Here is a 56,549-nt window from a genome sequence, read left to right on the forward strand (position 1 = left end):
TTTCGGCACGGCGTGTTCGGGGACCGGCACCTCGCCCGCATGCAGGAGATCATGCGAGCGGTGTGCGCCGACTTCGAGACCGAGCTGGTCGAGTTCAACGGGGAGAACAACCACGTGCACCTGCTGGTCAACTTCCCGCCCAAGGTCGCCTCGGCGAAGCTGGTCAACTGCCTCAAGGGCGTGTCGTCGCGGCGGATGCGCCAGGAGTTCCCGACCTGGCCCGGCACTACTACCGGGCCAACAAGCTCTGGTCGGGCTCGTACTTCGCAGGCTCCGTCGGCGGCGCACCGCTGAGCGTCTTACGCCAGTACATCGAGCAGCAGAACTGCTCTGTTTAAGGCACGTTCGGGCCTGGCGGCCCTCCCGCACGGGCCTTCACCCCCGGGCTGAAGCCCGGAGCACTGGCCCGTAACCCGGTAGCTGAATCGCAGCACCCCGGCCCGGCAGTCCTGTCCGGCCAGCCCGAGGTAGGTGTTCAGACCACTGGCATCCGGGGTGCGGTTGAGTGCGTGCCGGTAGAAGGACCGCAGTTCGCCGGTGGGTGACACCGCCCGCCCGTCATCGGCCCGGGCGGGTGCGGCCGGGGCCAGGGTGCCGGCCACGATCACGGCGGTCAGGGTGGAGAACCACGGGAGTCGCATGAGGAAGTCCTTCGTCTCAGAAAGGGGAATGTCAGCTCTGCGGGTGGGTGTAGCCGGCGACTCCGGCCGTCCCGCGCCGGATCGTGCGGGTGGTGATCCGGTTCTGGTAGTTGCCGTCGACGGTGGTCACCGAGTCGGCGCCGACCGCGACCACCACGCCGACGTGGTCGTCCGCGGTACCACCGCCGAACCGCCAGCCCAGTACGTCTCCCGCCTGCACCCCGGTCAGCGATGCCCCGGCGTGCCAGGTGCCGCGCTTCGTGCCGTACCCCTGGAAACTGATCGCCCCGGCGGTCAGCCCGGCCGTGTTCGCGCCCGCCTGGCCCCACACCCAGCGGGCGAAGTCCGCGCACCACGCCTCGGACCGCCAGCCGCCGGCGCACTTGCTGCCCGCGGACAGCGCCCCCGAGTAGTAGTTGCAGTTCGTGCCGGTCTCGTGGTTGCGGGCGGCGTTGGCCGCCTCGCCGCGGGCGATCGACGCGATCCGGGCGCCGACGCCGCTGCCGCCGCTGTCCCCGCTGCCGGTGCGGACGCCGGAGAACCAGCGGGCGACGTGCCCGGCGCCGTAGACCACCGCGTTGCCGTCGTCCTGTAGTTCCAGGGCGGCGTTCGGGTTGCCGTTGGTGCCGGTCCACCAGACCGAGATGTTGCCGGGGGCGACCACGACCAGGTTCCCGTCGGTCTGCATCCGGACGATCGACCCGGCCCGGTTCGTGCCGGTCGACCACACCGCGCGGTTGCCGGGTGCGTACTCGACCAGGTTCCCGTCGGACTGCATCACCAGGGCGAACTGGCCGTTCGGGGAGACCAGCCGGGCATTGGTCCCCAGTTGTTCCCCGGCGCTGAGCCGGAAGGTTCCCGCCGCCGCCTGGGCGGGAGCCGCCGCGAACGGCAGCAGGCTCAGCGTCAGGGCGGCGACGGTGAGGCGGACGGCGTGGCGGACAAGGTTGCGCATGGCTACTCCTGCGGGTTCACGAGTGAAGGTCTTCGGCGAACGACGAGAGCAGTTCACCGCGAACCCGGGGTCGCTCAATAGTTCAGGGGTGTACCCCCTCGAGCCGCAGGTAGAGACGTTCGCGCCGGTCAGCCGGGTCGGAGCGCAGACTCTTGGCGGCGCGCAGCGCCGCGACCGCGGACGGCCGGCAGGCGCCGGCCAGCGCGGTGAAGAGTTCCTGCAACCGGTACGCCCGCAGCGCCGAGTAGCCGACGACCGGCCCGGGCAGCCGGGCCTTGCGCTCCTCCAGGACTTCGAGCAGGTGCTGTGCCTGCTCCGGCGACGGCCCGCCGGCCCAGTCGCCGGGCGCGATCAGGTCGACCTGGTTGACGCCGAACACCAGGCGGTCCCGGGGTGGTCGCAGCGTCTCGAGGTAGGACTGGTCCAGGGCCAGGCCGCGCCCGCGGGCGTCCTGCACCCACAGGATCACGTCACAGAGCGGCAGCCGCGCGGCATACTCGCGCAGCAGGCCGGGATCCCGGCGGAAGTCCTCGCCCAGGCCGGGGACGGTCTGCACGGTCAGTGCGGTGGACGAGGCCCCGAACAGCGCGCTGACGGTGCTGGACTTACCGACGCCGGAGACCCCGACCACGCCGATGGTGGGCAGATGAACAGACATGGCCCACCCTGGCGTGATCGTGGGCCGGGCGACAGTGCAGGGGTGTACCCCGGTGGATCAGTCGCAGTCGCTGCCGCTGCCACCGGCGATCTGGACGACCCGCCGGGTCGCCAGCGGGGTGGCCACGTCCGCGAGATCGTCGGACGGTTTGTCGCCGCCCGCGTGCGCGGTCTCGGCGGCGTCCAGGTCCACCGCGAACAACCCGATCTCGTAGTGCTGGCCGACCGCACCCGGGAAGTATTCGACGCCCTGCCAGGAGGCGAGCGTCGACGGGTCGTTCCACCCGCGCGGATACTGCACGTACCACGCGTCCGGCTCGTCGTTGTCCAGGTTGCGGGCCGCCAGGATCAGCGTCTGGCCGGCGGCCAGGCGGGCCGTTCCGGACACAAAAGCACACTTTTGTACGCCGGTGCCGGCTGCCGGCGCACTGATCTTCCCGGTCGTGGTGATCGTGGCGGGGGCGGTGGTGGTAACCACCCGCGGGGTGGGGCTGGCCGACGGCACCGGCGGCACCTCGGGCTCGGTGACGCCGTCGTCGACGGTCAGGACCGGGGCGACGCTGGTGGGCAGCTCGGGCGCGACGGTGCCGGCGACGAGCCCGGTGCTGGGCGCGCTCGACGGCGGCGCGGCATCCCCCGCGACCGGTGCCGGCGCGGCCGAGGACGACACGACCACCGGCCCGGCGAGGTCGGCGCCGGGTGGTGCGGGCTTCCACGGTGCGGCCACCGCCACCCCACCGCCGATCGCGGCGAGAGCGATCACCGACGCGGTGGCCAGGATCGACCGGCGACGGGCTCGTCCCTTCGTACCGGACGTGGCGCTCGTACCGGAAACGGCGCCGACGACCGCGAGTTGCCGCAGCTCCGTGGCCCACCGCGGTCCGTCGGCCGGTCGGCTGGCCGGGTCGGAACGCAGCATCGCGATCACGTGCGCGGTCAGGGCGTCCGGATCGGTGACCCCGGCGCTGCGGGCGACCGCGCGCAACTGGGGCGCGACCAGGTCCGGCAGGGCCGCACCGGCCGGCTTCGGGTGCTTGCCGAGCAGGCAGAAGACCGCCAGGGCGCCGAGCGCGTACCAGTCCCCGGACGCCTCGCGCCTCCGGAACGGATTCCGCAGGATCTCCGGCGCCGTGTAACCCGGGGTGTGCATGCCGGCCGGGTCGAACCCGTCGTCGGCGGTCCGCATCCCGCCCACGTCGATCAGCACCACGCCACGCGCCGGGTGGACGATGCAGTTGCCGGGTTTGACGTCGCGGTGCAGGCTCGGGTTGCCCGCCGAACGGCTCGCCGCGTGCAGCTCGTGCAGGGCTTCGGCGATCTCGTGGACGTACTGCATGCGCTGCCCCACGGTGGCGGCGGTGGCCGGTTCCCCGCCGACCAGTTCGACCAGGTTCGGGCCGTCGACCCACTCCATCACGAGGTACGGCACCGGCGGGCCGTCACCGTCCGCGCCCTTCCGGTGCGGTGCGGCGCCGACGAACACCTCGTTGAGCCAGACCACGCGGTCCAGGTGCAGGTGCTGGAGCAGGACCGTACGGTCCTTCCACCGTTGCAGGATCTCCGCGGACGGCCAGCTGTCGTCCACGCCGTCCGGCCGGTGCAGCGCCTTGACCGCGAGCGGCACCGCCGCACGGAGCTCACCGTGGTAGCTGGCCCGCCAGGTCAGGCCCTCACCGCCGCGGCGGCCCTCGCCGAGCAGCTCGAACCGGTCCGGGGCGTCAGCCGGGCCGGCGAACAGGCCGTTCGGGCGTGGGGCGGGCAGGTCGGCCGGTCCCTCGGTGGCCGCGCCGGTGTCACTTTCCACGGGGGTCTCCTAGATCCGCAGCTACGACCCAGCCGTTCCACAGCGCCCAGCGGGCCAGGGAGAGCCGGAAGTCGTCGTTCGGGTTCTGGTCGGCCGAGACCAGGCCGGGGATGCCATAGCCGGTCAAGCTCTCCCGGATCGCCTTCAGCACGTTGCGGACGTACTGCGGGCTCAGCGCGAGGCGTTCGCCGATCTCGGCGTAGGTGGCCGGCCGGGCCGCCGCACCGGACTCGGTGAGCAGGGGCCGGCACAGCTCCACCACGACGCGCAGCTGCGCCGCGGAGAACTGCCCTGGCCCGGTGAAGGTGTCCGCTGACCGGGTTGCCGCCGGCTCGCCGCCCGGCTCCGCCCGCAGCGCGGAGGCATCGACCCCGACGCTCTCGTCACGCCGCGACCCGGCCAGCACGATGTCGAACCGCGCGCACGGGGGTGAGATCGCCGCCCGCGGTGCCACCACGTGGTCCTCCCCGGCCGGTGGCCGCACCACGAACGGCTTGCTCCCGGACGTGTTGCTGACCAGCACCACGCCGTTGACCAGCTCGATCGCGACCGCCAGCCGGGAGAAGTGGCCGTCGTTCGGCAGCTGGACCGTGCACGCGCTGCTGCGCCCGACGGTCACCTTCTCCCCCGCCACCAGGGTCCAGCGCCCCGCTAGATAGCTGACGGTAGCCGCTGCGCCTGCCACCCGCACCACCCTCTCGCCCCCGCCCCCGGCGGGCGCCGAAGTCTTGCAGGCCGCACGGTCAGATCACCAGATTCCATCGGCAAACCGGCACATCCGGACGCCCTTTCTCCACCGATCGGGCGAACCGACGAGTGATCCCCGCGCTCACGGCCCCGCGGCGCCCGCCCGCGAGCACCGCCGTGGCCCGGACCGCGGCGCGGCCCCAGGTCCCGGCTGGGCCTGAGGGGTGTGTCCGCCACGCGGACACACCCCTCAGAGCCAGCCGAAGCCGCAAGACGCGGCCGGGCATCGCGGGCAGCGGTCTCGCGCAAGCCACCCAACGCCGCACGGCGCGGCCGGAACTCGTGGGCTGCGGTCTCGCGCAAGACCCACCCGAAGCCGCACGGCGCGGCCGAGCCCTGAGCAGGTCGGTCTGGCGCGAGATCACCACGGGACGCGGCTTGTAGCCTGCGGACAGGCGCTCCGTATACGTACCGAAAATGATCGGTCGTGAGGGGCAGCGGCCGGAGTTCAGCTGACTAGAACCGCGGCGGTGGTGCGGGTGCGGCGCATGGCCCAGCCGACCAGGGCCGCGGCTACCACCGTGAGCACCAGGGCCGCGAGGGTGACCGACTCCCGGAACGACGCGGTCTGCCCCGCGGTCCAGTGCGCGCTGGCGATCGTGCCGGTGAACAGGCTGGCCAGGATGGTTCCGGTGACGGCGATACCGACCGCGGAGGTCACCTCGGAGGCGGTGTCGACCAGGGCGGCGCCGATCGAGGTGCGGTTCTCCGGCAGGCCGCGCAGGACGTTGACGCCGGCGACGACGCCGACCACCCGGATGCCGGCGGCGACCAGCGCGAGCGCCGCGGCGACGAAGACGTAGCCGAAGCGGCCCAGCAGGCCGTAGAGGGCGAGTCCGGAAACGATCGCCGCGGCGCTGAGCTGGGCGGCGCGGTCGAGGCCGAACCGGTCGACGAAGCGGCCGACGAACGGGCCGGCGCCGATCAGGACGACGACCTGCGGCAGCATGCCGGCCGCGGCGAGGGCCGGCGACCAGCCCCAGTCGAGCTGCAGCTGGAGCGTGACCATGTAGCCGAGGCCGGCGACGGCGAGCCCGGACGCGGCTTTGTACGCGAGCCCGGCGGAGACCAGCGGGCGGGTGACCAGCTTCAGGTCGAGGATCGGGTAGCGGGCCGACCGCTCCCGCCGCACGAACAGGATCGCGGCCAGGACCGCCGCGACGGTGGCCGTCCAGGGCGCCCAGCTGCCGGCGCCCCGGTCGACGAACAGGGTCGGCGCGACCAGGGCGAGCACGATCGTCACGGTGCCGAGCAGCGCGCCGGGCATGTCGAGCGGGTCGCGGTGCAAGTCGGCCGGAGCGTCGGCGGCGACGCCGGACCGGATGCCGAGCCACGCGAGCGCCGCGATCGGCACGTTCACCAGCAGCAGCACCTGCCAGGGCGCGACGGCGAGGACGAAGCCGCCGGCGGTCGGGCCGATCGCGAGCCCGACCAGGCCGACCGTGGTGATCAGGCTCATCGCGCGGACCCGCAGGCCGTCCTCCTGATAGAGGCGGAACGCCAGGGCGATCGAGCCCGGTGTGGTCATCGCGGCGGCGACGCCCATCACCGCGCGGACCGCGATGAGCTGCTCCGCCGTGGTGACGAACGCGGTGGCCAGGCTGGCCAGGCCGAGCAGCACCAGGCCGACCAGCATGATCCGGCGCCGGCCGAACCGGTCGGCGAGCGCACCGAAGGCCAGCATCAGGCCGCCGAAGACGACCGCGTACGCGCCGGTCACCCACTGCAGGGCGATCGTCGAGGCGTGCAGTTCCCGGCCGATCACCGGCAGGGCGACGTTCAGGATCGAGTTGTCCAGCATCTCGAACAGGAACACGGCGGAGAGTCCGGCCAGGGCGACCCAGGACCCCCGCAGCGTGTTCTCGGGTTGGGCGCTCATCGGCGCTCCTCTCGGGTGGGGTACCAGGAGTTCTACTCGCGAACACTGTTCCTAGCAATACGAACACCGTTCCTAATGACATAGAACACTGTTCGTAAAGGGCGCTAGACTGGCCCGCATGTCACCGACCCCGGAGCAGCGCCGCGCGGCCCGACACCAGCTGGGCACCGCCACGGCCGCCCCGGCGACCCGCCGCGGGCCCTCCGGCGGCCGCAAGAAGCCGATCACGGTCGAGGCGATCATCAGCACCGCGTTCGGCATCGTCGAGCGCGAGGGCTACGACGCCCTGACCATGCGCCGGCTGGCCACCGAGCTGGAGACCGGCCCGGCCTCGCTCTACGCCCACGTGGTCAACAAGGACGACCTGGACGAGCTGCTGATCGGCCGCCTGTGCGCCGAGATCACCCTGCCGACACCGGACCCGGCCACCTGGCGTGCGCAGATCATCAGCGTGTGCACCCAGCTGCGTGATCAGTACCTGCGGTTCCCGGGGATCTCCCGCGCGACGTTCGCGGCCGCCCCGTCGAACCTGGACACCCTGCGGGTCGGCGAGGGCATGCTCGCCATCCTGCTGGCCGGCGGCCTGGCCCCGCAGGTCGCGGCGTGGGCGATCGACTCACTCAACCTCTACGTGAACGCGTTCTGCCTCGAGGTGTCGGTGGCCCGGACCCGGCGCAGCAGCAGCGAGGACGACTGGGTCCTGAGCCATGCGGAGGCGCTGGAGCGGTTCGCGGCGCTGCCGGAGGACTTCCCGCAGACCAAGCGCTACGCGGCCGAGCTGACCGGCGGCACCGTCACCGACCGCTTCGACTTCACCATCGGCCTCATGCTCGACGGCCTCCCGGGGGCGTGATCCGATGGGTGCGAAGAGCGCGCTGCCGGCGTTCGCCGACGGCGACCTGCGCCCGGCGTTGCGCGGCGCAACCCGGTCCGACCAGGCAGACGGCTAACCGCCGTCCGGAGGTCTGTTTCCCAGGAGCTCGGGGCCGCGCGGGATCTCCGCCGCGAACTCGGTGAAGCCCGACACCTGGTCCTCGGTGAGCAGGTCGTAGACGCCCACCCGGACCGAGTCGAACCGGGCGCCGATCGGCAGGGTGGCCCGCGCCTTGTCCCGGGCGGCCGCCGCGGATTTCCGGTCTCCGGTGATCAGCAGGGCGAGTGCCCGCAGCTCCCGCAGGTCGGCGTCGGGCAACGGCCGGCGTTGCCAGCAGCAAGGGAAGTCGTGCAGGGCCGCGCCGGCGTGCTGCCGGGCGGTCGCCGGGTCGCCCCGGTGCGCGGCGAGGACCGCGAGGCGGACGTGCGCCACCGTCGACAACGCCGGATTCATCGCGATCGCGGTCTCGTAGTCCTTGAGGGCATTGTCGAGGCTGCCGCCCTCGCTGCGGGCCACCGCGCTGCGCACCGCCACGTCGGCGGCTCCCAGCGACAGCCGCCCGTCGTCGCCGCAGGCGGCCACCGCCTTCTGGTAGGTCTCCGAGGCGGTGGCGAAGTCACCCTGCCAGACGTACGCCCGGCCCAGCCCGTCCCACGCGGCCATCTTCGCCGGGTTCCGGGCCAGAGCCTGCCGGAACGCCTCCACGGCCTCGTCGTACGTGCCCTGCGCCAGGTGGATGTTGCCGATCGTGACCAGTGGGAAGGCCAGCCGTGGCCGCAGGTCGTACGCCTGCTGGGCGGCGTCCAGAGCCGAGGCGTGCCGGCCCTGGGCGAGCGCGACCCGGGCCAGTCCGTCATACGCGTACGCCGTCGCGGCACCGTCCTGGCCGGACTTCTCCAGCGTCGCGCGGAACTGCCCTTCCGCCTCGGGGTATTCGCGCAGCCGCTCGTAGGCGTCACCGATGCTGTTGCGCGCGTACGCGGCCTGCTCGTCGATGCGCAGCGCCCGCTCGTTGGCGGCGATCGAACCCCGGTAGTCGCCGCGGGCCATCAACACGTCGGCGACGCCGTGCGCGGCGAACGCGTTGGCGGGGTCGGCCCGCTGTGCGGCCTCGTGCATCCGCCGCGCCTGGTCGAAGTCGCCGAGGGCCAGCAGCGCCTTGCCCATACCGTCGAGCGCGTACGAGTTGTCCGGGTCCCGGCTCAACGCCATCTCGTGCGCTCGCAGTGACTCCTGGTGGAGCCCGCCCCGGCGGTAGGCGTCACCGAGCTGGTTCCAGCCCCAGGGTTCCATCGGGTTCTCCCTGGCCGCCTGCAGCAGGCTGTCCTGCTCCTCGCCGCTGTTGTCCAGGATCCGCGCCGCCCTGGCCCGCCCGTCCCAGGCCACCGCGTCCCGTGGGTCACGCCGGACGGCTTCCGCGAAGGCATGTGCCGCCTCGGCCGGGTCGTTCCGGGCCAGGTGCAGCTCGCCGAGGTTGCGCCAGACGTACGCGGCGCTGTCGTCGATGCCGCGCGCGCGTTCCAGCACCTCGAGGGCCCGGTCCAGGTCCCGCTGCTTGCGGTAGGTGTCGCCGAGACTGCTCAGCGAGTAGAGGTCGTCCGGGCGCAGCTCGAGCGCCTGCTCGTGTGCCGCCACCGCCTCCTTGTAGCGCCCGAGCGCCGCGTGCACCTCGCCGAGGCCGTTCCAGGCCGACGCGAACAGCACGTCGTGCCGCAGCGCCTCGTTGTAGTGGTCGAACGCCTTCTGGAACCGGGACCGGCGGGCCTCCAGGTTGCCGAGCCCGCACCGCGCGTAGGCGGACGTCTCGTCGATCGCCAGCGCCCGGTCGTACTCACGCTCGGCGTCGTCCCACCGGTGCTGCTGCAGGTAGGCGTTGCCCAGCCCGCTGTGCGGCACCGCCCAGTCCCGAGGGCGTTTCACGGCCTCCTGGTACGCCTCGATCGCCCGGACGTAGTCGGCCAGCTCCACGTAGGTGTTGCCCAGCTGGTTCCAGGACGCGTACCGGCACTCGCCGTTGGACAGCCGGTCCCACAGGTGCGAGGGGTTCAGCCTCGTGGTGACCAGGAGGATCTCCTTGGCCTCGGTGAACCGCCGTTGCTCGAAGTACAGCATGCCCACCGCGTTGCCGATGACCGCGTCGGACGGGTCGGCGCGGCGGGCCCGCAGGAGCAGCCGCTCCGAGCCTTCGAGGTCGCGCACCTGCAGGCAGCAGATGCCGAGGTTGTAGATGAGCCCGCGTACGTCCGGCTGCCGGTCGTCGCCGGCCGGGATCGCGTGCGCCTCACCGACCGCGGACTCCAGTGCCTGCCGATCGCCGATCCGCTGGAAGTCGTGGTAGAACTCCAGGGCGCGGGTGAGGTGGCCGAAGCCGGCGTTGCTGATGCCCCGGTCGTCCGGGGTCAGCCCGTAGGCGATCCGGATCGCCGACGCCGTGACCAGGTCGTTGTAGCTGCGCCAGGTGTCACCGGACTGCGCGGTGACGGTGAACTCGTGCGGCATGGCCTTCCGCCCCCGGCGCACGTGGACGGTCAGGGCCAGGCTCTCGCCCTCGCGGCGGAGCCGGCCGGCGATCATCACGCCGGATCGGGGCAGCGGCCAGAGCTGCTTGACCGCGGCCAGCATCGAGCCGAGCGGCAGGCTCGCCCCGGCGACGTCGATGGTGCCGATCGCGGCCACCGCGTCGGCCCGCCCGCTCGGCGCCAGCGGTGCCAGCACGCTGGACGCCATGGTCTCCCGCCGGCTCAGCACGGCCGGCTGCAGGCTGACCGACGGGGCGGCCGCCCGGCGTCTGCGCGATTGCGCCTCGGCGGCGTGCACCGCTTCGATGCGCTGCAGTTCACCGGCGATCGACTGGGCCAGGGTGGCGCCGCTGAGCTCCGGATCCCCGGTGGCGTTCTCGAACGCCATCCCCATCGGCTGGGACAGCCAGGTGATCAGCCCGATGGCCAGGAACAGCAGCAGCAAGATGCCGCCGACCTGCAGGAGCGCCAGGCCGGCCTGACGGAACTGCAGCAGGCCGTCCCGGCGGTGCTCGTCGAGCAGCAGGGCGAGCAGGCTGATCAGGCCGACCGCGACCAGCAGCACGACCGTGGCCCGTGCCAGCAGCCGCATCCGGCGGGCCCATCGCCGAGCGCCCCGATCCAGGATCACCACGACCGCAGCCTAGGAATCATCACTCGGCCACCGGCACCGTGTTGGCCTCGATCCGACACCGGAGGTACCGATCAGCGAGGTTGTTCCAGCGTACGAAGGAAGTCGGCGAAGGCCTGACCGGTCCGTGCGGTGTCACCGGTGGCGTCGAGGTCCATCAGCAGGCCGCGGATGACCGCGAGGACCAGGGTGGCGAGTTCCGGCCGCCCGATGCTCCGCAAACCCTCCTCCAGCGGGCCGAGCCAGTCGGTCGTCGCCGCCCGGCGGAAGTCCGGCAGCAGCTGCTGGGCCGCGCTCGTACCCCACTGGCCGAACATCCGCAGGTAGGGCTGCCCACCCGGACCGGCGATGAAGGTCCAGGCGTCCGCCAGCGTGCCCGGATAAACCTGATCCGCCCGCACCCGCAGCAGCCCACCGAACGTGGCCAGCTGCCGTTCCCGCGCGTTCCCCAGCACCGCGCGCAGCAGGGCGTCGCGCGTCCCGAAGTGGTAGATCAGCATCCGGGCCGAGGTGCCGGTCCCGGACGCCAGCGGCTCGAGCCGGTCGGGCAGGCCGTGCTCCAGCGCGTGATCCGTGCACGCGTCCAGCAGCCGCTGCTTGATCTCGGGTTGAGGTCGCCGTCCCACCGGCGCACTTTTTCACGTAACTGGCGGTACGTCTACCGTTGAGGGACCAGCAACAGTGGAGGTCAGGATGAGGGTCGTTTTCGTGCACGGGGCGTGCGTCAAGGACGGTTCGTGGTGGTGGCACCGCACGGGCGCACTCCTCGCGGAGAAGGGGGTGCCGAGCGTGACCCCGGCCCTGCCGAGCTGCGGCGAGACAGGTGTGCCGGGCGGCGCCGGCGGTCCCGGCCTGGCCGAGGACGTCAGCGCGGTCCGCCGCGTGCTGCTGGACAGTGCCGAGCCGACGATCGTCGTCGCACACAGTTACGGCGGGATCGTGACGGCCGAGGCGGCCGCCGGCCTCGCGTCAGTGCGGCACCTGCTGCTGATCTCCAGCTACCTGCCCGAGCCGGGCCAGAGCCTGTCCGATTTCGGCGACGGCGCCCCCGCCCCGTTCCTCGACGTCGATCTCGAAGCCGGCACGTTCGGGGTGCGCCCCGAGCTGCTGATCGACACGTTCCTGCACGACTGCGACGCCGACGTCCAGGCCGCGGGCGCGGATCACCTCGCCCGCCAGTCCGTGCAGGTCACCGCCCAGCCGGTGAGCGCCGCCGCCTGGCACGACATCCCGTCGACCTACCTCGTCTGCGCCCAGGACCGCGGCACCCCGGCCCGCCTGCAGCGCGAATTCGCCCAGCGCGCCGCCCACACCGTCGAGATCGACGCGGGCCACCACCCGTTCCTGTCCCAACCCACCGCAGTCCGCGACCTCCTGCTAACCCTTTAACCCTTTCGGTACGAATACCGAGTCCCGTCCGCAGGCTACGAGCCGAGTCCCGCCCCTGAGGCCACCGCGACGCCGCGCTTCACCGGACCCGGCCGCGCCCCAGGGGCCTCGGCCGACTTGGCCGAGGCCCCTCGCATCTTCTCGGTCAGGCCCGGGGCCACCCCTGAGGATCGGTCACTTTCGCCAGAACAGGTGGTGCGTCACCCCGCTCGGGCTGGGAACGACCTCCAGGTGGAATCGGTCGAGCAGCTCGTCGGGCGACTCCCAGAGTCGTACTCCGGACCCGAGCTTCACCGGCGAGACCGCTACGTGCAGGGTGTCGACGAGGTCGGCGTCGAGGAACTGACGGATGGTGGTAGCCCCGCCGCCGAGTCGGACGTCCTTGCCCCGCGCCGCCTCCTGGGCCTGTTCGAGGACCGAGGCAGGGTCGCCGTCGACGAAGTGGAACGTCGTGTCGGAGAGCGTGAATGAAGGACGCTGGTGATGGGTCATGACGAACACCGGGGTGCGGAACGGGGGCTCGTCACCCCACCAGCCGCGCCATTCGTGATCGTGCCAGGGCCCGCGCTGGGGACCGAACTTGTTGCGGCCCATGATTTCGGCGCCGATGTTGTGGGCGTAGTCCCGGGTGAGGTAGTCGTCGAGACCCCGGCTGCCCCCGGGATCGGTGCGCATGGGCCAGCTGGCCGTGGCGCCGGCCCAGGCGAACAGCCTCTCGGGGTCGACATGACCGAATGGCCTCTCCAGGGTCTGGTCTTCACCGGCACCGATTCCGTCACTCGAGACGTTGAAGTTCTGGACTTTCAGTAGCTGAGCCACGTGCTCCTCCTGTGATGGCGATAACGGTGGTGAGACTGGGATCGTCATCATGAGGTCGGAGCCGGTCGACAGATCTTGACACGCACCGGCAGAGTCAACTCTCTGTTGAACCTGTCACCGGTGTGTCAAGGACGGTCGGTCCGCGACGACCACCAGGTGAAGGGCCCGTTGGTCAAGGCGGGGATGTGGCGGATGGCGGTCATGAGGTTCCTTTCGACAACGGTGCGCCGGGGATGACGACCGCTGCGAGCAGCGGGAAGACGATGGCCGCGGCGAAGGCGACGCGATAGCCGCCGGTGCCGATGACGGCCGCCATGATCGGTGGGGTGAGGGCGGCGACCGCGTTCTGTGCGGTGTTCTGCACGCCGAGGGCACGACCGGCCCAGGCCCGCCCGGCGTATTCGCCGACCGCGGTGAACGCCAGCCCGTTCGGGCTCACCGACAGCACGCCCGCGACGAGCAGGGCGGCGACCGCCACCGAGGTGGTCGCGGCGGCCGCCAGCAGTGCCATGACCAGTGCGATTCCCAGTGCCACGATCCGCATCGGCCGGGTCCGGGAGCGCACCCGGTCGGACCACCAGCCGGCGCCGAGCCGGGCGAGCGCGCCGGCGATCTGGCCGGCCGCCAGGACCCGGCCCGCGGCCGACGGCTCCCAGGCATGTCGTTCGACCAGGAAGACCAGGGCGAACGTGGCCACCGTGAACTGCGGCACGATCAGCAGAGCGCTCGCGGCGTGCAACCGCCAGAGCACCGGCGTGCGGTAGGGCGATCCGGTCGCCGTCCCGGCGGTGGCCGGGGCCGCTTCCGGATTTCGTACGACGATGGCCACCAGCGCCGCCGCCACCAGGCAGAACGCCCCGAGGAACAGCAGCGCGGCGGGGCGGGTCAGGGACGGCAGCACCAGGGCCGCGACGGCCACGCCGAGCGGTTGCGCGGTCTGCCGCAGCCCCATCGCGAGTCCGCGCTCGTGGGCCGCGAACCAGCCGAGGATCAGGCGGCCGCTGGAGGCGTGCACGGCGGCGCCGGCCGCCCCGGCGAGCAGGAAGCAGACGCCCAGCGCGACCGTGCCACCGGCCGCGATGCCGGCCAGCAGGATGACGCCCGCCGTGGCCAGGCCGATGGTCAGCACCCACCGTTCGCCCCAGCGGTCGGCGGCGGCGCCCCACGCGATCAGGGTGGCGAGCAGTCCCACGGTCGGTGCGGCGGCGAGCAGACCGGCCTGCGCCAGCGTGAGCCCGTCCGCCATCAGGGCCGGGATCAGGTAGGCCAGTCCGAACTGGAAGGCGCAGCCGGCGGTCATGGCCACCATGCCGATCACCAGCACGGCCCAGCGCCGCCGCCCGGCGTTCACGAACTCCGTCGATTCACCAGAACTCCTCAGCATGCTGTCATCTATTCGATGCCTGATAGCTAACAGCATGCGGATGCCTCCCGCTACGCTGAGTGGCATGCATTACTCGGAGCGCCTTCTCGGCCACGTGAAGCGGGCGGAACAGGTCACCCAGGCGGCGAAGGAGTTCGTGTTGCGCGACTTCGGGATGACCCCGGCGCAGCAGAGCGCGCTCGCGATCCTGTCCGACCATGACGGGATCACGGCCGCGCAGCTGGCCCGGGAGTGCGCCGTGACGCCACAGACGATGAACAGCACCCTCGGCCGGCTGGACCGGCGCGGCCTCATCGAGCGCCGGCCGCACCCGATGCACGGCACGTTGATCGAGATCCGGATGACCCCGGCCGGCCGGGCGGCCTTCGAGCAGGCCGACGCCCGGGTCGCCGAGCTGGATGTGGCCCTGAGCGCCGGCCTCTCCGCATCCGAGTCGACGCTGCTCAAACAGCTGCTCGAACGGGTCGGCGACAACGCCGCCGCCACTCGGCGCTGACGGTCCGGGAAGTTCCGCAACTACTCGGCGTTGGTGAATTCGTGTGAAACGAGATCACTCGGGTACCACCACAGCGTCACCATGAACACGAACTGAGGGGGCGGACCGATGACCCGGCCATCGACACAAATGCGAATCGGCACTCCGCAACCGCTGGCCGCATCAATCGTCGCGCTCGCCGAAACACCCGATGACGTGCCGGGAATCGACCTCCGGCTCGAGGCTTTGGCGCAGCTGGCCGCCGACCGGATCGGCGCCGCCGAATACGCGGCGGTCTCCACCCGGCCTAGCAACGGCTGCAGCATGGTCGCCGCGAGTAACGAGCTTGTCGACGCGGTCGACGACTGTCCGTCACTGCCGCCGCTCGACGACGACGGCCACGACTCGTCCACGATGATCACCTGGCCGGGGTTCCGGGAGGCCGCTGCCGGGATGGGTCTGCAGGTGGTGTCGGTTCCGCTGTTCACCGGCAGCGGTGCGGCGATCGCGACCCTCGACCTCTACGGCCGGGACGCGGACGCGATGGCGCCGCTGACCGCCGGGATCGGCGCCGCCTATGACGCCGACCTGGCACCGGAGAACGACCACGAAGAGTCGCCGGAGCTGGACGCCGGCAGCGAGGAACTGATCGCCGGTTTCACCGAGGCCCTGTCGGTACGCGCCACCATCCAACTCGCCCTCGACCTGGTCGGCGAACGGCCCGACGTCGGCGCCCGCCACGCCTACCCGGAATTGCGCCTGCACGCCGCCGACCGGGGAGTGTCGCTCCTGACCGCCGCGAACAATGTCATTTCCGAGAAACTGGCGGGCCATTTCAAGAATCACGAATAGACGATGGACTGACGCATAGCAGCGGGCCGTGACGGTGACAGCAACGAATGCCTCACGGCCCCTTTACATATTGTTCTCGGGCGCTCACGACTCGCTGTCGATCACCGGCTCGGGCATGCTTATCTCATGCTGGGTGTGGACAAGACCGAGGAGACCCCTCCCGACCCGGGTGCCCCGGCCCAACGGATCGCGTATTACCCGAGCTGGTCGGTGTACGGCAACGCGCTCTACCCGAAGACGCTGGACACCAACGGCACGGCGTCGCGGCTCACCACGCTGATGTACGCGTTCGCGAACATCGACCCGGTCAACCTGACCTGCATGGCCGGGCGGCCGCCGGGGTCTTCGACGGCATCGATCTGGACTGGGAGTTCCCGGCGACCGAGGCCCGGGCCGGCAACCACTACGGCCCGCAGGACACCGCGAACTTCACCGCGCTGCTGGCCGAGTTCCGCAGCCAGCTCGACGCGCTCGGCGGCGCGCACCGGTCGCTGACCGCGGCGGTGCCGGCCGGTCCGGACGCCATCGTAAACCTGCAGCTGTCCCAGCTCGGCACCTACCTGGACCTGGCCAACGTCATGTCGTACGACATGCACGGCGCCTGGGAGACCGCCGGCCCGACCAACTTCAACGCCCCGCTGTACGACTCGCCGGCCAGCCCGTCCGCGGGCGGGAAGATGACCGCCGACGACGCGGTCAAGGCGTACCTGGCCGGCGGGTTCCCGGCGGGCAAGCTGACCCTGGGCGTGCCGTTCTACGCCCGCGGCTGGACCGGAGTGCCGGCCGGTGACACGTTCGGCCTGTACCAGCCGGTCACCGGCCCGACCGCCGCCTTCCCGTTCTCCCAGCAGGAGGGCGTCGCCATGTACAAGGAGCTGCTGGCCGCCGGGAAGCTGACGAACCCGCACTACGACCCGGTGTCCACGAGCACCTGGGTCCACGACGGCACGAACTTCTTCTCCGTCGAGACCCCGCTCTCGCTGGCCGGCAAGCGCCGCTACATCAAGGACAACGGGCTGGCCGGCGTGATGATGTACTCGCTGGAGAGCGACGACGCGTCGGCGACCCTGCTCAAGGCGGCGACCGGCCTGTAGCTACCCGCCCCGGACGAACAGGATGCCCTCGGTCGCGGTGATCCGGGCCGGGTCGAGCGGGGCATACCCGAACCACTCCGAGACCCGGGCGGCCGGTGTCATCTTCGCCAGCCGCCCGGTGTCGACCAGCTGACGGTCGCCCGGCAGCGCGTAGAGCAGACCCTCGAAAGTCTCCGCTGCCGGAGTGCCAACCCCGTGGTGGCGGATCGTGCCGAGGGCGGTGGGCACGAACGCGTACCCCTGACCCAGCCGGGCGCTGACGATCGCGCCGGCGCTCCACCACTGGAGGCGGTGCGGGCCGAGCTGCATGGTGCTGAGCTCGCGCTGCAGGTGCGAGTTGTGGGCGTGCACCAGGGCCGGGCCCCGGTCGGCGGTGGCGAGCAGGTTGGCGGCCATCATCCCGTCGCGCAGCGCGCACATCCGGTTGAGGCGGCTCGGCGCGGGATCGGCCATCGCGGCGTGGTAGCGCAGCAGGCCGGTGGCGGTGCGGGCATACAGCAGGGCGCGGTCGGTCAGCTCGGGTGCCTGGGTGGCGAGCAGGGCGACCAGATCATCGGTGAGCAGGCGCAGTTGCTGGGCCTCCGCGGTCCGGCCCACTGACCGGGAAGGATCACGCATGGCGGCCGGCTCGGTCCATGACTCGTCGGCGCCGAGCAGCCGGTCGAGCGTCTCCGCGGCGCAGGGCAGCAGGTCCGGGTCGACCCGGGCGGCGAGGTGGTCGTACAACAAAATGAGCGCCTGCCGCGGGCTGGCAGCGGCGGCCAGCTCCAGCGGACCGTCAAAACCCGCGAACCGCACCTGTTCCGCCGCGGGCCGCTCCGCGTTGTAGGCCCGCATCCAGCGGACCAACTCCCGATTCGCCGCGGACGCGCCCCAGCCGTGGCTGAACCCGCGCGCCATCACGTCGTCGAGATCGCCCTCGCCCGCGGTCACGTAGTCGTCCACGATCAGACCCAGCAGGCAGTCACTCTCGATCGTGATCGTCCGGTAGCCCTCGCCGACGAGCTGCCGGAACAGGTCGTTGCGCAGGTCGAGCAGCACGTCCTCACCATGGGTCGGCTCACCCACCGCGAGCAGCCGCGGCCGCGCCGGCAGCAGCCCCAGGAGTGTCGCAGCGTCGACAGCACACGTGGCATCTTCGATAGAGGCAGTCATTCCCTCAACGATATCGTTGAACTCTCGGTTTAAACCTCAACCCCATTTGGTACAACCGGAGCAGTCAAACCCTCAAAACCGAGTCCCGGGCTTAGTTAGAGCATTGACGGTTAGGGCTCGAATGGTTAGAGTTCTAACCATGAACACGCCGGAACCCTCCCTCACGAGCAGCCTCGACCTGATGCGCTGGGTCGGCTGGGCCCAGCGCAAAGCCGGTGAGGACTGGATGCGGGAGCGCGAGCTCAGCTTCGAGCAGAGCTTCGTGCTGGGTTATCTGCGCCTGAACCCCGGAGCGATCCAGCGCGACATCGCCGAGATCACCCGGACCAGCGCGGCGAGCGTCTCCAGCCTCCTGACCGGCCTCGAACGCCGCGGCCTGGTCGAGCGCCGCACCGAGAACGGCGACTCGCGCAGCAAACGGATCCACCCGACCCCGGCCGGCGTCGAGCTCATCGCCGGGTTCGACACGGCGATGGCCGGCGTCTCGGAGACCATCCTGGCCCCGCTCGACCAGGCCGAACGCGCCACCCTGCAGACCCTGCTCGAAAAGATCACCGCAGAGCTGCCGCAGCCCACCAGGTAGTCCTGGCCTGCTGAACTTCCGCACCGCGTCGGCGTCTCGCCGGTCGCGCGCTGGACCCTGACCTGAATACGCCCCACACCGCGCCGGCCTTCGTCGGCGTGCGCTGCACCCTGCCCGCCACACGCCCCTCGCCGCGCCGGCCTTCGTCGGCGTGCGCTGCACCCTGCCCGGAAAGGATCAGTCATGAGCGCCTCCTCCACCGCCACGGACTCCCCCGCCAAGGCCGACGCTGTCGGCAGCAACCGCTGGTACCTCTCCTCCGCGCCGATCGTCCGCGCCCTGGTGCACCTCTGCGTGCCGATGGCCGCCGCGATGATCGTCAGCGCGGTCTACAACGTGATCAACGCCGGCTTCATCGGCTCGCTGCACAACACCGCGATGCTTGCCGCGGTCACCTTCGGCTCACCGCTGCTCGGCCTGGTCATGGCGGTCGGCGGGGTGTTCGGCACCGGCGGCAGCGCGCTGATCTCCCGGCTGCTCGGCGCGTCCGAACACGACCCGGCGAAGGCCGGCGAGATCAAACACGTCGCGTCGTTCTCGTTCTGGGGCGCGGGGATCGTCGGCGCCGTGCTCGGCGGGCTCGGACTGTTCCTGCTGCACCCGCTGGTGTCGCTGCTCGGCGCGGACACCTCCGCCGTCGCCGCGACCACCGACTTCGTCACCGTCCTGCTGATCTTCGTCCCGGTGCTGGCCGCCGCGTTCTGCCTGGAACAACTCGTCCGCTCCGAGGGCGCCGCCCGCCAGGTGATGGTCGGGCTGATCGCCTCCACGATCGCCAACGTACTGTTCGACGTGCTGTTCATCCTGGTCCTGCACTGGGGCGTGGCCGGGGCGGCACTGGCGGTCGGCCTGTCCAACCTGGTGGTCATCGGCTACTTCGCCACCTGGCTGCACCGGCACAGCGAGCACCTCAGCCTGGCGCCGCGGTGGTTCACCCTGGCGCCGGCCGTCCTGAAGCCGGTCTTCGGCGTCGGGGTCAGTGAACTGTTGCAGGCCGCGTTCCTGATCGTCACCTCGCTGGTGTTGAACAACCTGGCAGCCGGGTACGGCGACGGCCCGCTCGCCGCCATGGGCGTCGCGGTCCGCATCGCCCAGGTGCCGGAGTTCCTGATCATGGGCGTGACGCTGGGGGTGCTGCCGCTGCTGGCCTACTCGTACGGAAAAGGCGACCGCAAGCGGCTGACCACCGCGCTGCGCGCCGCGGCCCTGACCGTCGGCGGCATCGGCCTGCTCTTCTCGGTCACCGTGATCGTCTTCCGGGAGCAGGTGTTCGCGGCGTTCTCCGCGGACCACTCGGTGCTCGCGATCGGCGTCACGGTCCTCACCGCGCAACTCATCGCGATGCTGGCGAACGGCTTCACCGGCCTGCTCACCTCGCTGTTCCAGGCCACCGGGCGGGCGCTGCCGGCCACGGTCATGTCGGTCACGCAGGGTGTGCTGTTCATCCCGACCGTGCTGCTCGGCAACGTGTGGTTCGGCCTGGCCGGCATCATCTGGGCCCTGACCGTCACGGAGGGCATCGTGTTCGTCGTCGGTACCGCGATGTGGCTGGCATCCCGGCGAGCCATCGACCGCGGCCTGGCCGACGGCAGTCCCGCCCGCGCCGACCAGGTGCTGGCCTGATCCGCCCCACCCCGTCAACGCCGCCCGCCTCCCCCCGGGCGGCGTCGCCGCGCCCCGGTCCACCGGCTGGACACCAGAGGTGCCTCCGGCACCCCGACACACCCCCCCAGAACCAGCCGGGCACCGGACCACACACAACAACCCGGTCACCGGCTGGACACCAGAGGTGCCTCCGGCACCCCGACACACCCCCCAGAACCAGCCGGGCGGTTGCGGGGTGTGGCGGGTGGTCTCGGTCAGGGCGCGGCCGAGGACGGTGGCGATGGCTGACGCGGGGACCGGGACGGACGGCTCACCTTCGTACTGTGAAAGGGCTTGTCTGATCGCGGTCAGTGATGGGTCCTGCTGCAGTGCCCACGCCGCAGCCTCGGTCTTGGCGCAGTGCCGGCCCTCCACGGCGAACCGCCAGATGCGGCACGCGGTCAGCACCATGAACGCGGCGTGCTCGGTGTCATCGGTCAGCGTCTGCCAGGTGCGCAGCCAATGCCGGCCGCGATCGACGACCCAGGCGGGCGGCACCGGACCGATCACCTCGTGCGGCCCCGCGCCGCGCAGGGAGAGCCCGTCGGCCCGGGCCATCGACAGCTCGGCCAGCAGATCCGGCGCCGCCGCGACCCGCCGCTCGACCTCACCGGCGGTGGGCTGGTCCGGCGGGCCGGGGTAGCGGCCGATGTGCAGTTCCAGCGCGGGCTCACGGACCGGCGCGGCGGCGACCCGCGCGGTCACGACATCCAGGTCGAGGCCTGCCGCGTCGCCGAGATCCGCCCGGCGGGCCAACCGTTCGAGCGCGGTGGCCTGCTCGTCGGTCAGGCCGTCGTCGACGACTACCAGCAGGTCGAGGTCGCTGCGGGTGGGGCGGAAAGTGCCCGTGGCCAGCGAGCCGTGCAGGATCACCGCGCGCACCGCGACGCCGTCGAGCGCGGTGATGGCGTCGGCGAGCGCGGCGGCTGCGGCGATGCTCATCTATGTCACCGGGCGGGGCGGTTCGGCGGCGCGGGCGTCATACGTCGTGCGGGCCGCGATCACCGCGTCGGCGTGTTCACCCGCCCACGCACCGATCGCCTCGAGGATGCCGGTGGCGCTGCGGCCCAGAGCGGTCAGCTCGTAGTCGACCCGGGGCGGGACCGTCGGGAAGACCGTGCGGGTGACCAGGCCGTCGCGCTCCAGCGTCCGCAGGGTCTGGGACAGCATCTTCTGAGTGATCCCGTCCAGCGCGCGGCGCAGTTCGCTGAACCGGCGCGGGCCGTCGAGCAGCGCGCCCATCACCAGCGCGGTCCATTTGCTGGTGAACATCTCGAGAACGACCCGGGGCTTGCACACCCGCAGGAACGCCTCGGCGCCACCGAACTGCCGAAGGTCGGGAAAGTTGGTATCCATCAGGTACCTGGGTACCAAAAAGGTGCCTTCTTCACAAGTGATACCGGCAACCACCAGCATTCTCGTCATGACCACGTCAACAATGTTCCCCGTTCCCACCGTCTCGGTGAAGCCGGTGCTGCTGCCGGCGCCCGGCCGCGGGACGGACCTGCCGGTCAAGATCTCCGCACCGGTGACCGGGAATGATCTGCCGATCGTCCTGTTGTCGCACGGCTACGGTTCCTCGCTCGACGGGTACGGGCCGCTCGCCGACTTCTGGGCCGCCCACGGCTTCGTGGTGGTCCAGCCCACCCACCTGGACTCGCGCACCGTGGGCCTCGCACCGGACGATCCGCGCACCCGGCGGCTCTGGCGGCTGCGGGTCGAGGATCTGACACGCATTCTCGACCGGCTCGACGTGCTGGAAGCCGCGGTGCCGGGTCTGGCCGGCCGGCTCGACCACGGGCGGATCGCGGTGGCCGGGCATTCGTTCGGCGGCCAGAGCGCGGGCATTCTGCTGGGCCTGCGCGTCCTCGACCCGGGGAGCGGACCGGCGGAAGCTCTGTCCGACTCGCGGGTCATGGCCGGGGTGCTGCTGGCGACGGCGGGTCGGGGCGGATCGGATCTGACGCCGTTCGCGGCGGAGAACTTCCCGTGGATGAACCCGGATTTCGCCCACATGACCACACCGGCCCTGGTGGTCGCCGGCGACAAGGACGACTTGCCGCTGACGGTGCGGGGTCCGGAGTGGACGACCGACCCGTATTTCCTCAGCCCGGGCAAGAAGAGCCTGCTCACGCTGACCGGCGCGGAACATTCGCTGGGCGGGATCGCCGGGTACGACGCCCGGGAGACGACCGACGAGCACGCCGGTCGGGTGGCGCTCGTCCAGCGGGTGACGCTGGCATACCTGCGGCACGCGCTCGGCGTCGAGAGCAGCGGCTGGGCAGCGGTCCAGGATGCCCTTGGCGCGGGCGCTGACCCGCTGGGCCATGTCGCATCGAAGTAGGTCGCGGTAAACGGCATGCTGCGATCGGCCGGGGCGGCCGGCGCACTCATTCAGCCCGCGCCGGGCGGCGGGGGTTCGTTCAGCCCGCGCCGGGCGGCGGGGGTTCGCGATCAGCACCGAAGGGGCGGCCGGAGCCCGCGATCGGAGTTGGAGGGGCGGCCGGAGTCCGCGATCGGAGTTGGAGGGGCGGCACGAACCCGCAATCGGGGCTGACGGGGCGGCAGGAGTCCGCAATCGGGGCTGACGGGGCGGCCGGAGTCCGCGATCGGCGAATTCGGGGGCGGTAGCGGCACGCGATCGGGGTCTGCGTGCGTTTACCGCCCGCCCAGGGGCGGCAGCAGGACGCAGTCCGGCAATGCGTGCACGGACCGCCCTTCCGGGGGCCAAGAAGCGCGCGCTCGCCTGCCCTCTCGGCCACAGCGCCCCTCCCGACCCGGCTGGCGCTGGCGGCTGCCTCGACGGCCCGAGACAGCTGTGACCACCGGCCGGGGACAGTCGGCGGGCTTTCAGGGAGCAATCGACGCATCCCCTCAGGACCAGCCGGGGCACGGGAGCACACGGTGACCCGGCACGACTGCCGGCTGGGCGCGAGAGGTGCCATCGACACCTCGAGACACCCCCCACGACCAGCCAAGACACGGAAGCGCGCAGCGGCCCGGCGCGCCTGCCGGCTGGGCGTCGGGTGACCGGGAGTGGTCAGCGGTGGCGGGCGGTGGATTTGGCGCGGTACATGGCGGCGTCCGCTTCGCGGAGCAGGTGGTCGGAGTCGATGGTGCCGTTGCCGGAGACGGCTACGCCGATGCTGACGCCCACCTCGACGGTGCGGCCGTCGATGACGGTGGGCATCGAGACGGCCTCCTGGATGCCGGTGCAGACCGACTGGTAGGCGTCCGGGGTGGGCAGGCCGTCGATCAGTACCACGAACTCGTCGCCACCGAGCCGGGCGACCGTGTCGGTGCGGCGCAGCAGGGCGGTCAGGCGGCGGGCGGTTTCGATGAGCAGCAGGTCGCCGGTGGCGTGGCCGTGGGTGTCGTTGACCGCTTTGAAGCCGTCCAGGTCCAGCAGCAGCACCGCGAACCGGTAACCGGGTTCGCGGGCGGCGCGCGCCTCGGCCCGGGCCAGCCGGTCCTCCAGCAGTACCCGGTTGGGCAGGCCGGTCAGGTGGTCGCGGAGCGCGGCGGTGCGCAGCCGTTCCTCCTGCTCGCGCAGCGCGGTCATCATCACCTGGTAGTCCAGCGCCGACGCGAGCAGGGCGCCGGAGTGGTTCATCATCTCGCGGCCGGGCGGGGTGGTGGACTGGATCCGGCCGACCGCGGCGAGCATGCCCCAGTCCTTGGCGCGGCTGCGGACCGGCACCGAGAAGACGATGTCACCGGCCGCGCCGTCGGCCAGGTCGAACAGGGCGGCCGGTGGGAAGCGGGACACCGGCAGTTCGGCGTCGGGCGCGCCGAGGTCGATGCGGAACTCACCGACCAGGCGCAGCCGATCGGCCTCGACGGCCGGGCCCGCGGCCCGGCCAGGGCCGTCGTGGCCGGGCTGGTCGGAGGTCCAGAGGCCGAGGCAGCCGGCCAGGGCCGGGGTCAGGCCGAGCCAGTCGAGCGCGCGGGCGTCGAGTTGCTGGGTGCCGAGCAGCGCGATGCCCAGTTCGTACTGGATGTTGAGGGTGGCCTGCAGATATTGGACCTGGCCGAACAGCGAGCGGGTGTCCGGTTCTGACACTGGCAGGCCGGTGCTCGGGCAGCCGCACGAGTGGCGCCGCTGGAAGATCGTCGGGACCTGCCAGGTGCGCGGCGACCCGGCCGGGTCAGCCAGCAGCTCGCCGAACAGCTTGTAGACCGCGGCGCCCACCTCGTCGAGCGGCTGCCGCACGCTGGACAGCGCCGGCCGCAGGTACGCCGCGTCGGCAATGTCGTCGAACCCGACCACCGCAAGGTCCCCGGGCAGGTGGTAGCCGGCCGCGAGGATCCGGCCGATCAGCCCCATCGCGTTGCGGTCGGTGCCGAGCACGATCGCGGTGGCCGGCATCCCGGCCCGGATCAGCGTGCCGGCGACCGCCTCCCCGCCGCTCTCGTGGTTGTCGCCGGTGTCGAAGAGCAGCGCAGGGTCGGGGGTCAAGCCGTGCGCGAGCAGTCCCTCGCGGTATCCCTCGTGCCGTTCGCGCAGGTCGAAGTGGGCCAGGTAGCCGGCGAACGCGATCCGTTCGTGACCGTGGTCGATCAGATGGCGCACGGCCTCGCGTACGCCGCTGCGGTTGTCGGCCAGGACCACCGACGCGCCGGTGTCGGTCGCGTCCTGAGCCACCAGGATCACCGGGAGGCCGGCCCGACGCGCCGCGGCGGCCCAGCCGGGCTCGACCGCGCCGGGCAGCACCACCAGCCCGGACACGTGGTCCCAGGCCAGCGGCCGGCGGAACTCGGGCAACCCGCTGCGGTCGGCGCTGTGCGAGCCCGGGTCGAGGGTCTGCACCGCCATCACCCGGTCGCCGCCGGCCACGGCCGCGGCGTTGATCCCCTCGATGATCGCGCCGTAGTAGTCACCGCCGACGAAGGGGGACAGGATCGCGAAGATGCGGCCACTCACCGGTCCATGATCCCTTGCTCCGGATATCGTGCGACCAGAAAATCCGACCTTTGACCGATCGGCTGCGGCGGGACCAAAACCTGAGCTGCGACCGGATGAAACCTGAAACGACGCGCTAAACCTCACTATAGAGTGACAACGCGCTGGAGTGAGCCGGGCTGCCGTAGGTTGGTGGCTGCGGCTACGCGTCCGCCGTCTTCAGCTGCCCCAGACCCTGGTAGCGCACTCGAATCCGCGCAAGCACTCCAGGGAGAAGAAACCGTGTCCCCCTCCCCTGTCGTCGAGTACGCCGTGCACGGCGTCTGGTCGCACCGCCTGGGTGTGGACGTGGTGGCCGGGCTGCGTGCCCGGTTCGCCGACGCACCGGCCGCCGTCATCATCGACCTGCACGGCATGACCGACGACGACGCCGCGAGCCTCCCGCTGTGGCTGGCCGCCCGCCGGGCCGCCGCCGCGATCCGGCCGACCGTGCCGCTGGCCCTGTGCATGCCGGCCACCACCGTGCTGGAGACCCGGCTGCGGCGGATCGGCGCCGAGCGTCTGCCGATCTTCACCACCATGCCCGAGGCGCGCGCCGCGATGGCCGCGCGGATACCCGCCTGATCCGGCACGCCCCGCCCGGCATACCATCGCCACGGTACGCAAGCATGGGATTAACGGAGGCCACGTGGCACAGGACGACATCTCGCGCGGTGAGGCGGACCGGCTCCGCAAGCTCGACGACGAGGCCCGGGTGGCCAAGACGTTCGAGGTCATCGCCGCCAAGCGCGCGCTGTGGGTCTGGGGCGACGAGGACGAGACGTTGTTCACCGAGGACGGGAAGCGCAACACCCTGCTGCCGATCTGGCCGTACGCGACGGTGGCCCGGCTCGACAACGAGGGCGAGGTCGACGGCGAGCACGCCATCAAGATCTCGGTCGACGTGTTCCTCAAGGAGTGGCTGCCCCAGCTGGCCGAGGACGACGCGGACATCGCGATCTTCCCGGTCGAGGAGGTGCCCGCCGGGGTCGTCACGCTCAGCGACTTCCGCTCGCGGCTGTCGGTCGCGCAGCGCGTGAACTAAGAAGTCGCGCAACGCGTGAACTAGAAACACGGCGAACGCCGGCTGGAACGGGGTATTTCACCCGATCCGGCCGGTGTTCTTTCGTTCCCGTCACCGGGCCACCCGGCCACAGGCATACTTCCCGGGATGAATGTCAGCATTCGTGGTAGTCGATGGGCAAACCGTGCCACACGTTGACCTTCGTGAATTCGACGCCATAGGCTGCTGATCGTTTCGAGTCATTTCCCGGGAAGGGAACGAGGACACGTTGCGACTTCCGCCGAACCGTCTGGCGGGCGCCCTGGCGCTCGTGCTGATCACCGCCATGACCCCGCTGCTGACCGGCACACCGGCCACCGCGACCCCGCCGCCCACCACCTGCGGCGACGACCCCGCCGCCCGCCTGAGCACCGTGCCGGCCCCGGAGGCGTTCCTCGGGTTCCCGCTCGGCGCCGGCCAGCAGCGGGTGGTCACCAACGACGAGATCCAGGGCTATCTGAGCGCGGTGGACCAGTCGTCCGACCGCGTGACCAGCGGCACGATGGGCACCAGCGTGCTCGGCCGGTCGCTGCCGTACGCCGTGGTGACCAGCAGCAGGCAGGCGAAGAAGAGCACCCTTGCCGAGATCGCCGCCGACATCCGTGGCCTGCGGGATCCGCGCTCGCTCAAAGCCGTGAACGCGCGCCGGATCGCCGCTGACAAACCGGCCATCGTCTGGATCGCCGGCAACGTGCACGGCGGCGAGACCAGCGGCGCCGACGCCGCCCTCAAGACCCTGTACGAGCTGGCATCCGGCCTGTCCTGCGCGGTACGCCAGCGTACCGACAACCTGGTCACGGTGATCGTGCCGACCCAGAACCCGGACGGCCGGGACGCGTTGCGCCGGCAGAACGAGTACGGCTTCGACCTGAACCGGGACTGGTTCGCCCGCACCCAGCCGGAGACCGACAGCAAGCTGGAGCTGCTCCGCAAGTTTCCGCCGCAGGTCTTCATCGACGCGCACGAGATGGGCGGGAAGCAGTACTTCTTCCCGCCGAACGCCGACCCGATCCACCACGAGATCGCCGACGAACCGGTCGACTGGATCAACCGGATCGGTGAGGCGAACAAGGCCGGATTCGGCTACCACGGCGCGTGCACGGAGACCGTCACGGACGAGTGCTATTTCAACTACGACACCTACGACCTGTTCTACATGGGTTATGGCGACACCGTTCCGGCGACCGGGTTCGGCGCGGCCGGCATGACGTACGAAAAAGGCAGTGCCTCGGCCGTCCAGGACCGGGTGCAGCAGCAGTTCAACACCCAGTGGGCGACCCTCGGGTGGGCCGCGGCCAACAAGCGTGAGGTGCTGACCAGCTACTACAAGATCTGGTCGGACGCGCTCGCCGAGGGCCGGGCCGGCACGCTCGAACCCAACGAGGTGGTCCAGCCGACGAACGAGGTCCAGTTCCCGGTGCCGGACCTGAAGATCAAGTCGTACTTCCTGATGCCGGACCGGCAGCTCGCCGACGTGCGCAAACTGGTCGAGCGGCTGCGCCGGATGGACGTCGAGGTCTACCGGGTCACGAAGCCGCTGAAGGTGCCCACCGCGCACCTCTTCGGTGGCCGGACCGGTACGAACGTGACAGTGCCGGCCGGCGCGTACTGGATCCCGATGGAGCAGCCGCAGAAGCACTGGATCCAGGCGACCCTGGGCGAGGACCCGTACGTGCCGTTCCCGTACTTCTATGACGTGTCGTCGTGGAGCAACCCGCTGCTGATGGGCATCACCACGATCTACACCGGTGACGCCGTCAAGCCGCGGGCCGAGCGGGTCACGCGGCTCGAAGGCGGCCGCGACGAGGCGGCACGGGGCTCGTACTCGTACCGGGCGGACTCGGCGTCGGCGGCCCAGTTGACGTTCCGGTTGCTCGGCCAGGGTGTCCCGGTCCTCGGTGACGACGATCTGGTCCGGGTGCCGGCCACCGCGGTCACGCCGGCCGTCGACAAGCTCGCCCGGTCATTGGGCGTCACCCTGACCGCCAGTCGCCGGGCTGCCACCGGCACGGCGGTCACCCTGCCGGACGTCGGGCTGTTCCGCGGCACCGGCATCTCCACCACCTCGGGTTCCTACGGCGAGGCGCGGTACGTGCTGGGCAACCAGTGGGGGCTCACCCTCTCCCCGGTGACGACCGCCGACATCAACGACAACACGGCCGCGTTCACCGCCCGTACGGTCCTGCTGGTCCCGGACGGCAGCAACGCGACGGGCGGGCTCACCGCGGCCGGGCAGGCCAACCTGCGGAACTGGATCGCGCAGGGTCACACGTACGTCGGCCTGCGCAACGAGGGCACCCGCCTGGCCCGCGCGGCCGGCCTGACCTCCACCACCGAGAAGCCGAAACCCGCCGACTACCTGGTGATCGGGTCGCACCTGCGGGTGGACGTGCACGACGACAGCCCGGTCGCGGCGGGCCGGCCGGCCGAGGACTTCCAGTTCAACAACGGCGACCCGGTCCTCACCCCGAGCACCACCGGCGCCAACGTCGTCACGTACCCGGCCGACGACACGTTCTGGTACAACGGCTACACCGTGCACGCCGACGTCCTCAAGGGAACGTCGGTGGTGGTGGACGAGCCGACCGGGGCCGGGCGCGCGGTGCTGTTCGCGTTCAACCCGCTGTTCCGGGGTTACAACGAGAACGGGCTGCAACTGGTGGCGAACGCGCTGCTCTACCCGGGGGCGGCACCGGAGGCGCGGCTGGTGGCGCCGAGTGTGGACCCGGCTCGGGCCCGGGCGGCGGACCAGCCCGACCCGCCGAACCTGGGCGGGGAGTGGCGGCCGGGCCGGATCCAGGTGGCGGTGGCTGACCTGGCGCGCACCCAGCAGGTGGTCAGCCGGTACACCGGCACGGCGACGGCCGCGGTGGTCGGCGATTCGGCGTACCTGACCGTTCCGAACCCGGAGGGGCTGCCGATCGACGAACACCCGTACCTGAAAGATCTGATCAGTGACCTGCGGGCGGCCTCGATCCCGCTGAGGTCGGTGGTGGGCTGATCGCGGCCCGGGCGGCCCGGCGGGACAACTGCGCGAACGCTGCGCTCAGTTCCGCCGGGCCGACCACTGCCATCTCCGCGTCGTAGCGGGCGAAGGCGGCGGCCAGTCCCACCCAGGACCAGGAGCCCAGCGTGACCCGGCAGCGGTCCGGGCCGGCCTGCTCGACGAGGCCCTCCCGGGTGTAGGTGGCGATGACGGCCGCCGGCTTGTCCACCAGCACGGTGCCCTGGCACGGCCATCCGCCGTCGGCTTCTTGTGATCCGCGGAACGTGCCGGTGAGGTAGGCCGCGACGTCGCCACCGGGCAAGGAACGCGGAGCGAAACGCGGCCCGTTCGGGGTGCGCAGGCGGATCCGGTCGACCCGGAACGTCCGCCAGTCCGCGCGGTCGAGATCCCAGGCGATCAGATACCAGCGTCCGTCCCGGGTCACCACGTGGTGCGGTTCGGCGCGGCGCGGCGGCCGATCCGCGTCCGCGTCGCCGTAGTCGAACCGCACGACCTCGTGCCCGTGCACCGCCGCGCTCAGCGCCAGCAGCACGTCACCGTCGACCGGGGTGCCGGGCCGTTCGACGGCGGTCACTCGCAGCGCGGCGATCCGGTGCCGCAGCCGCGACGGCATCACCTGCCGGATCGTGTGCAGCGCCCGCTCGGCGGCCTCGGCCAGCCCGTTGCCCGGCGTGGTCGCGGCGATCTGCAACGCCACGGTCAGCGCGACGGCCTGCTCGTCGTCGAAGAGCAGCGGCGGCAGGTCGGCGCCCGCGCTCAGCCGGTACCCGCCGTCCGGGCCCTTGATCGCGACGATCGGATAGCCGAGCTCGCGCAGCCGGTCGACGTCGCGGCGCACGGTCCGCAGGCTGATGTCGAGGCGGTCGGCGAGCAGGGTGCCGGACCAGTCGCGGCGCGTCTGCAACAACGACAGCAGGGCCAGCAGGCGGGCGGAGGTTTTCGGCATGTCCTGGATTCTGCCCGGAGAAGAGGCCACACCCTGGCACCTACTGCTGCGAATCTTCGTCTCGACAGCAACCCCTTGTGAGTACGGAGTCAGCAGCATGTTCGATGTTCTGGGCGATCTGAACTGGTTCGGGATCCTGGCCGGCTTCGTCGCGTTCACCGTGCTCGGCGGCGTGTGGTTCGCGCTGCTGTTCCCCCGCGCCTACAACCTGTCCCTGGGCCGCGACCCCGGCGCCAAGCCGCAAGGCTCGCCGCTGTTCTTCGCCGGCCCACCCCTGACCAGCCTGATCATCACGGTCACCAGCGCGATCCTGATGGCCGCCCTGAAGATCGACACCTACGGCGACGCCCTGCTGTTCGGCCTGATCGTCGGCCTCGGCTACCTGACCGCGAACACGGTCACCATCGCGATCAACCCGAACTTCCCCCGCCCACTGCTCTACGCCACGATCTCCGGCTCCTACAACCTCCTGGGCAGCCTGCTGGTCAGCGCGATCCTGCTGGCGGTCTAGCCGAACCGCCGCTCGGCGCAAGGCAGTCGCCGGCTTCCGGTCAACCCACTGCTCGGCGCGAGGTGGTCCCGGCTTCCGGTCCTATTTGGTACGAATACGGAGCGCCCGCCGCAGGCTACAAGCCACGCCCCGGGCTGGTCTCACGCGACACCGCTGCCACTCCGGACCGTGCCGCGCCTCCCGGCGGTCGGCTGGTGCTCAGGGGTGCCTCAACGGCTTCGAGGCACCCCTGAGCACCAGCCGGGATCCGCAGGCCGTGGCACACATCCCGGCCCCAGCTGGTTCCCAGGGGTGTCACGAGCCGGGCGACACACCGCTGGGAGCCAGCCGGGTTCAGCTCGCCACGTCGTTCAGGGTGGTGAGCTGGGCAGGGGTGAGCTGGAGGGCTTCGGCGGCGAGGTTCTCCTCCAGGTGGTCGAGCCGGGCCGTCCCGGGAATCGGCACGATCACCGGTGACCGGGCGAGCAGCCAGGCCAGCGCCACCTGCGTCGCGGTCGCACCCAGCTCGGCCGCCACCGCCGCGACCACCGACTGCTCCCCCGTCGTACCGAAGGCCACCGGCCGCCACGGCAGGAACATGATCCCGGCCCGCTCACACGCGTCGAGCACCGGTTCGTGCTCGCGGTCGAGCAGGTTGTACCGGTTCTGCACGCTCGCCACGTCGACCAGCCGCCGGGCCTGCTCGAGTTCACCGGCGGTGACCTCGGACAGCCCGATCCGGCCGATCTTGCCCTGCTGCTGCAGTTCACGCAGGGTGCCCAGCTGGTCGGCGAGCGGGGTCTCCGGGTCGATCCGGTGCAGTTGCAGCAGTTCGATCCGGTCGAGCCGGAGCCGGCGCAGGGCCTGCTCGACCTGCTCGCGCAGGACTTCGGGCCGGCCGTCCAGCTTCCACTCCCCCGCCGGGCCGGTGCGGGCCACGCCGACCTTGGTGGTGATCAGCACGCCGTCCGGGTAGGGGTGCAGGGCCTCGGCGACAAGGTGCTCGTTGGCTCCACCGCCGTACAGGAAAGCGGTGTCGATCAGCGGAACACCCAGCTCGACGGCGCGACGGGCCACCGCCACCGACGCCTCCCGACCCGGCCCCGCCTCGGTCACCAGATGCATCGCCCCGAACCCGAGCCGTCGCGTCATGTCATAACTCCCGGTAGTAGACGACGACCGGCAGCGGGGTGCAGCCGAACGTTTCGTACAGGGCGCGGGCCGGCGCGTGGAAGCCATCCCCGCCGGTGCCGATCGTGACGACCTCGGCGCCGAGCTCACGCATCGCGGCGAACGCGTGCTCGCACAGCGCGGTCCCGGTGTGCCGGCGGCGCTGCCCGGCGGCCACGGCGAGGATGGTGACGTCGGCGGTGCGGCGCGCCAGGTCCACCGACCAGGCCACGTACCCGGCGAGCGCGCCTCCGGCCTCGGCCACTGCGACGTACCGGTGCTGGTCCGGATCGTGCAGCCCGGCGACCTGCGTGACGTAGTCGTCGCGCCAGGCACCGTGCTGGTTGGCGAAGACCACCTCACCCACCAGCGGCCGGAAGGAGTCCTCATAGAACGGCCCGAACGTCTCGATGGTCAACGCGGTGAGCCGGGCGAGATCGGACGGGACGAAAGAACGGATACGCATGGAAGTGCCTCGCAAGCGGAGTCTCTGAAAGCCGACAGAAAAGGCGTCAGGTGGGCGCGGCGGTGAGCCGACCCTCAGCTGCGGGTCCGCCAAGCGGCGAAGGCACTCATGCCGAAAGCCTACGAGCCACCGCAACCGCATTAGGATCCCCGCCATGTATCGCGCGGTGCTCCTCGATGTCTACGGCACGCTGGTGCACGACGACGAGGCCGAAGTGTCCGCGGTCGCCGCGGTGGTCGCCGGGCTGGCCGGGGTGGAGCCGGACGTCGTCGAGCGGGAGTGGAGCACGCGCATCTGGGCGATGGCCGACACCGCGCACGGTGACGGTTTCCGCAGCCTGGCCGACCTCACCACCGCGAGCCTGACCCAGACCGCGGAGCATTTCGGCGTAGAAATCGACGCCGCGCAGGTCACCCGGGAGCAGACGGCGTTCTGGCGCACCACCCCGCTGTTCGCCGACGCCCTCCCGTTCCTGGCCGCCGTGCCGGTGCCGGTGTGCCTGGTCTCCGACGCCGACCGCGGCGACCTGGACGCCGTCCTGCACCGGCACGGCATCACCGTGGCCGGCGTGGTGACCAGCGAGGACGCCCGCGCCTACAAGCCCCGCCCGGAACCGTTCCGGCTGGCGCTGCGACAGCTCAGCCTCGCCGCCACCGACGTGATCCACGTCGGCGACTCGGTGACCAGCGACATCGGCGGAGCGGCCGCGCTGGGCATCGCCTCCGCGCACCTGGACCGGTCCGGAAGCCGCACCACCGCGCACTCTCTCGCCACGCTGACCGATCTTCTCCCGCTGTTCGCCGCCTGACTCCGGCTGGTGCTCAGGGGTGCCTCAAAGCCGTCGAGACAACCCCCAGCACCAGCCGGGGTCAATGACCATGCTGGCCTACGCGACCGTGTCCAGCGCGGCGAGCCGCTCGCGGAGTCCGGCCGCCCCGGGATGATCCATGGCCTCGAGGATGGTCAGGCCGTGCCGCCAGGTTCCGGCAGCGGCGGTGTGGTCGGCAACCGCGGCGTACGCGTCGCCGAGCCGCACCGCCATGTCCGCCTCGTTGTAGCGGTCGCCCAGGTCGGCGTGCAGCCGCATCCCCTCGCGGTAGTGCTCGACGGCCAGTTCGTGACGGCCGAGCGCCTGGTGGGCCACGCCGAGGGTGTCCAGCGTGGCGGAGAGCCCGACCCGGTGCCCGATGGCGCGTTGCAACTGCGCCGCCTCCCCGCAGCGCTCCAGCGTGACCTCGTACCCGCCCTGTTCGGCGTGGAGATGTCCGATCATGTTCAGAGCCAGGCCCAGCACGACCGGGTCGCCGGCGCGGCGGGCCAGGGCGACGGCCCGTTCACCGTTGTCGAGGGCCTGGGGCCAGTCGTCGCGGAGGCTGTGGGCCCAGGCCGTCAGGTAGAGCGTGGTCGCGGCATCGGCGAGATCGTCCAGCGACAGGTACAGGTCGAGGGCCCGGGCCAGGTGGCCGAGCGCGTCGCCCGGCCGGTCCAGGCGGATGCAGCCGTTCGCGAGAACCCGATGGGAGAACGCTCGGGCGGCGGGATCGTCCAGGCGTTCCGCTGCTTCGAGCGCGGTGGCCTGCACGGCGGCCCAGTCCGTCAGGCTGCCGTTGCGGTCGAGGAACTCTCCGATGCCCCAGGCGAGCTGCCACGTTCGGCGGTCCGCCCCGACCTGCGCCGCGAGCCGGAGGACGGCGAGCAGGACCTGGTGCTCGTCGCGGAACCAGGCCATGGCGTGCGCCTCGTCGTGAAAGGGCGCCACAGTGCCGGGCGGGTCACCCATGCCCAGCGGGATCGGCTTACGCAGGGGGTTGATCGTGGTGGCTGCTGTGCACGCCGCGTACACGACATGGTCGATCAGGCGGTCCTGCGCCGCCAGGCGGGCGGCCTGCGGATCGGCCTCGGCGACCAGTTCCGCGGCGTAGGCGCGCAGCAGGTCGTGGGCGACATACCTGCCGGGGCGGTGCTCGGTGAGCAGCTGGGCGCGGGCGAGTCCGTCGAGGATGGCGCCGGCCTCGCCCGGCGTCGTCCCGGCCAGGGCTGCCGCGGCCCGATCGGACACGTCGGCACCGGGGTGCAGCCCGAGCAGCCGGAACATCCGTCGGCTGATCTCCGGGAGCAGCCGGTAGGAGCACGAGAACGCGGTCCGGACATCGGTGTTCACGTCGTCGCTGCGCAGCGCGGTGAGTCCACCGGCCGCCTGATCCAACTGCGTGGCGATCTCCGCGAGGGGAAAGCCCGGGTGGATGGTGGCCCGCGCGGCGACCAGGGCGAGGGCGAGCGGCAGGCCACCGCAGGCCGCGAGGATGCGCTCGACCGCGGTGTCGTCGCGGGCGATCCGGGCCGCACCGAGCCTGCGGGTCAGCAGGTCACGACCGTCCTGATCATTGAACGGCTGCAGTGTCAGCGACTGCGCGCCCTCCGCCACGATCAGGCCGGTCAGGTGGTTGCGGCTGGTCAGCACGCAGTGGCAGCCCGCCGGCGGCAACAGCGGCCGGGCCTGGCCGGCGTCGGCGACGTTGTCCAGCACGATCAGCACCCGCCGGCCACTGAGCATCGTGCGATACATCCGTTCTTGAGCTTCCAGGGTCGCCGGGAGGTGTTCGGCGGGCACCCCGAGCGAACCCAGAAGATGATGCAGGGCCTCGCTCACGCCGACCGCGCCGGCGGGATGGAACCCGCGGAGGTTCAGGTACAACTGACCGTCCGGGAACCGGTCGGCGGCGTGGTGCGCCCAGTGCAACGCCAGGGTCGTCTTGCCGACGCCCGCCATCCCGCTGATCACCACGGGGCGCCGGTCGGGCAGCATCGCGTCCAGACGGGACAGTTCGGTCGTGCGGGCGGCGAACGTCCCGGCCGGCGCGGGAAGTTCCCGGGGCACCGCCTCGCGTGTCGCGCTCCCCGGACGGCGCTGCTCCTCCAACCGGTCCCGGACCGTAGCGAACACACCCTGTTCCGCGGCGGTGGCACCGAGCAGCCGGATGAGGACGTCGAACCGGTCGGTCGGCGGCAGCACCCGCCCGGCCAGGTATTCCCCGACGATCCCGTGTGACCATCCGGTCTGCTCGGCAACCTGACGGTAGGTCAGTTCCTTCGCACCGGCATGCCGTGCCTGACGACGCCGCAGACGCCGGAGCAACTGTCCGAGTTCCGCCACGGTGGTGATGTCGGCCGGCACCTCAAACCCTTCGTCCGCACCCGGCCACGAGACCGGGCCGGAGCCGTGACGTTACCCGCCGGCTCCGGCCCGCATCGGCCCGAACTCCCGTCAGCGCTTCCAGGTGCGTGCGGCGGTGGTCGTGACGTTGCCGAGCTTGTCCACCGCGCGGACCCGTACGGTCATCGTCCTGCCGTATCTCGCGACCTTGATCTTGAGGGTCCACGGGGCCTTCGCGTCCCTGACCACGACCTTGCCATTGATCAGCACCTCGACGCGGGCGACGCCGGCCGGGTCGGTGGCGGCGACCTTGACGGTGACCGTGCCACGCACCTTCGCCCCGGAGCGCGGGGCCTTACTGATCCGCACCGACGGGCCACGGTTGTCGGCGATCACCTTGCGGTCGTAGCGGGACTGGTTGCCGGCCCGATCGGACACCCGCCACTGCAGGGCGACCGTACGGTTGAGCTTGCCGCTGTTGTACCGCACCGCGTACGGCGCCGTGGTGTCACGTCCGACGTACCGGCCGTCGGCGTACAGATCGGCGTGGGCCACGCCGCTGCCGGTGTCGGACACGCCGGTGGCCTGCACGGTGACGGTGCCGCGGAACCGGGCCGACTGCCGCGGGGAGGTGCCGGTGATCCGCGGCGCGGTCGTGTCCACGCCTGACACCGCCCGCCCCGCGCGGATCTCGCCGAACTGGGTGAAGCCCGTCGTCGGGGTGGCCTTGGCGCTACCCGTCAAGCTCTGCACCAGGGCCGTGTTGGTCGCCCGGGGATGCCTGGACTTCATCAGCGCGATCGTTCCGGCCACCAGTGGCGCCGACGCCGAGGTGCCGCAGAAGTTCGCATAACCCCCGCTGGCCAGGTCCGCGGCGAGCGTGCACCACGGCGCGGCGACGTCCACCCACTCCGGCCCGTAGTTCGATCCGTAGATCTCGTAGGTGTACGGGTCGAACGTCAGGAAGATGTCGCTCGTCTCGTCGGTGCCACCGACCGCGATCACTCCCGGGTAGGCGGCCGGGTAGCGCGGCGTCCGCACCGCGTTGTTGCCCGCCGACGCGACCACCAGGGCGCCCTTGCGCTGTGCGTACGCCACGGCGTCGCGCAGCACGGTGAGGTTCTGCGGGGTGCCCAGCGACGCATTGATGATCTTCGCCCCCTGGTCGGCCGCGTAGACGATGCCCGCCGCGGTGGTGGCGATGCTGCCGTCGCCCGACGCGCCGAGGACCTTCACCGGCAGGATCCGGCAGGCCCAGCAGGTGCCGGCGATACCCGCCCCGTTGTTGCCCCGGGCCGCGATGAGCGACGCCACCGCGGTGCCGTGACCGCTCTCGTCGTTGGCGACCGCGTCGTTGTTCACGAAGTCGTGGCCGCCGATGACCGCCCCGGCCAGATCGCCGATCGCGTCGACCCCGCCGTCGATCACCGCCACGGTCACCGCCGCACCGGTGGTGAGGCTCCACGCGTCCGGCACGGTGATCTGCCGCAACTCGCCCTGGTCCGACCAGCGCGGGTCGTTCGGCACCACCGCGTCGGCCCGCACCCCGGTGTCCACCTCCACGTAGGCGACCCCCGGCGACGCCCGCAACGTGGCCGTCACCGCCGCACTGCGCGACCGTGCCACGCTCACCGTCTGCGCGCCCAGCTTCGCCAGCGGTGCGCTGCCGTCGGCACGCACCCCGGCCGCACCGAGGTCGCGGGTCGCCGTGGCCGCGCTCACCCCGTCGTCGAAACCGACGACGAGCCGGACCGTGTCGCCGTCGCCCGGCTCGGCGGCGGGCGCCACCGGCCGGACCACCCCCGGTCCGCTGGCGGTGACCTGCCGCTTGCGGCTCTCGACGTCGTTCTGTTCCTTCGCGTACGCCTGTCCCGGCACCGTCCCCAGAGTCAGCAGTACCACTGCCCCGGTCAGCCCGGTTACCACCCGGCGAATCCTGTTGCCTCGCACGAACCATCCCCCATCGCCAGCCTGTCTGCGAGCGGACGCTAACGGGACGGCATCGACCGGCACCCGTGTTATCGGCCGGGGTTGGACAGCATTGGACAACGGGCGGGCACGGCGTGGCGGCTGCCTACTACTGCAGTGGTAGTTGCGGTGGCTGCTGTCGGTGGACGACACCGGCTTGCCGATTCGGCACGCTTTGAGCAAGCCCGGATGGTCAGCGAGAGAAGGAAACACTCATGGAACTGCGCAGGCGAACGCTTCTTCAGGGGGCCATGGCCACCTCGGCGGTCAGCGTCCTGGGTCTGGCGGCGTGCACCAGCTCGGACGACAACGCGTCGCCGGACAGTTCCGCCGCACCCGCGGGCACCGGGTCGCTGGCCTTCAGCGGCAGCGCCTGGAGCTATGACGAGACGAACGACGTCTACTACCAGATCGGCCGGTCCTACCTGGCCAAGCCCGCCGCCACCGATTATGAGACGCTCGCGGTCTTCGTCCCGGGGGCTTACTTCAAGGGCACAAAAAACAGCGACGGTACGTACACGGCCGCGATCGACAGCTCCGGGAAGGTCGGCGACTTCACCGCGAGCACGGCCCCGATCGTCTTCCCGGTGAACACGCCGGGCTACGCCGCGCAGAAGCCGCTGACCGAGTACAGCTACGACGACGTCGCGGCCTACCTGAAGGTCGGCTACGTCTACGTGCACCCGGGCCTGCGCGGCAAGGACAGCAACGGCACCGGGTACGCCGGCAACGCGCCGTGGGGTGTCACCGACCTGAAAGCCGCCGTGCGCTACGTGCGCTACAACGCCGCACTGATCCCGGGCAGCAAGGACCGGATGGTGGTGTTCGGGATGAGCGGCGGCGGGGCGCAGAGCGCGGTGATGGGCGCGTCCGGCGACAGCGAGCTGTACACGCCGTACCTGGAGAGCCTGGGCGCGGCGATGACCGACGCGAGCGGCAAGACCATCAGCGACGCGGTGGCCGGCGCGATGTGCTGGTGCCCGATCACCAGCCTGGACTACGCGAACGCGTCGTACGAGTGGAACATCGGCCAGTTCGCCGACACCGACACCCGGGCGGCCGGCACCTGGACGCAGAGCTACTCGACCGAGCTGGCCAAGGCGTTCGCGGCACACCAGAACAAGCTGGCCCTGAAGGACGCGTCCGGCACAACGCTCTCCCTGGACAAGTCCAGCACCGGCGTCTACCTGGGCGGCAGCTACTACGACCACCTGGTCTCGGTGGTCAACGAGTCGCTGAACAACTTCCTCACCGACACGACGTTCCCCTACACCCCGTCGAACTCGTTCATGGCCGGCATGACCGGCGGCGGAGCGCCCGGCGGCGGCGGATTCCCGGGCGGTGCGGGCATGCCGAGCGGCGGGCCGGGCGGAGCGGGTATGCCCAGCGGCGCACCGGGCGGCGGCATGCCCGGCGGCGCGCAAGGCGGTGGGCAGGCGACCGACACCACCACCTACAAGACGGTCGAGGAGTACTTCACTCACCTGAACAAAACCGGTCAGTGGGTCACCTACGACAAGGCCTCCAACACCGCGAAGGTGACCAGCCTGGCCGGCTTCGCCAAGAGCCAGAAGCCGCCGACCAAGGCGGTCGGCGCGTTCGACGGCCCGGACCGGACCGTCGGCGAGAACGTGGTGTTCGGCAGCGGCACCGACGGGCTGCACTTCTCGCCGGTCGCCGAGCAGGTCATCGCGGCCAACGAGACCGCTTTCGCGAAGCTCTCCGGCTGGACGGACGACTTCGCCGCGACCGCCTACACCGGTGACTTCGCGAAGACCGACGCGGTCGGCAAGGACGTCACCTACCGGGTCAACATGTACAGCCCGCTCTACTACCTGAACAGCATCTACGCCGGTTACCAGAAGGCGACCGTCGCACCGCACTGGCGGATCCGCACCGGCATCATGCAGGGCGACACCGCGAACGCGACCGAGGTCAACCTGGCCCTGGCGCTGCAGAACTACGGCAGCGAGGTGGACTTCGCCACCGTCTGGGGCCTGGGCCACACGATGGCCGAGCGCACCGGCGAGGCCACCGCGAACTTCATCGCCTGGGTCACCGAGACGGTCGCGAAGTAACCGCCGACGCCGAGCGGGTCGCGTGCAGCGCGGCGAGCAGCTGCAGGCGGTCCGCGTCGGCGCTGCCCGGCTCGGTGGTGAAGACCAGCAGAACCGGGCCCGGGTTGCCGGGCAGCGGGTAGGTGTCCCAGTCCAGGGTGATGTCGCCGGCCGCCGGGATCCGGAAGGTCTTGGTGCCGCTGACCGACACCCGCACGTCGTGCCGGGCCCACAGCCGGCGGAACTCGGGGCTGCGGATGCTCAGCTCGCCGACGATCGCGGTGGCCCGCGGGTGGGTCGGGTCGGCGGCGACGGCGGCGCGCATCAGGCCGATGTAGTCGAGGGCCTGGCCCTCCCAGTCCGGGCAGCTCCGCTCGGCGGTGCGGGTGTCGTCGAAGAGCAGCAGGAGCATGTTGAGCCGGTCCGGCGGGACGTCGCGCGGGTCGCCGAGCAGGGCCTCCGCCATCGAGTTCCAGGCGAGCAGGTCGAGGTGCCGGCCGAGCACGACCGCCGGGGTGTCCATCACCCGCAGCAGCCGCCGGGTGCTCGCCGGGACGTGTTCCGGGCCGCGGTCCGGCTGCTCGGGCATCGGCCGGCGGGCCGCGTGGGCCAGCGCGAACAGGTGCCGGCGCTCGTCGCCGTCGAGCACGAGCGCGCCGGCCAGGGCGTCCAGCACGTCGTCCGACGGGCGCACCTCCCGGCCCTGCTCCATCCGCTGGTAGTAGTCGGTACTCAGCCCGGCCAGCAGGGCCAGTTCCTCGCGCCGCAGCCCGGTCACCTTGCGCCGGCCGCCCGGCTCCAGGCCGACGTCGCGCGGGCTGAGCCGGCTGCGCCGGGCACGCAGGAAATCGCCGAGCTCCCGGGCGTACGGATGGGTCATTCCGCAAGTGTGCCGCCTGCCCGGACCGGCACGGTAGGTCTCGCAGACCTAGGCAACGAAGTGCGACCGAACCCGCTCCCGCAGCTCCTACCGTCGTCGGCGTAGCGCACCGACACACCTTGGAGCAGCAGATGACCGGATGGACCGCCGACCGCATCCCCGACCAGCACGGCCGGGTCGCCGTGGTGACCGGCGCCAACTCGGGTCTCGGCCTGGTCACCGCGACCGAGCTGGCCCGGCACGGCGCCCACGTGGTGCTCGCCGTCCGCAACACCGCCGCCGGGCAGGACGCCGCCCGGCGGATCGGCGGGGACGTCGAGGTCCGCGAGCTGGACCTGGCGTCGCTCGCCTCGGTACGCGCCTTCGCGGCGACGCTGGCCGCCGACCACCCGGCGATCGACCTGCTGGTCAACAACGCCGGGCTGGTGCTGCTCGGCCCGCGCCGGGTCACCGCTGACGGCTTCGAGCTGCACCTCGGCACGAACATGCTGGGCCACTTCGCGCTGACCGGCCTGCTGCTCGACGCGCTGGCCGCCGCGCCGAAGCCGCGGGTGGTCAGCCTCAGCTCGATCACCCACAAGAGCGCGCACCTGGACTTCGGCGACCTGATGATGGAGCGGAACTACAAACCCAGTCCCGCGTACGGCCGGTCCAAGCTCGCCACCACGCTCTTCGGTCTGGAGCTGGACCGCCGGCTGCGCGCCACCGGCTCACCGATCGTCAGCACCCTGGCGCACCCGGGGCTGACCCGCACCAACCTGACGCCGCGGGCCTGGGAGCACAAGGGCCGGCTCGGTCGGGCGATCGCGACGGTCGGGCTGCTGGCCACCCAGTCGGTCGAGCAGGGCACGCTGCCGCAGCTGCGCGCCGCGACCGACCCGGCCGTGGTCGGTGGCCAGTTCTTCGGGCCGGCCGGGCTCGGCGAGACCCGTGGCCGGGTCACCGAGGCGAAGCTCAGCCGGGAGGCCGCCGACCCGGCCGTCGCCACGCGGCTCTGGGCCGCCGCGCAGGAGCTGACCGGGGTCAGGTACCTCTGACCAGTACGGCGACGTCGTCCTCGGTCAGGCTGCCGAGCACCAGCACCCCGTCGCGTTCGGCGACCGAGGTGACGAACCCGTACGAGCCGTCGGCGACCCGCAGGTCGTGGACCCGGCTGCCGTCCAGGTCGAAGGCCATCACCCAGGCGATCGGCACCGGCTGGGGGCGCAGCGCGGCGGGCAGGTTCCAGACCAGCAGGCGCAGGAACCCGGGCAGTGGCAGCAGCCGATCGAGCAGGGTGTTGCGGGGTGCCGCGATCGCCACCCAGACCAGCCCGTCACCGCCGAGCCACATGTTGTCCGGGAAGCCGGGCAGGTTGCCGACCAGGGTCTCGGTGTCGCCGGCCCGGGAGCCGGTCAGCCAGTGCCGTTGCACGCGATAGCCGGTGGTCTCCGCGACCAGCAGGTACGACTCGTCCGGCGCCAGCACCAGCCCGTTGGCGAACTTCAGCCCGCTGAGCACGGTGGTGACCGCGCCGTCCGGGTCCCGGCGCAGCAGCCGGCCGGTGTTCGAGTGTTCGAAGACGTCGCCGAGGTGCTGGTCGAGGTGCCACTGCGACGTCGAGGTGGTGAACCAGATCGTGCCGTCGAGCCCCTGGACCACGTTGCTGGCGAAGGTGAGCGGCTCGCCGTCCACGGTGTCCACGAGCACCTCGACGGAGCCGTCCGGCCGCACCTCGAGGAGGCCGCGATCGTGGTCGCAGACCAGGACCCCGCCGTCGGGCCGCGGGTGCAGTCCGAGCGGGCGGCCGCCGGTCTCGGCCAGCACGGTGCGGTCACCGGTGGCCGGGTCGATCCGGACGATGCGCCCGTCCGCCGTACCCGTGATGATCTTGCCCTGGTCGTCGAAGACGACGTCTTCCGGGCCGTGCCCGCCGGTCGGCAGCCGCCGCACCGCCAGCGGTCCGGTCGGTCCCGGATCGGTGACGGCGGGCGGGCTCCAGCGGCGCGGATGGATCAGGCGGCGGGTCATGCCATCGAGTCTTCCCTATGCCGATGCGGGATCAGGTGGTGGCGATCTCGTTGGCCTTCGCCCGCACGGTCAGTTTCTTCGTCTTGGTGCCGTCCGGGCCGGTCGCGGTGAGCAGGTAGGTGTGTGTCGCGTAGCTGCCCGGCTCGGCGTCGCCGCACGGGAAGTTCAGGCTGACCGAGTCCTTGGTGCCGTACGTGTCGTAGATGCCGGGGCCGTCGACCGAGATCGTGGTCGACTCGGCGTGGCTGACCTTCCACTCCAGGACCACCGGGTCGCCCTCGTACTTGACCTGATCGGTTCCGGACGGGCAGGACGGCTTCGACGCGACCCGGAAGTAGGAGATCGACGGGCCGGTCGGCTCCGAGGTGGTCGGCGCGGTCGAGGTGGACGTCTTGTGGGTGGAGATCACCTTCGGGGTGTGCGCGCCGGACGACGGCTCCGGCGACTCCGAGGACTGCGGGTCGGCCAGGTCGGAGGACTCGACGGAAGGTTCATCGGCCGGGGCGGAGGCGTCGGCCGAGGTGGCCGGGCCGGGCAGGGAGCCGGTGCCGGTGACGCGGTTGTGGGAAAGGGCGTATCCGGCCGCCACGGCGAGGATCACCAGGGCGAGCAGAACCGTGATGAACCAGCGGCGTCGCGCCGCTGCCGATGACGTGGCGTCCTGAGCCGACACGGGTGTCCTCCCTGATGGGGCGGTATCTTTCGGCGAACTGTACGAGCGCCGATCACCCCGCGGTACCACCGTCCGGCCGTCCTGGCACGAAGCCGGTACCGGATCTCAGACGGGACTTATCTCGGCGCGGAGCACTCCCAGGCAGTCTTCGATGATCGCGGCGAGCGGCCGGTCCTCGTCGAGCCACTCGGTGACCGCCACGAACAGCAGCGTCACAGTGGACTCGGCGATCAGCGCCGCGCGCACGCTCCCGAGCCCGCGCGCCACGAACCCGGCCCGGATCGCCTCGGCGAGCGCGGCCCGTTTGCGCAGCTCCCGCTCCTGCAGCCCCTCGTCGGTGCCGACGATCTCGCGCCGGGCCCGCACCGCGGCCTTGCGCGGCTCGAACCGGGTCTCGGCCACGGCCCGCAGACCGTCGAGCACGATCGTCAGGGGCGCCGCGTCGGCCGGGGCGTCGGCCAGGAACTCCGCGGCCATGGCGGGCACCTCGGCGTCGCCGGCGAACAGCACCTCCCGCTTGTCGGCGAAGTGCCGGAAGAACGTCCGCGTGGTCAGCCCGGCCCGGGCGGTGATCTCCGGAACCGTCGTCGCGGCGAAGCCCTGCTCGGCGAAGAGCTCGAGTGCCGCCTGCTGCAAGCGTTCCCGGGCGTCCGGTTGCCATCGCGCCATGACACCAGACTAGTGATGACACGTCGTGTCGTCACGAGCTATGGTGATGACACGTCATGTCATTACAGAAGGTGAGTCTCAGCGATGGCTGAAGTGTGGATTCTGGGCGGCACCGGCCGCAGCGGGCGGGCGATCGCCACGGCGTTGCGGGCCCGGGGCATCCGCCCGACGCTCGTCGGCCGGGACGGCGCCCGCCTGACCGCGGTGGCCGAGGGCGACCGCACGGTGGTGGCCGCCTCGATCGCGGCGATGGCCGGCGAGATCTCCCGGCAGCGACCGGCCGTGGTGGTCAACACGGTCGGGCCGTTCGCCACGACCGCCGAGCCGATCATCCGGGCCTGCCTGCCGGCGAGCCACTACGTCGACCTGGCGAACGACCTGTCCGCGTTCACCACGACCCTCGGGCTGCACGACGCGATCGCGGCCGCCGGGCGCACCGCGGTGACCGGCGCCGGGTTCGGCGTCGCGGCGACCGAGAGCGTCGTGGTGAAACTGTGCGAGGGCCGGCCCGCACCGCGCCGCGTCCGGGTGGACGCGGTGGCCTCGCTCGCCATGGAGGCCGGCGCGTTCGGCGAGGCCCTGGCCGCCAGCATCCTGGACGGCATCCCGGGCGTGGCCGGCGGTGGCCGCTTCCAGGGCCGCCGCTATCGGGGCGGACGGCTCGTTCCGGACCGGATCGGCGGCGACGCCCGGCAGCTGACCCTGCCCGACGGCGGCGGGACCGCGACCGCCGCGAGCATCCCGCTCGGCGAGCTGATGGCGGCTCAGCGGGCCAGCGGCGCGCCGGACGTGCAGGCCGCGTCGAGCGAGGCGCCGTCGTCGCCGGTCGCCCGGGCGGCCATGGCGGCCCTGCTGCCGGTGCTGGCGATCGGCCCGGTCCGGGAGTTCGCGAAACGGCGCCTGGCCGCCGTGCAGGTCACGGCCCGGCCGCGTCCGCGCCAGCACTCCTGGGGACACGCGGTGATCGACTGGCCGGACGGCACCACCCGCGAGGGCTGGCTGCGGCTCGGCGACGCCCAGGAGTGGACCGGCATCGTGCCGGCCGAGGTGTGCCGGCGGCTGCTCGCGGGCGAGGGCCGGCCCGGCGCCTTCACCCCGGCCGCCCTGTTCGGCGCGGAGCTGGCCGAGTCCTGCGGCGCGGAATATCTGCTGGTCGCGGACCGATAGGTCACCGAAATACCGGACCGCCCGTTCTGTCACGGCCGCCGGGGCCGGACCGGGCGGTCCGCTGCGGGTCACCGCGAGACGGGTCCGTCACCGAGCACGGCAAATCGGCAAAAATCCTCACCGCACGGGTGACGATGGGATGAAACGCGTGCCGTGCGGGCGCGGTCGTCGTGACTTCGGGGGCAGGACGTGACGGGTAACAACTGGCTCGCCAACATCGGCGTGAGCGTCAAGGTCATCGCCGCGGTCGCCGTGGCCGCCGCGATCGCCGTGGTGGTCGGCGTGACCGGGATCATCGGGCTGAGCAAGACGAGTGCCGCGGCCGCGCTGATCTCGACGAGCAACGTCTCGAGCATCACCGCGGTCGGCCGGTTGCAGACCGCGGTGGAGAAGACGCAGGGCGACTCGGCGAACCAAGCGCTCTCCCCGGACAAGACCGTCGCCGCCGGTTTCTCCGACGACTTGACCGCCGATCTGCAGGCGTTCGACGACGCCATGGCCGCGTACCGGGCCAGTGGCCCGGCGGGCAGCCAGGACACCATCGCCGCGCTCGCCGACACGTGGAGTCAGTACGCCACCATCGCCAAGGACCGGATGCTGGCCCTCGGCAACACCAACAAGCTGGCCGCCTGGTCGACGGTGCGCGACACCGAGACCGAGCCGCTGATGCAGAAGGTCGGGGCACAGCTCGACGAGCTGGACGCGACGGAGAAGGCCGACGCGGTGAAGAACGCCGACGCGGCTCAGGACACGTACCGGTTCAGTCGTACGCTGTCGGTGGTGATCTTGATCTTGGGGGTGGTCCTGGCGATCGGGATCGGTTCCGTGGTCGCCCGGGGCATCGTCGGGTCCCTCGCCAGGGTCCGCGAGGTGTGCGACGCCCTGGCCGTGAACGACCTCACCCACTCCAGCGGGCTGACCGGACGCGACGAGCCCGGCCGGATGGGTCAGGCCCTCGACGCGGCGATCGTGAACCTGCGGGAGACCGTGTCGACCATCGAGCAGTCCGCGGCGTCGCTCGCGGGCGCGTCCGAGGAGATGACCGGCGCGGCCGCGCACATCGCCGACTCCGCCCTGCAGGCCTCGACCGAGGCGCAGGCCGTCTCGGCCGCCGCCGAGGAGATCTCCCGCAGCGTGGACACCGTCTCGGCGGGCAGCGAGGAGATGGGCGCGTCGATCCGGGAGATCTCGCAGAACGCGTCCGAGGCGGCCCGGGTCGCGGCCGAGGCGGTGAACGTCACCGAGGCCACCTCGGCGACCATGAAGAAGCTCGGCGAGTCGTCCGCCGAGATCGGCAACGTGATCAAGGTGATCACCTCGATCGCCGAGCAGACCAACCTGCTGGCCCTGAACGCCACCATCGAGGCGGCCCGGGCCGGCGACGCGGGCAAGGGGTTCGCCGTCGTCGCGTCCGAGGTCAAGGACCTCGCGCAGGAGACCGCCCGGGCCACCGAGGACATCTCCAGCCGGGTCGAGGCGATCCAGGCGGACACCAGCGGAGCGGTCGCCGCGATCGAGGAGATCTCCCTGGTCATCTCCCGGATCAGCGACTTCCAGACCACGATCGCCTCGGCGGTCGAGGAGCAGACCGCCACCACGGCCGAGATGAGCCGCAGCGTGTCCGAGGCGGCGTCCGGCACCAACGAGATCTCGCAGGGCATCACCGCGGTGGCGACCGCGGCCGAGTCGACCACCCAGGGCATCGCCGAGACCCAGCAGGCCACCGCCGAGCTGGCCCGGATGGCATCCCAGCTGAACACCCTGGTCGGCAGCTTCCGCCGGTAGTCAGCCGACCAGGCCGGCCTCGACCTCCGGGATACCCATCTCCTCGAGGATCGTGATCGTGCACTGGTCGGACCACTGCAGATGGTGGTGATCGCCGACCAGCGCGACGGCCTCGTCCATCGAGGCGGCCTCCAGGATGGTCATCCCGACGATCTCGGTCGGCGCGTCCGCGACGCCCGAGCGGGACACTGTCGTCGTGTGGCCCAGCGGACGGCCCGGGTCGACGAGCGCCGGGCCGAGCCGCGTGAACCAGTCCGTCCACTGCTGGACGCCGATCACGGCCTCCTCCGGGGTGGCCGTCACGAACCGGGCGGCGACCTCGTGCGGCGCGCGGTAGAGCACGACGAATCGAGCCATGGTCTGGAGCTCCCTACGATCGTGGATCGGAAAGCGTGCGGGAGACGTCCCGCAGCGACATCGCGAGCGTGCGCAACGTGGACTCGCCGAGCTGCTCGGTGACCCCGGCGGACCAGGCCAGCTGGCGCTGATAGATCTCCTCGAGCACGGCGCGGCCCGGCGCGGTCAGCTCGACGAGCTGGGTACGGCGGTCGGTCGGATGCGGCCGGTAGGCGATCAGGCCGTCCCGCTCCAGGGCGTCGGTGATCCGCTGGACGCTCTGCCGGGCGTGGCCCATGTCGGCCGCCATCGCGGCCACGGTCTGCGGCCGGAACGCCCGGCCGAGCACGTGCCACCGCGCCGAGCTCTGGCCCAGCGGGCCGGCGATGCCCTCACCGGCCTGGTTTATCCGCGAGTTGACCTCGAAGACCGCCTGGACGAACTGACTCCACGCGTCACCGGGGCCGGCCTGTTCGTCCATACCGGAGACCCTGCCACGATTGACAGCGTGCTGTCAAAGACCGTAGGCGGCGCGTACTGCCGCGGTCACCGCCGCCGGGGTCAGCGCCGGGACGGTGTCCTCGGCCGCGCCCACGGTCGCCGGGTCGAAGGGGTAACCGAGTTCGGCGTACGCCGCGGTCAGCACCTCGCGCAGCACCGCCGCCCCGCTGACCTGGATGACCGTGCTGAACAGCCAGCCGTCCCGGGTCACCCGCTGCGCCGAGCCGACGATCTTCGCGCCGCCGGCGTTCACGCTGTACTCGCCCGGGCAGTACTCACCGGGCACCGGGCCGATCCGCGCGTCGACGCCGAGGCTCACCAGCATCGCGGTGTGCAGCGCCGCGAACCGCTGGAACCGCTCGACCGGATCGGGCGACTCCAGCGCCGCCCGGTGCACGTGATCGACGACCACGCTGCCCCGGTGGTACGCGGCGAGGCTGCCGCCCTGCGGACGTACCACCGGGACGAATCCGTGCCGGCGCACCGCGGCGGTGGCCCGCTCGTATCCCGGGCGCAGCGTGTCCCGGCGGCTGAACGCCGCGGTCGGCGCGGGCGAGTAGATCCGCAGGATGTCCCGCTCATCGCCGCGACCGGTGCGCAGCAACTGCGGCCCGAGCGCGACGTCGCCCGCCGGGCCGCCGTCGACCAGGTCGTTGAAGAGAACCGTCACAGCCGGGCGATCACCGACGCCGGGTTCTCGATCGCGTCGGCGACGCTGCGCATGAAACCGGCAGCCGTCCCGCCGTCGCAGACCCGGTGGTCGAACACGAAGCTCATCTGCGTGATCTTACGAACGCACAGCTCACCGCCGACCACCCAGGCCCGGTCCAGGATCCGTCCGAAGCCCAGGATCGCCACCTGCGGGTGATTGATGATCGCGGCGCTGCCGTCGACGCCGAAACTGCCGTAGTTGTTCAGTGTGAACGTGCCGGCCGACAGCTCGCGCGTGGTGCTGCGACCCTCGCGGGCTGTCGCGGTGAGCCGGCGGATCTCCTCGCCCAGCCCGGTGGTGGTCATCGCCTCGGCGCCGATCACGGCGGGCACGACCAGGCCGCGGTCGCCCTGCACGGCGATGCCGAGGTTGATCTGGTCGAACTCGACGATCTCCTGGCGGTCGGCGTCGAAGCGGGCGTTGAGCACCGGGTATTCGCGCAGCGCGGCGACCGTGAACCGGGCGAGGTAGGCCAGCAGACCGGGGCCGGTCGGGAGGCTCTCGCGCAGCTCCCACAGCTTGGTGGCGTCGACGTCGACCCAGACGGTGGCTTCCGGGATCTCGCTGCGGCTGCGGCCCAGGGCGACGGCGGCGGCCTTGCGGAAGCCGCTGAGGGGCGTCCGGCGCTCCCCGGCGACGGCCGCCGGGGTTTGGTGGAGAGCCCGCTCCACATCGGCGCGCATGATCACGCCGCCGCGGCCGGTCGGCTCGATCTTCCGCAGGTCGATGTTGTTGGTCCGGGCCAGATTGCGGACCAGCGGCGAGATCACCTGCGGTGGGCGCGCGCCGCTGACCGGTTCCGCTTCCGCTTTTGTCCGGGTCTCCGCTTTGGTACGGACGTCAGCGCGCGGCTTCCGCTTGCGCGCCGTGACCGCCCCGCCGGACGTCCCGTACCCGATCAGCACGTTGCCGGACCCGGCCTGCTCCTCTTCCCGGTAAGCGGCGGCGGCATCCGCGACCGGCGCGGTCGACTCGACCGGCGCGGCCGCCGCGGCCGGAGTCACCGTGATCAACGGCTGCCCGACGGCCAGGGTGGTCCCGGCCGGCACGTGCAGCGTCGCCACCCGCCCCGCATACGGCGACGGCACCTCCACCACCGACTTCGCCGTCTCCACCTCGGCGATGCACTGGTCAACGGCCACGTCGTCGCCCTCGGCCACCAGCCACTGCACGATCTCCGCCTCGGTCAGCCCTTCACCGAGGTCCGGCAGCAGAAACGTCGTCATCACTGCTCCCATGACAAGTCGTCGACGGCGTCCAGCACCCGGTCCACCCCGGGCAGCTGGAAGTGCTCCAGCTTCGGCGGCGGGTACGGAATGTCCATCCCGGTCACCCGGCGCACCGGTGCCGCCAGCGAGGTGAAGCACCGCTCGGTCACCCGCGCCACGATCTCGGCGGACACTCCGGCGAACCCGGACGACTCGGTGATCACGACGGCACGGCCGGTCGAGCGCACCGCCGCGCACACGGTCGCGTCGTCGAACGGCACGATCGAGCGCAGGTCGACCACCTGCAGGCTGCGCCCCTCCTGCGCGGCGACCGCGGCCGCCTCGAGCGCGACCGGCACCGACGGCCCGTACGCGATGAGCGTCGCGTCGGTCCCCTCGCGCCGGATCACCGCGGTGCCGATCCCGGCCGCCCGCGACGGGAACTCGACCTCTTCCTTGCTCCAGTAGAGCTTCTTCGGCTCGAGGAACACCACCGGGTCCGGTGACTCGATCGCGGCGCGCAGCAGCGTGTACGCGTCCGACGGGGTGGCCGGCGCGACGACCTGCAGCCCCGGCGTGTGCGCGTAGTACGCCTCGGACGAATCGCAGTGGTGCTCGACGCCGCCGATCCCGCCGGCGTACGGCACCCGGATCACCATGGGCAGCCCGACGCGGCCCCGGGTCCGGTTCCGCATCTTCGCCACGTGGCTGATGATCTGCTCGAACGCCGGGTAGGCGAACGCGTCGAACTGCATCTCGACAACCGGGCGCATCCCGTTCATCGCCATCCCGACGGCCATCCCGACGATGCCGGACTCGGCGAGCGGGGTGTCGAAGCAGCGGCTCTCACCGAACGCGGCGGTCAGCCCGTCGGTGATCCGGAAGACGCCACCGAGCGCGCCGATGTCCTCCCCGAACAGCACCACCGACGGGTCGTCGGTCATCGCGTCGCGCAGCGCCCGGTTCAGCGCCTGCGCCATCGACAGCTTCTCGTGGGCGACGGTGGTCATCGCGCTCCTTCCCGGCTCAGTTCGTCCGCGATCACGGCGGACTGTTCCCGCAGCTGCGGGGTGGGGCTCGCGTAGACGTACGCGAAAAGGTCTTCGGGGTTGGGTTCGATGTCGCGGTTGAGACCGTCGCGCAGGTGGGTGGCGACCTTCTCGGCCTCGGCGGTGAACGCCGCGCCGGCCTGGTCGGTGAGCACACCCCGCGCGGTCAGGTAGGTACGCAGCCGGGTGATCGGGTCGCGGTGCACCCAGGCCGCCACGTCGGCGTCGTCGCGGTACCGGGTGGCGTCGTCGGCGTTGGTGTGCGCCTGCATCCGGTAGGTGTGCGCCTCGATCAGCTGCGGGCCCTCGCCGTTGCGGGCCCGGTCCACGGCCGTGCCGAGCACCGCGAGCAGGGCGGCCATGTCGTTGCCGTCGACGCGTTCGCCGGGGACGCCGTAGCCGATGCCCTTGTGCGCCAGCGACGGCGCGGCGGTCTGGCGAGCGAGGGGGACGCTGATCGCGTACTCGTTGTTCTGCACGAAGAAGACCACCGGGGCCTGGAACACCGCGGCGAAGTTCAGTGCCTCGTGGAAGTCGCCCTCGCTGGTGCCGCCGTCGCCGCACATGGCCATCACCACGGTCGGCTCGCCGCGCAGCCGGGCCGCGTGGGCGACACCGACCGCGTGCGGCAGCTGGGTGGCGAGCGGGGTGGCGTGCGGGGCGACCCGGTGCTCGTACGGGTCGTAGCCGCAGTGCCAGTCGCCCTTGAGCAGGCTGAGCGCCTCGACCGGGTCGACACCCTTGCCGACCGCGGCGACCGTGTCGCGGTAGGTGGGGAACAGCCAGTCCTGCGCGTCGAGCACCTGCGCCGCCGCGACCTGGCAGGCCTCCTGGCCGTGCGAGGACGGGTAGACGGCCAGCCGGCCCTGCCGGACCAGGGCGTACGCCTGGTCGTTGAGCCGGCGCGCGGTGATCAGCTTCCCGAGCGACCGCAGCAGGGTCGCGTCGTCCGGAGCCGGGTACGGGCTGTTCTCCACCGCCCGGCCCTCGGGGTCGATGAGACTGACCGGGGTCGCGGACGGCAACAGCCGACGGGAGTCAGGTGTCATGCGGTAATCGTGTGGCTCCCGTCACCTGTGATCCAGAACCCGGAGGAGAACGAGAAAAACCGGTCCTAAGACCCGCTGTACGATGCCAATCGTCCAACTGAACGGGCGTTCGGGCGAGGAGTTGAAGACACGTGGCCAGCACGCTTGACGACATCGACCGGCGGATTCTCGCCGAGCTCAGCCGGGACGGCCGGATGCCGATCCGGAAACTCTCCGAGACGCTGCACATCTCCCGGGCGAACGCGTACGCGCGGGTCCAGCGGCTGCGCGAGACGAACGTGATCAAGGGGTTCCGGGCCGAGGTCGATCACCTGGCCGCCGGGATGGCCACGTCGGCGTACGTCACGGTGAACCTGCGCCAGGCGGAGTGGCGGGTGGTCGGCGAGCGGTTGCGGATGCTGCCCGGTGTCGTGCACATCGCCCTGGTCGGCGGCGAGTTCGACGTGATCCTGCTGGTCCGGGCGAAGGACAACACCGACCTGCGCCGGCTGGTGCTCGACGAGATCCAGGGCATGCCGGGGGTGGTGAACACCCGTACGTTATTGGTCTTCGAAGAGTTTGAATCTCCGTCGTCGACGAGCATGTGGGAGGAGCCTTAAAAGGCTCCTCCCCCATCGTCACCAGCCCAGATAGCTCCGGGTCATCGCCGCGACCTGTTCGACGACCGCGATGCCGGCCGGCTGGTCGCTGTTGCCGTGCGAGAGCACCGACATCGCCACGTCGGTCTTGGCGCCGCTGATCCGCCCGGTGGTGTTCACGATCCACTTGCCGCTCTCGCTGGACCGCGACAGCCAGCCGTTCTTCTGCGCGGTCTGCTCGCCGGAGAACGACGCGGCGCTGACCCCCCACGTCTGATCCGCGTTGACCTGCGACATCAGCTGCAGGATCGAGTCCTTGGACGCCTTGGTGAGCGGGCCGCCGCTGCCGGTCAGCGCGAGCACCATCCGGGTCTGGTCGGCGGCGGTGGTCCGGGACAGCCCGAACTGCTCGTCCGGCTCGGTGTCGTTGAGGCCGAGCCGCTGCAGCGCGTCACGCAGCCCGTCCGGGCCGCCGATCGCGTCGTAGACCTGCACCGCGGCGTCGTTGTCGCTGGCCACGATCATCTTGCGGACCCGCTTCTTCTCGGCCGTGCTGAGCTTGCGGTTCGCGTCCTGCACCTGCAGCATCAGCGCGGCCAGCAGCTCGAGCTTGACCACGCTGGCGGTCTCGAACTCGCGGTCGCCGCGGTAGTCGTAGCTGCGCCCGGTCTTGCGGTCGACCACCGAGACCGAGAAGTCCGGCGCGCTGAGCGCGTACTTCTGCAGGGCCCCGGTCAGCCGGGTGACCCGCTCGTCCCAGGAGCCGACCGCGAGCGACTTGTCGACCAGGTCGCCCTTCTGCGGCCCGGGGAACAACCGCCCCGGCGCCATCTCGGTGCCGGGTTCCAGCGTGCGCAGATCGTCCTTCTGGACCTGACCGACTTCGGCCGCCGCGGCGAGGGCCCGGGCCGGCTGTCCGCTCAAGGCCCCCGACAGGAAAGATCTGAAGATTTCGTACGGCATGCCGTCGCCGTTGATCGCCTTTCCCTTTGCGGTACGGATCGGGCCGGGCTTGTCGCGCCCGAGCCAGACCACGGCGGCCAGACCCTGCGCCCACCCGGCGGTCCACGCGTCGGACGAGTCACTGGTGTTGCCGTACTGCTGGGATCCGGTCTTCGCGGCGGCCGGCACCCCGGGCACCGCCCCGTCGTGCTCGACCACCTGGGCCAGCACCGCGCCCACGTCCGCGGCCACCCCGCCGTCGAGCACCCGGGTCCGCTTGACCACATGCCGGTACGGCACCGCACCCCCGGCGCTGGTCACCGACTGCACGAAGTGCCGGTCGGCGCGGTTCCCGCCGCCGGCCATGGTCGCGTAGACGGTGGCCAGGTCGGCCGGGGTGACCGGGTACCGGCCGATGGAGATGTCGGAGCGGGTCCGGCCCGGGGTCAGCTCACCCTTGAGGTCGACCATCGTGGTCTGGTCGCCGTACTTCTCCGGGATGCCCAGCCTGCGGGCCAGCTTGCGGATCGCGCCCGGCCCGACCTGCTCGGCGAGGGCGTAGAACGGCGTGTTCAGCGAGTGCACCATCGCGATGTCCAGCGGGCAGACCGGGCACTGCATGTTGTCCAGGTTGTAGAGCGGCGCGCCGCCCCGGTCGGCGAACTGCCGCGGCGAGCTCCCGTTGTAGTACGACCGGTAGTTGATGTCGTGCTCCTCGGCGGCCGCCAGCACCAGCGGCTTGAACGTCGAGGCCGGCGGCCGGGCGGCGAGCGCGTCGTCGAAGTACCCGCGCCCCCGGTCCCCGCCGTAGTAGGCACGCACCCCGCCGTCCTGCGGGTCGATCGCCACCAGCGCGGAGCGCAGCTCGTCGGGCTGTCCGTGCAGGGCCTTCTCGATACTCTTCACGGCGGCCTGCTGCGCGGTCGCGTCCAGCGTCGTGGTGATCCGCAGCCCGCCGGTGCGGATCTGCTGGCGGCTGAAGCCCGCGGCCACCAGCTCGTCCTCGACCCGGTCGGTGATCAGCCCGGCCGGCCCGCCGATGGTGCTCGCCGTGACCGACTCCTTGGCCACGTCCGGGTAGGGCGTCTGCTCGGCCGCGCCGGGCGGCAGCCAGCCCGCGTCACTCATCGCCCGCACGATCCACTTCCAGCGGTTCAGCGTCCACGTCGGGTCGACCGCCGGGTCGCCCCGGGTCGGGTCCTTGACCATGGCGGCCAGCACCGCGCCCTGGTACCCGGTCAGGTGGTCGACGGACCGGCCGAAGAACGCCTGGGCGGCCGCTTCGATGCCGTACGCGCCGCGGCCGAAGTAGATGGTGTTGAGGTAGCGCCGCAGGATCTCGTCCTTGCTGAACGTGCTCTCCACCTTCAGCGCGAGCGCGGCCTCCTTGGCCTTGCGGGTGACCGTCCGCTCCTGGGTGAGGTACGCGTTGCGGACGTACTGCTGGGTGATCGTGGAGGCGCCCTCGCCGCTGTCGCTGACGATGTTCGACCACAGCGCCCGGGCCAGCCCGCGCACCGAGACGCCGTGGTGCTCGTAGAAGCCGCGGTCCTCGGCGGCGATGAACGCCCGCCGGACGTCCACCGGGATCTTGTCGATGGTGACGTCGGTGCGGTCGGTCGGCCCGAACCGGGCGAGCACCGTGGTGCCGTCGCGGTAGTAGAGCACCGACGCCTGCGGGGGCACCGGGTCCGGCGGCAGGTCGACGCTCCAGACGTACCCGGCGGCGGCCAGCACCAGCACCAGCTGGGCCGCGACCAGACCGGCCAGGACCCGCTTGCACCAGCGTGGCCAGCGGCGATACCAGTTCACCGGTCTTCGCGCCAGGCGCCGTAGCGCATCGAGGCCTAGCCGGTCCGCCGGTGCCGTCGGAGTCAAAGGTCGCCCCTTCGCGATCTACAACGTCGATTCACTTCGTCAGTGCCCTGACGCTCGAGAGGGGGGTTTGCGGGTACTCGGGTGGTGATCGTCACGAAATGTGAACGCGGTGAACCTTTCCGGCCAGCTGGACGTAACGCCCGCGAAACATTGACACCCGTGCTCGCCGGATCAACGATGGGAGCGCTCCCACCCATCCCCTTCCACCGTGGAGATGCCGATGCCGTCCACGTTCCTCCGGCGCACCATGGCGAGCACCGTCCTGCTCGCCATGACCGCCGCCGTCGCCGCCGCCGCGCCGCCCGGCGCGCAGGCCGCCGCCCCCGCCACCACCCACGTCGATGTCGACGTCCGAGCCGGGCTCGCCACCGTCGGTGACGCCGCGCTGGGGATCAACCACGCCATCTGGGACTCCCAGCTCGGCACCCCGGCCGTCGCCGACCTGCTGCACGACGCGGGCGTGACGATGCTGCGCTACCCGGGCGGCTCCTACGCCGACATCTACCACTGGCGCGACCACACCGCGCCCGGCGGCTACGTCGCGCCGAACACCGACTTCGACACGTTCATGGCCGGGGCGCGGCGTACCGGCGCCGAACCGATGATCATCGCGAACTACGGCACCGGTACGGCACAGGAAGCCGCCGACTGGGTCCGCTACGCCAACGTCACCAAGGGGTACGGCGCCCGGTACTGGACGGTCGGCAACGAGAACTACGGCAACGGCCACTACGGCTCGGCGTGGGAGGCCGACGAGCACGCCGACAAGAGCCCGGCCGAGTACGCGTCGAATGTCATCGCCTACTCCCAGGCCATGAAGGCCGTCGACCCGACGATCAAGGTGGGCGCGGTGCTCACCATGCCGGGCAACTGGCCGGACGGCATCGTCGGCACCGGCGACCAGGGCACCTGGAACACCGAGGTGCTCTCCCGGGCCGGAGCCGCGATCGACTTCGTCGACGTGCACTGGTACCCGGGCGGTGCCACCCCGGCCGAGACGCTCACCAAGCCCGCGCAGATCCAGGACGCCACGTTCCTGCTGCGCCAGCAGATCAACCAGTACGCGGGCGCGAACGCGAGCCGGATCCAGATCAGCATGACCGAGACGAACGTCGACACCGGCCGCACCACCCAGCCCGGCGCGCTGTTCCTGGCCGACGTCTACAGCGGCCTGCTCGCCCAGGGCGTCTTCACCGTCCAGTGGTGGAACGTCCACAACGGCATCGACAAGGTCTCCACCGTCGCCGGGAAGACCGACTACGGCGACTACGGGCTGCTCTCCAGCGGCAACTGCACCGCCGACGGCACGACCTGCGAGCCGCCGCTGAACACGCCGTTCGCGCCGTACCACGCGCTGTCGCTGGTCGGGTCGTTCGCCCGGCCCGGTGACCGGTTCGTGGCGGCCGGCGCCGACGACCCGCTGGTCAGCGCGCACGCCGTCCGGCGCACCAACGGCGACCTCGCGGTCCTGCTGATCAACAAGGACCCGGACGCGAGCCACACCGTCGCCCTGAACTACCAGGGCTTCACGCCCTCGTCGGCGACACCGGCCGTCGCCACGTTCGCCGACGGCGCCGACGCGGTGACCACCGGCGCGACCGGCACGGCGGCCGCGCAGACGCTCACCCCGTACTCGATCACGCTGGTCACCCTGCACCCGAACCGGACCGAGGCGGGCGGGCCGAGCGCACCCGCCCGGCCCACCGCGACGGTCACCGACCGGACCGCCACGATCAGCTGGCCGGCC

48 protein-coding genes and 2 pseudogenes (1 of these 50 running past the window's edge) are annotated in these 56,549 nt (G+C 71.5%); 20 read left to right on the forward strand and 30 right to left on the reverse strand.

All coding sequences use genetic code 11. From position 1 onward, the window contains the following. Positions 1 to 338: pseudogene (gene tnpA, locus Apa02nite_RS42840) on the forward strand (IS200/IS605 family transposase); the annotation flags it as partial. On the opposite strand, the gene Apa02nite_RS42845 reads toward tnpA, so the two are convergent. The 6 genes from Apa02nite_RS42845 to Apa02nite_RS42870 all read right to left on the reverse strand — a co-directional run bounded on the left by Apa02nite_RS42845 (position 300) and on the right by Apa02nite_RS42870 (position 6,683). After that, positions 300 to 641, reverse strand: coding sequence for a hypothetical protein (locus tag Apa02nite_RS42845; RefSeq protein WP_203830216.1), 342 nt, complete (start codon positions 639 to 641; stop codon positions 300 to 302). The pseudogene tnpA and the gene Apa02nite_RS42845 sit on opposite strands and share 39 nt — an antisense overlap. 31 nt (positions 642 to 672) lie before the next feature. Beyond that, complete coding sequence (locus Apa02nite_RS42850; protein WP_203830217.1) at positions 673 to 1,596, reverse strand: CHAP domain-containing protein; 924 nt, start codon at positions 1,594 to 1,596, stop codon at positions 673 to 675. A gap of 82 nt (positions 1,597 to 1,678) precedes the next feature. Then, complete coding sequence (locus Apa02nite_RS42855; RefSeq protein ID WP_203830218.1) at positions 1,679 to 2,254, reverse strand: GTPase family protein; 576 nt, start codon at positions 2,252 to 2,254, stop codon at positions 1,679 to 1,681. Positions 2,255 to 2,311: 57 nt separating this feature from the next. Next, entirely contained in the window at positions 2,312 to 4,057 is a 1,746-nt protein-coding gene (locus Apa02nite_RS42860) for a serine/threonine protein kinase (RefSeq protein ID WP_203830219.1), read from the reverse strand. Further along, a complete protein-coding gene (locus Apa02nite_RS42865) occupies positions 4,047 to 4,742 on the reverse strand; it encodes a hypothetical protein (RefSeq protein ID WP_203830220.1) in 696 nt (231 codons plus the stop codon). Before Apa02nite_RS42865 ends, Apa02nite_RS42860 begins: the two co-directional genes overlap by 11 nt. A gap of 510 nt (positions 4,743 to 5,252) precedes the next feature. Further along, positions 5,253 to 6,683 carry an MFS transporter gene (locus Apa02nite_RS42870; RefSeq protein WP_203830221.1) on the reverse strand — a complete coding sequence of 477 codons (1,431 nt, stop codon included), beginning with the start codon at positions 6,681 to 6,683 and terminating at the stop codon, positions 5,253 to 5,255. 118 nt (positions 6,684 to 6,801) lie between these two features. On the opposite strand from Apa02nite_RS42870, the gene Apa02nite_RS42875 reads away from it, so the two are divergent. Then, the gene (locus Apa02nite_RS42875; protein ID WP_203830222.1) at positions 6,802 to 7,536 is read left to right on the forward strand and encodes a TetR/AcrR family transcriptional regulator; all 735 of its coding nucleotides are present in this window, start codon (positions 6,802 to 6,804) and stop codon (positions 7,534 to 7,536) included. Between the two features lie 93 nt (positions 7,537 to 7,629). Here Apa02nite_RS42875 and Apa02nite_RS42880 read toward each other — a convergent pair whose 3' ends face one another. Continuing rightward, positions 7,630 to 10,710 (reverse strand): tetratricopeptide repeat protein, encoded by a 3,081-nt coding sequence (locus tag Apa02nite_RS42880; RefSeq protein ID WP_203830223.1) that lies wholly within the window; start codon positions 10,708 to 10,710, stop codon positions 7,630 to 7,632. 71 nt (positions 10,711 to 10,781) lie between these two features. Continuing rightward, positions 10,782 to 11,333, reverse strand: a complete 552-nt coding sequence (locus tag Apa02nite_RS42885) for a TetR/AcrR family transcriptional regulator (protein WP_203830224.1) — start codon at positions 11,331 to 11,333, stop codon at positions 10,782 to 10,784. 67 nt (positions 11,334 to 11,400) lie between these two features. Here Apa02nite_RS42885 and Apa02nite_RS42890 point away from each other — a divergent pair, with 67 nt between their 5' ends. After that, on the forward strand, positions 11,401 to 12,096 hold the full coding sequence (locus Apa02nite_RS42890) for an alpha/beta hydrolase (RefSeq protein ID WP_203830225.1): 696 nt from the start codon (positions 11,401 to 11,403) through the stop codon (positions 12,094 to 12,096). 174 nt (positions 12,097 to 12,270) lie between these two features. Here the strand turns inward: Apa02nite_RS42890 and Apa02nite_RS42895 are convergent, their stop codons facing one another. Both Apa02nite_RS42895 and Apa02nite_RS42900 read right to left on the reverse strand, forming a co-directional pair. Further along, positions 12,271 to 12,915: a dihydrofolate reductase family protein gene (locus Apa02nite_RS42895; RefSeq protein ID WP_239164955.1), complete on the reverse strand. Its 645-nt coding sequence runs from the start codon at positions 12,913 to 12,915 to the stop codon at positions 12,271 to 12,273. 199 nt (positions 12,916 to 13,114) lie between these two features. Further along, positions 13,115 to 14,299, reverse strand: a complete 1,185-nt coding sequence (locus Apa02nite_RS42900) for an MFS transporter (RefSeq protein ID WP_203830226.1) — start codon at positions 14,297 to 14,299, stop codon at positions 13,115 to 13,117. A 64-nt stretch (positions 14,300 to 14,363) separates the two neighbouring features. Between Apa02nite_RS42900 and Apa02nite_RS42905 the strand changes: the two genes are divergently transcribed. The 3 genes from Apa02nite_RS42905 (at position 14,364) to Apa02nite_RS42915 (ending at position 16,720) form a co-directional block, all read left to right on the forward strand. Continuing rightward, positions 14,364 to 14,795 carry a MarR family winged helix-turn-helix transcriptional regulator gene (locus tag Apa02nite_RS42905; protein ID WP_203830227.1) on the forward strand — a complete coding sequence of 144 codons (432 nt, stop codon included), beginning with the start codon at positions 14,364 to 14,366 and terminating at the stop codon, positions 14,793 to 14,795. A gap of 129 nt (positions 14,796 to 14,924) precedes the next feature. Then, positions 14,925 to 15,626 (forward strand): hypothetical protein, encoded by a 702-nt coding sequence (locus tag Apa02nite_RS42910; protein WP_203830228.1) that lies wholly within the window; start codon positions 14,925 to 14,927, stop codon positions 15,624 to 15,626. Between the two features lie 47 nt (positions 15,627 to 15,673). Continuing rightward, positions 15,674 to 16,720 carry a glycoside hydrolase family 18 protein gene (locus Apa02nite_RS42915; RefSeq protein ID WP_203830229.1) on the forward strand — a complete coding sequence of 349 codons (1,047 nt, stop codon included), beginning with the start codon at positions 15,674 to 15,676 and terminating at the stop codon, positions 16,718 to 16,720. Here the strand turns inward: Apa02nite_RS42915 and Apa02nite_RS42920 are convergent, their stop codons facing one another. After that, on the reverse strand, positions 16,721 to 17,875 hold the full coding sequence (locus tag Apa02nite_RS42920; protein WP_203830230.1) for an erythromycin esterase family protein: 1,155 nt from the start codon (positions 17,873 to 17,875) through the stop codon (positions 16,721 to 16,723). A 139-nt stretch (positions 17,876 to 18,014) separates the two neighbouring features. On the opposite strand from Apa02nite_RS42920, the gene Apa02nite_RS42925 reads away from it, so the two are divergent. Both Apa02nite_RS42925 and Apa02nite_RS42930 read left to right on the forward strand, forming a co-directional pair. After that, positions 18,015 to 18,458, forward strand: coding sequence for a MarR family winged helix-turn-helix transcriptional regulator (locus Apa02nite_RS42925; RefSeq protein WP_203830231.1), 444 nt, complete (start codon positions 18,015 to 18,017; stop codon positions 18,456 to 18,458). 183 nt (positions 18,459 to 18,641) lie between these two features. After that, the gene (locus Apa02nite_RS42930) at positions 18,642 to 20,081 is read left to right on the forward strand and encodes an MATE family efflux transporter (protein ID WP_203830232.1); all 1,440 of its coding nucleotides are present in this window, start codon (positions 18,642 to 18,644) and stop codon (positions 20,079 to 20,081) included. A 303-nt stretch (positions 20,082 to 20,384) separates the two neighbouring features. On the opposite strand, the pseudogene Apa02nite_RS52485 reads toward Apa02nite_RS42930, so the two are convergent. Both Apa02nite_RS52485 and Apa02nite_RS42945 read right to left on the reverse strand, forming a co-directional pair. Beyond that, positions 20,385 to 21,044: pseudogene (locus Apa02nite_RS52485) on the reverse strand (nucleotidyltransferase domain-containing protein); the annotation flags it as partial. Beyond that, positions 21,045 to 21,458, reverse strand: a complete 414-nt coding sequence (locus Apa02nite_RS42945; RefSeq protein WP_067684862.1) for a winged helix-turn-helix transcriptional regulator — start codon at positions 21,456 to 21,458, stop codon at positions 21,045 to 21,047. It lies immediately after the preceding pseudogene. A 67-nt stretch (positions 21,459 to 21,525) separates the two neighbouring features. Between Apa02nite_RS42945 and Apa02nite_RS42950 the strand changes: the two genes are divergently transcribed. Further along, positions 21,526 to 22,446: an alpha/beta hydrolase family protein gene (locus Apa02nite_RS42950; protein WP_203830233.1), complete on the forward strand. Its 921-nt coding sequence runs from the start codon at positions 21,526 to 21,528 to the stop codon at positions 22,444 to 22,446. A gap of 696 nt (positions 22,447 to 23,142) precedes the next feature. Here Apa02nite_RS42950 and Apa02nite_RS42955 read toward each other — a convergent pair. Further along, complete coding sequence (locus tag Apa02nite_RS42955) at positions 23,143 to 25,026, reverse strand: substrate-binding and GGDEF domain-containing protein (protein WP_203830234.1); 1,884 nt, start codon at positions 25,024 to 25,026, stop codon at positions 23,143 to 23,145. Between the two features lie 261 nt (positions 25,027 to 25,287). Here Apa02nite_RS42955 and Apa02nite_RS42960 point away from each other — a divergent pair, with 261 nt between their 5' ends. From Apa02nite_RS42960 to Apa02nite_RS42970, 3 genes are all read left to right on the forward strand, one after another. Next, a complete protein-coding gene (locus tag Apa02nite_RS42960) occupies positions 25,288 to 25,629 on the forward strand; it encodes a hypothetical protein (protein WP_203830235.1) in 342 nt (113 codons plus the stop codon). Between the two features lie 64 nt (positions 25,630 to 25,693). Beyond that, a complete protein-coding gene (locus Apa02nite_RS42965; RefSeq protein WP_203830236.1) occupies positions 25,694 to 26,089 on the forward strand; it encodes a DUF2750 domain-containing protein in 396 nt (131 codons plus the stop codon). A gap of 247 nt (positions 26,090 to 26,336) precedes the next feature. Beyond that, complete coding sequence (locus Apa02nite_RS42970; protein WP_239164956.1) at positions 26,337 to 29,108, forward strand: M14 family zinc carboxypeptidase; 2,772 nt, start codon at positions 26,337 to 26,339, stop codon at positions 29,106 to 29,108. Here Apa02nite_RS42970 and Apa02nite_RS42975 read toward each other — a convergent pair. Beyond that, a complete protein-coding gene (locus Apa02nite_RS42975) occupies positions 29,059 to 30,060 on the reverse strand; it encodes a helix-turn-helix transcriptional regulator (protein WP_203830237.1) in 1,002 nt (333 codons plus the stop codon). The two genes, Apa02nite_RS42970 and Apa02nite_RS42975, sit on opposite strands and share 50 nt — an antisense overlap. 97 nt (positions 30,061 to 30,157) lie before the next feature. On the opposite strand from Apa02nite_RS42975, the gene Apa02nite_RS42980 reads away from it, so the two are divergent. After that, positions 30,158 to 30,571, forward strand: coding sequence for a DUF1761 domain-containing protein (locus Apa02nite_RS42980; RefSeq protein ID WP_203830238.1), 414 nt, complete (start codon positions 30,158 to 30,160; stop codon positions 30,569 to 30,571). A 333-nt stretch (positions 30,572 to 30,904) separates the two neighbouring features. Here the strand turns inward: Apa02nite_RS42980 and Apa02nite_RS42985 are convergent, their stop codons facing one another. Both Apa02nite_RS42985 and Apa02nite_RS42990 read right to left on the reverse strand, forming a co-directional pair. Continuing rightward, on the reverse strand, positions 30,905 to 31,702 hold the full coding sequence (locus tag Apa02nite_RS42985) for an aldo/keto reductase (protein WP_203830239.1): 798 nt from the start codon (positions 31,700 to 31,702) through the stop codon (positions 30,905 to 30,907). 1 nt (position 31,703) lies between these two features. After that, entirely contained in the window at positions 31,704 to 32,186 is a 483-nt protein-coding gene (locus tag Apa02nite_RS42990; RefSeq protein WP_203830240.1) for a GNAT family N-acetyltransferase, read from the reverse strand. 154 nt (positions 32,187 to 32,340) lie between these two features. On the opposite strand from Apa02nite_RS42990, the gene Apa02nite_RS42995 reads away from it, so the two are divergent. Continuing rightward, complete coding sequence (locus Apa02nite_RS42995; RefSeq protein ID WP_203830241.1) at positions 32,341 to 32,994, forward strand: HAD family hydrolase; 654 nt, start codon at positions 32,341 to 32,343, stop codon at positions 32,992 to 32,994. 78 nt (positions 32,995 to 33,072) lie between these two features. Here the strand turns inward: Apa02nite_RS42995 and Apa02nite_RS43000 are convergent, their stop codons facing one another. Both Apa02nite_RS43000 and Apa02nite_RS43005 read right to left on the reverse strand, forming a co-directional pair. After that, entirely contained in the window at positions 33,073 to 35,361 is a 2,289-nt protein-coding gene (locus tag Apa02nite_RS43000) for a tetratricopeptide repeat protein (protein ID WP_203830242.1), read from the reverse strand. Between the two features lie 90 nt (positions 35,362 to 35,451). After that, on the reverse strand, positions 35,452 to 37,266 hold the full coding sequence (locus Apa02nite_RS43005) for a S8 family serine peptidase (protein WP_203830243.1): 1,815 nt from the start codon (positions 37,264 to 37,266) through the stop codon (positions 35,452 to 35,454). A 257-nt stretch (positions 37,267 to 37,523) separates the two neighbouring features. Between Apa02nite_RS43005 and Apa02nite_RS43010 the strand changes: the two genes are divergently transcribed. Then, positions 37,524 to 39,386, forward strand: a complete 1,863-nt coding sequence (locus tag Apa02nite_RS43010; RefSeq protein WP_203830244.1) for a subtype A tannase — start codon at positions 37,524 to 37,526, stop codon at positions 39,384 to 39,386. Here the strand turns inward: Apa02nite_RS43010 and Apa02nite_RS43015 are convergent. Further along, on the reverse strand, positions 39,364 to 40,245 hold the full coding sequence (locus Apa02nite_RS43015; protein WP_203830245.1) for a helix-turn-helix transcriptional regulator: 882 nt from the start codon (positions 40,243 to 40,245) through the stop codon (positions 39,364 to 39,366). The two genes, Apa02nite_RS43010 and Apa02nite_RS43015, sit on opposite strands and share 23 nt — an antisense overlap. 131 nt (positions 40,246 to 40,376) lie before the next feature. Here Apa02nite_RS43015 and Apa02nite_RS43020 point away from each other — a divergent pair, with 131 nt between their 5' ends. Beyond that, positions 40,377 to 41,282 carry an oxidoreductase gene (locus tag Apa02nite_RS43020; RefSeq protein ID WP_203830246.1) on the forward strand — a complete coding sequence of 302 codons (906 nt, stop codon included), beginning with the start codon at positions 40,377 to 40,379 and terminating at the stop codon, positions 41,280 to 41,282. Here the strand turns inward: Apa02nite_RS43020 and Apa02nite_RS43025 are convergent. The 3 genes from Apa02nite_RS43025 to Apa02nite_RS43035 form a co-directional block, all read right to left on the reverse strand. Next, a complete protein-coding gene (locus Apa02nite_RS43025; RefSeq protein ID WP_203830247.1) occupies positions 41,269 to 42,255 on the reverse strand; it encodes an SMP-30/gluconolactonase/LRE family protein in 987 nt (328 codons plus the stop codon). The genes Apa02nite_RS43020 and Apa02nite_RS43025 overlap by 14 nt on opposite strands. A gap of 31 nt (positions 42,256 to 42,286) precedes the next feature. Next, positions 42,287 to 42,928, reverse strand: coding sequence for a hypothetical protein (locus Apa02nite_RS43030; protein WP_203830248.1), 642 nt, complete (start codon positions 42,926 to 42,928; stop codon positions 42,287 to 42,289). Between the two features lie 105 nt (positions 42,929 to 43,033). After that, complete coding sequence (locus Apa02nite_RS43035; protein ID WP_203830249.1) at positions 43,034 to 43,597, reverse strand: TetR/AcrR family transcriptional regulator; 564 nt, start codon at positions 43,595 to 43,597, stop codon at positions 43,034 to 43,036. Between the two features lie 84 nt (positions 43,598 to 43,681). Between Apa02nite_RS43035 and Apa02nite_RS43040 the strand changes: the two genes are divergently transcribed. Together Apa02nite_RS43040 and Apa02nite_RS43045 are read left to right on the forward strand one after the other, a co-directional pair. Further along, positions 43,682 to 44,764: a saccharopine dehydrogenase family protein gene (locus Apa02nite_RS43040; protein WP_203830250.1), complete on the forward strand. Its 1,083-nt coding sequence runs from the start codon at positions 43,682 to 43,684 to the stop codon at positions 44,762 to 44,764. A 189-nt stretch (positions 44,765 to 44,953) separates the two neighbouring features. Beyond that, on the forward strand, positions 44,954 to 46,549 hold the full coding sequence (locus Apa02nite_RS43045) for a methyl-accepting chemotaxis protein (RefSeq protein ID WP_203830251.1): 1,596 nt from the start codon (positions 44,954 to 44,956) through the stop codon (positions 46,547 to 46,549). On the opposite strand, the gene Apa02nite_RS43050 is transcribed toward Apa02nite_RS43045, so the two are convergent. The 6 genes from Apa02nite_RS43050 to pdhA are packed head-to-tail and all read right to left on the reverse strand — an operon-like array spanning position 46,550 to position 51,404. Continuing rightward, on the reverse strand, positions 46,550 to 46,906 hold the full coding sequence (locus Apa02nite_RS43050; protein WP_203830252.1) for a YciI family protein: 357 nt from the start codon (positions 46,904 to 46,906) through the stop codon (positions 46,550 to 46,552). 13 nt (positions 46,907 to 46,919) lie between these two features. Next, positions 46,920 to 47,366: a MarR family winged helix-turn-helix transcriptional regulator gene (locus Apa02nite_RS43055; protein ID WP_203830253.1), complete on the reverse strand. Its 447-nt coding sequence runs from the start codon at positions 47,364 to 47,366 to the stop codon at positions 46,920 to 46,922. A gap of 33 nt (positions 47,367 to 47,399) precedes the next feature. Continuing rightward, positions 47,400 to 48,056 carry a lipoate--protein ligase family protein gene (locus Apa02nite_RS43060; RefSeq protein ID WP_203830254.1) on the reverse strand — a complete coding sequence of 219 codons (657 nt, stop codon included), beginning with the start codon at positions 48,054 to 48,056 and terminating at the stop codon, positions 47,400 to 47,402. Beyond that, positions 48,053 to 49,324 (reverse strand): dihydrolipoamide acetyltransferase family protein, encoded by a 1,272-nt coding sequence (locus tag Apa02nite_RS43065; protein WP_203830255.1) that lies wholly within the window; start codon positions 49,322 to 49,324, stop codon positions 48,053 to 48,055. The genes Apa02nite_RS43060 and Apa02nite_RS43065 overlap by 4 nt, the downstream gene beginning before the upstream one ends. After that, positions 49,324 to 50,316, reverse strand: coding sequence for an alpha-ketoacid dehydrogenase subunit beta (locus Apa02nite_RS43070; protein ID WP_203830256.1), 993 nt, complete (start codon positions 50,314 to 50,316; stop codon positions 49,324 to 49,326). The genes Apa02nite_RS43065 and Apa02nite_RS43070 overlap by 1 nt, the downstream gene beginning before the upstream one ends. Next, positions 50,313 to 51,404, reverse strand: a complete 1,092-nt coding sequence (gene pdhA / locus Apa02nite_RS43075) for a pyruvate dehydrogenase (acetyl-transferring) E1 component subunit alpha (RefSeq protein WP_203830257.1) — start codon at positions 51,402 to 51,404, stop codon at positions 50,313 to 50,315. Before pdhA ends, Apa02nite_RS43070 begins: the two co-directional genes overlap by 4 nt. 131 nt (positions 51,405 to 51,535) lie before the next feature. Here pdhA and Apa02nite_RS43080 point away from each other — a divergent pair, with 131 nt between their 5' ends. Continuing rightward, positions 51,536 to 52,003 (forward strand): Lrp/AsnC family transcriptional regulator, encoded by a 468-nt coding sequence (locus Apa02nite_RS43080; RefSeq protein ID WP_203830258.1) that lies wholly within the window; start codon positions 51,536 to 51,538, stop codon positions 52,001 to 52,003. A gap of 18 nt (positions 52,004 to 52,021) precedes the next feature. On the opposite strand, the gene Apa02nite_RS43085 is transcribed toward Apa02nite_RS43080, so the two are convergent. Then, entirely contained in the window at positions 52,022 to 54,736 is a 2,715-nt protein-coding gene (locus tag Apa02nite_RS43085; protein ID WP_239164957.1) for a transglycosylase domain-containing protein, read from the reverse strand. A gap of 286 nt (positions 54,737 to 55,022) precedes the next feature. On the opposite strand from Apa02nite_RS43085, the gene Apa02nite_RS43090 reads away from it, so the two are divergent. After that, a protein-coding gene (locus Apa02nite_RS43090) for a cellulose binding domain-containing protein (RefSeq protein WP_203830260.1) crosses the window boundary here: on the forward strand, positions 55,023 to 56,549 show its 5' portion. 516 nt of this gene lie beyond the right edge of the window; 1,527 of the gene's 2,043 nt are visible here — the first part of the coding sequence; its start codon is at positions 55,023 to 55,025; its stop codon lies off the right edge, out of view.

The organism is Actinoplanes palleronii (genome assembly GCF_016862315.1).
Classification (GTDB): domain Bacteria; phylum Actinomycetota; class Actinomycetes; order Mycobacteriales; family Micromonosporaceae; genus Actinoplanes; species Actinoplanes palleronii.

What these genes read in the sequence shown, in the direction of transcription:
- Apa02nite_RS42850 (WP_203830217.1), bottom strand. Translation starts at nt 1,596, where the DNA reads ATGCGCAACCTTGTCCGCCACGCCGTCCGCCTCACCGTCGCCGCCCTG.
- pdhA (WP_203830257.1), bottom strand. Translation starts at nt 51,404, where the DNA reads ATGACACCTGACTCCCGTCGGCTGTTGCCGTCCGCGACCCCGGTCAGT.
- Apa02nite_RS42975 (WP_203830237.1), bottom strand. Translation starts at nt 30,060, where the DNA reads ATGCCGAAAACCTCCGCCCGCCTGCTGGCCCTGCTGTCGTTGTTGCAG.
- Apa02nite_RS43015 (WP_203830245.1), bottom strand. Translation starts at nt 40,245, where the DNA reads ATGACCCATCCGTACGCCCGGGAGCTCGGCGATTTCCTGCGTGCCCGG.
- Apa02nite_RS42905 (WP_203830227.1), top strand. Translation starts at nt 14,364, where the DNA reads ATGCATTACTCGGAGCGCCTTCTCGGCCACGTGAAGCGGGCGGAACAG.
- Apa02nite_RS43010 (WP_203830244.1), top strand. Translation starts at nt 37,524, where the DNA reads ATGGAACTGCGCAGGCGAACGCTTCTTCAGGGGGCCATGGCCACCTCG.
- Apa02nite_RS42925 (WP_203830231.1), top strand. Translation starts at nt 18,015, where the DNA reads ATGAACACGCCGGAACCCTCCCTCACGAGCAGCCTCGACCTGATGCGC.
- Apa02nite_RS42985 (WP_203830239.1), bottom strand. Translation starts at nt 31,702, where the DNA reads ATGACGCGACGGCTCGGGTTCGGGGCGATGCATCTGGTGACCGAGGCG.
- Apa02nite_RS43055 (WP_203830253.1), bottom strand. Translation starts at nt 47,366, where the DNA reads ATGGACGAACAGGCCGGCCCCGGTGACGCGTGGAGTCAGTTCGTCCAG.
- Apa02nite_RS42910 (WP_203830228.1), top strand. Translation starts at nt 14,925, where the DNA reads ATGCGAATCGGCACTCCGCAACCGCTGGCCGCATCAATCGTCGCGCTC.
- Apa02nite_RS43070 (WP_203830256.1), bottom strand. Translation starts at nt 50,316, where the DNA reads ATGACCACCGTCGCCCACGAGAAGCTGTCGATGGCGCAGGCGCTGAAC.
- Apa02nite_RS43025 (WP_203830247.1), bottom strand. Translation starts at nt 42,255, where the DNA reads ATGACCCGCCGCCTGATCCATCCGCGCCGCTGGAGCCCGCCCGCCGTC.
- Apa02nite_RS42950 (WP_203830233.1), top strand. Translation starts at nt 21,526, where the DNA reads ATGACCACGTCAACAATGTTCCCCGTTCCCACCGTCTCGGTGAAGCCG.
- Apa02nite_RS42900 (WP_203830226.1), bottom strand. Translation starts at nt 14,299, where the DNA reads ATGCTGAGGAGTTCTGGTGAATCGACGGAGTTCGTGAACGCCGGGCGG.
- Apa02nite_RS42945 (WP_067684862.1), bottom strand. Translation starts at nt 21,458, where the DNA reads ATGGATACCAACTTTCCCGACCTTCGGCAGTTCGGTGGCGCCGAGGCG.
- Apa02nite_RS42875 (WP_203830222.1), top strand. Translation starts at nt 6,802, where the DNA reads ATGTCACCGACCCCGGAGCAGCGCCGCGCGGCCCGACACCAGCTGGGC.
- Apa02nite_RS42990 (WP_203830240.1), bottom strand. Translation starts at nt 32,186, where the DNA reads ATGCGTATCCGTTCTTTCGTCCCGTCCGATCTCGCCCGGCTCACCGCG.
- Apa02nite_RS42920 (WP_203830230.1), bottom strand. Translation starts at nt 17,875, where the DNA reads ATGACTGCCTCTATCGAAGATGCCACGTGTGCTGTCGACGCTGCGACA.
- Apa02nite_RS42890 (WP_203830225.1), top strand. Translation starts at nt 11,401, where the DNA reads ATGAGGGTCGTTTTCGTGCACGGGGCGTGCGTCAAGGACGGTTCGTGG.
- Apa02nite_RS43020 (WP_203830246.1), top strand. Translation starts at nt 40,377, where the DNA reads ATGACCGGATGGACCGCCGACCGCATCCCCGACCAGCACGGCCGGGTC.
- Apa02nite_RS42980 (WP_203830238.1), top strand. Translation starts at nt 30,158, where the DNA reads ATGTTCGATGTTCTGGGCGATCTGAACTGGTTCGGGATCCTGGCCGGC.
- Apa02nite_RS42995 (WP_203830241.1), top strand. Translation starts at nt 32,341, where the DNA reads ATGTATCGCGCGGTGCTCCTCGATGTCTACGGCACGCTGGTGCACGAC.
- Apa02nite_RS42855 (WP_203830218.1), bottom strand. Translation starts at nt 2,254, where the DNA reads ATGTCTGTTCATCTGCCCACCATCGGCGTGGTCGGGGTCTCCGGCGTC.
- Apa02nite_RS42845 (WP_203830216.1), bottom strand. Translation starts at nt 641, where the DNA reads ATGCGACTCCCGTGGTTCTCCACCCTGACCGCCGTGATCGTGGCCGGC.
- Apa02nite_RS43065 (WP_203830255.1), bottom strand. Translation starts at nt 49,324, where the DNA reads ATGACGACGTTTCTGCTGCCGGACCTCGGTGAAGGGCTGACCGAGGCG.
- Apa02nite_RS43035 (WP_203830249.1), bottom strand. Translation starts at nt 43,597, where the DNA reads ATGGCGCGATGGCAACCGGACGCCCGGGAACGCTTGCAGCAGGCGGCA.
- Apa02nite_RS43050 (WP_203830252.1), bottom strand. Translation starts at nt 46,906, where the DNA reads ATGGCTCGATTCGTCGTGCTCTACCGCGCGCCGCACGAGGTCGCCGCC.
- Apa02nite_RS43040 (WP_203830250.1), top strand. Translation starts at nt 43,682, where the DNA reads ATGGCTGAAGTGTGGATTCTGGGCGGCACCGGCCGCAGCGGGCGGGCG.
- Apa02nite_RS42870 (WP_203830221.1), bottom strand. Translation starts at nt 6,683, where the DNA reads ATGAGCGCCCAACCCGAGAACACGCTGCGGGGGTCCTGGGTCGCCCTG.
- Apa02nite_RS42915 (WP_203830229.1), top strand. Translation starts at nt 15,674, where the DNA reads ATGCCTCACGGCCCCTTTACATATTGTTCTCGGGCGCTCACGACTCGC.
- Apa02nite_RS42930 (WP_203830232.1), top strand. Translation starts at nt 18,642, where the DNA reads ATGAGCGCCTCCTCCACCGCCACGGACTCCCCCGCCAAGGCCGACGCT.